Origin of the sequence: Thiohalobacter sp. (genome assembly GCF_027000115.1) — a bacterium.
Classification (GTDB): Bacteria; Pseudomonadota; Gammaproteobacteria; order Thiohalobacterales; family Thiohalobacteraceae; genus JALTON01.
This window is the reverse complement of the sequence record NZ_JALTON010000031.1, coordinates 1-54,500: the sequence shown is the minus strand read 5'-3', so window position 1 is coordinate 54,500 and position 54,500 is coordinate 1. Positions and strand designations below refer to the sequence as shown.

Genomic DNA, 54,500 nt, shown 5'->3' with positions numbered 1-54,500 from the left:
GCGCCTGCTGCGGCAGGCCAGACCGCTTTACCGTAATGCCGAGGACCCGGTGCGCGACTTCACCATCAGGGCCCGGGCGGGCAACAGACCGCCCATATCACAGAGGCCGAATATATGCAGGCAACCGCCCCCACCTGTCTTCCGGCGTCTTGCAAAACGGGGGAGTCCATATATGGATTCCGTGGCGCTCTTGAACTTGAATCAGCGAAGCCCGGCAAAACGCAGGTACGCGTCGATGATCTCCTGACCCCAGAGCAGGGCGATCCAGCCGGCGGCGGCGATGTAGGGGCCGAAGGGGATGGGCACGGAACGGTCGCGGCCGCGCAGGGCGATGAGGCCGATGCCGACCACGGCGCCGACCAGCGAGGAGAGCAGGATCACCACCGGCAGCATCTGCCAGCCCATGAAGGCGCCGCAGGCGGCGAGCAGCTTGAAGTCGCCGAAGCCCATGCCCTCCTTGCCGGTGACCAGCCGGAACAGCTGATAGACCAGCCACAGCGACAGATAGCCGGCCGCGGCGCCGACGATGGCCTGCTCGGGGGTGACGAACACGGGCACCAGGCTGGCCAGCAGGCCGATCCAGACCAGTGGCAGGGTCAGGGAATCGGGCAGCAGTTGGTGGTCGAGGTCGATCAGCGTGAGCGGCACCAGGAACCAGGTGAACAGCAGCGCGCCGGCGAGCGGCCAGCCCCAGCCGAAGTGCCAGGCCGCCACTGCGCTCAGCACGCCCGTGGCGAGTTCGACGACGGGGTAGCGCGCCGATATGCGCGTGCCGCAGTCGGAGCAGCGACCGCGCAGCCACAGCCAGCTCAGGACCGGGATGTTTTCCAGTGCGGTGATGGCATGACCGCAGTGCGGGCAACGGGAACGGGGCGAGACCAGGTTCAGCGGTGCGGCGTCATCGTCCGTGCCGATTCCCGCTTCATTCCCCATCAGCTCCCGGCACTGCGCCCGCCATTCGCGCTCCATCATCAGCGGCAGGCGATGGGCGACCACGTTCAGGAAGCTGCCGACCACCAGGCCCAGCAAGAACACCGTGCCGGCCAGCCAGGCGGGGCTGGTCTGGAGAATCTGCAGGAAGTCCACGGCGGGATGCCTAGACGACGGAACCCATCTTGAAGATCGGCAGGTACATGGCCACCACCAGGCCACCCACCAGGACACCCAGAATGGCCATGATCAGCGGCTCCAGCAGGCTGCTGAGGCCGTCGACGGCGTCGTCCACTTCCTGCTCGTAGAAGTCGGCGACCTTGGCCAGCATCGCGTCCAGCGAGCCGGATTCCTCGCCGATGGCGACCATCTGCACCACCATGTTCGGGAACAGTCCGGTCTGCTGCATGGCCAGTTGCAGCTGCTGGCCGGTGGCGACGGCGTCGCGCATGCGCAAAACCGCCTGGCCATAAACGATGTTCCCTGTTGCGCCAGCCACGGACTCCAGGGCTTCCACGAGCGGCACGCCGGCCGCGAACATGGTGGACAGGGTGCGCGCATAGCGGGCAACAGCCGCTTTGCGCATGATTTCCCCCACAATTGGTAATTTGAGTATCAATCGGTCCAGAAAATGATTGAACCTGATGGATCGCCGTTTGCCCTCTAGTATGGAATAGACGGCGATACCGAGCCCGCCAAAAACTGCCCACCAGTATTTTTGCATGAACTCCGACAGGTTTATGACCATCCTGGTGAACGCTGGCAGGTCTGCCCCGAAGTTACGGAACACTGATTCAAACTGAGGTACCACGAAAATCAGCAGGATCGCGGTAACGATAAAAGCTACGATCATGACCGCTGTAGGATAGAATAATGCTTTTTTGATCTTGCTTTTGAGTGCTTCAGTTTTCTCCTTGTAAGTAGCGATCTTGTCCAGAAGCGTATCAAGTACACCAGCCGCCTCACCAGCCTCCACCAGATTGCAGACAAGTTCGTCGAAGTAAAGCGGGTGTTTTGCTAGAGCGGAATTTAGGCTGGATCCAGCTTCTACATCATTCTTGATGGTCATCACGAGTTCCTGCATGGCAGGATTTTCGTGGCCCTTGCCGATGATCTCGAAGGCCTGTACCAGCGGTACGCCCGCAGCCAACATGGTCGCGAGCTGACGGGTAAAAATGGCGATGTCCTTGGGGAGAATCTTCTTCTTCCTGGATCGGGAGGACAGCGCCGATTTCTTGCGGACCTTGAGCGGCGTGATGCCCTGCCGGCGCAGGTCTGCCTTGATCATGTTCTGGTTGGCTGCCCGGCTTTCCCCCTTGACGCGGTTGCCGCGCCGGTCGGTGCCCTCCCAGGTGAACAGGTCCTGCTTGATTGCCTTTTCCGCCATCCCTTTCTATCCCCTCGTCAGTCCTTGGTCACCCGGTTGACCTCTTCCAGGCTGGTGATGCCCTGCATGACCTTCAGCAGCCCCGATTGCCGCAGGTCGCGGATACCCTCCTTGCGGGCCTGGTCGGCCAACTGGATGGCATTGCCGCCCTCCATGATGATACGGGACATGGCTTCGGAGATCTCCATGACCTGATATATACCCACACGCCCCTTGTATCCGCCCGTGCACTGGTCACATCCCTCGGGATTGGCCTTGTACAGCTTCAGGCCCGGAATCTGTTCCTCCGTGAAGCCTTCCTCCAGCAGGGCCGCCTCCGGAACATCGTCCGGTTGCTTGCAATTGTTGCACAGGCGGCGCGCAAGTCTCTGGGCAATAATGAGATTTACCGCAGAGGCGATATTGTAGGGCGGTACGCCCATGTTCATCAAACGGGCCAGGGTCTGGGGCGCGTCGTTGGTGTGCAGGGTGGACATCACCATATGGCCGGTCTGGGCCGCCTTGATGGCGATCTCTGCCGTTTCCAGGTCACGGATCTCGCCGACCATGATGATGTCCGGGTCCTGGCGCAGGAAGGCGCGCAGGGCCTCCGCAAAGGTGAATCCCGTCTTGGGGTTCATGTTGCACTGGTTGATGCCCGGCAGGTTTATTTCCACCGGGTCCTCACAGGTGGAGATGTTGCGATCCGGAGTGTTGAGGATGTTCAGCCCGGTGTACAGCGAAACCGTTTTACCGGAACCCGTGGGACCCGTGACCAGTATCATGCCGTAGGGCTTGTTCAGATTTTCCAGATAGAGCTGCTTCTGGTCCTCCTCGTAGCCCAGGGCATCGATGCCCAACTTGGCGCTGGAGGGGTCCAGGATGCGCAGCACGATCTTCTCGCCGAACAGCGTCGGGCAGGTGTTTACACGAAAGTCGATGGCCCGGTTCTTGGACAGGTGCATCTTGATGCGGCCGTCCTGGGGAATGCGACGCTCGGCGATGTCCATGCGGCTCATTACCTTGAGGCGGGCCGCGATCTTGGGCGCCAGCGCGATGGGCGGCTGGGCGACCTCGTGCAGCACGCCGTCCTGGCGGAAGCGTACGCGGAAGGTCTTCTCGTAGGGCTCCACGTGGATGTCCGAGGCGCCCTTGTTGATGGCGTCCAGCAGGATCTTGTTGACGAAACGCACCACCGGCGTGTCGTCGACCTCGGAGCCCTTGTCGTCGTCCTGCTGGTCCAGCTCCTCCCCGGAGACGATGTCCAGGTTCTCCAGGTCCTCGTCCAGCATGTCCGCCATGCTGGTGTCGGCGGCGTCCAGGGCCTTGTCGATGGCCTGTGCGAGCTTGTCCTCCTCGACGAGTATGGCCTCGGTGGTGATGCCGGTGTGGAACTTGATCTCGTCGAGTGCGGAGAGATTGGTCGGGTCGGATACCGCTACAAACAGCCGGTTGCCGCGCTTGAACAGCGGCAGCGCATGGTGCTGGCGGATGAGCTTTTCCTCCACCAGCTTGATGGGTGCCGCCTCCAGATCCATGGCGGAGAGGTCGAACAGCGGCAGGCCGAATTCCTGGCAGGCCAGCCGGGCGATGTCGGCGCTCGAAACCAGCTTGTTGGCGACCAGGTAGCTGGCGAAGGGCACCCTTTCCTTGTTCGCCGCTTCCACGGCGGAAACGGCCGCACCTTCGTCGAGCAGGTTTTCCTGGACAAGGCGGCGGGCGAGGCCGGTGAGGGTGATTGACGATGCAGGTGCGGACATGTCTTCTCGGTTGTCTCAATAGAAAGGTACAGAGAAATTCGTTACGTGGTCACCGCTCGAAGCCATGAAACTTACTGCCATTCTTGCGAAATAACAACCGGATGGTTTCGGTGTCGTGGTGTCCCACGTTTCGCCCTGCCAGGAAGGTTATCGGCTTTTGGCGACTGATCTTTACGGGGGAAGGGCGACAGGATGTTGCTGGCCTGTCACAGGTCGGTAACAAGTTGCGTGGAATGAAAGAACGCGCCCCCGGCTGATTTGCCAGGGGGCGCGTGGATATCGCCGGAGATTATTTGCAGGAGCCAGGCAGATATTTCGCCGAGACGCCATTCGAAGAGCCGGGGCCGCAGTCGAAGCCGCCAACCTGCGTGGGAATGCTGGCAACAGTAAGAGCGGTTCCCGAGGAGTCGGTGGGCACCAGGTCGACCGTCATGCCGTTTACGGCGCTGTCAATGTTCTGGACGGTAACGGTAATGACGCCGTTTGCATCAGTTGCGATCGCGCTCACGTACTGGGTCGTCGTGGTGCCTTCACCGCATCCCCAGCCATTTGCGCCCGGCGTGGTGCCGGCAGGGGCGGTCTGGTAGACCTCCGCAATCGTGGTCCGACACTGGCTGGTGGCCAGAATAACCTCGGACATCTTGGATTTGATGACGTAATCCTGATACGCCGGCAGAGCAATCGCGGCCAGGATGCCGATGATCGCGACCACGATCATGAGTTCGATGAGGGTGAAACCCTGCTGTACTTTCTTCATGGGTCTGTCTCCTGATGAGTGGGTGGTGACCTGTGAGTTGTCGGCGGGGTAGTCCCGGCCTTGGCTTCCCTGCGAGCAGGAGCCGTGCCAGATATGGCGGATGGGGTAAGGGATTCTTTAGGGGTGCCGTGAACTCATTGAAGTTCAAGGAACTTTCATTGATTGGGCTGTCAGTGTGTCGGCGTCGGCCACCCTGCTATTCACGGCAAGCTGACGCATTGCGTCCAGACAGCGCCCCTCCAAGGTGACGCTGAGCGTCACTTCTGGCGTTGGTCGGTAGTGATTCCGCAGGAGTCAGGGCCGGCGAACACGGATCTTTCTGTCGGTGACGACCACGAAACAGCCGGCCCAGCTGTCGACGTCTTCGCACTCGAACAGCTGTGCCATGCGCGCAAGGAGATTGCGCCTGCTCGGCGCGTCGAGCCGAACAAGGAGCAGCCCGGGGTGGGTGCCTGGGCGGTAGCGGCGAATATCCGAGAAGTCGAGGTCCTGGGTAATCAGAAATCGCCGTTCGCTGAGGCAGGCCTCCCAGATGGCTGCGTCGGGTTGACCGGTCAGTCCTTGCATCGGGACGGTGTCGACATCGGCGCCGTGCCGACCGAGAACTTCGGTCAATTCGGCCGGGAGGTTTTCGTCGAGCTTGAACCTCACGATGCCTTCGGGATTTCCGGTACCGGCAGGTCTTCCTCGGTGGAGGCCGCCGCGAAGGCGATGACGGCCCGGACGTCATCTGCGGTCAGGGTGGGAAAGCTGCGCAGGATGTCCTCGGGGCTGTCGCCGTCCGCGAGGCTGGCAAGAACGCTCCGCAGCGTGACGCGGGTACCCCGAATGACGGGTTCTCCGCCGCAGATCGATGGATCACGCACGAAATGTTCCTTGTAGTTCAGCATGTTTCCTGTCCCGGTGTCCCTGGTCGATAACCTGAATCATAGCAGGTACCGGGACAAGGAATGCGAGACCGTCCGGTGGCCGTAGCCTGGATGCAGGCCGAAGGCCGGAATCCGGGATATGTGGTGACCTGGATTCCCGGATTACGCTGCGCTTCATCCGGGCTACGCGAGCCTGGACCGCCCGTACGGGTCCAGGGCGCCGCCTTCACTCCAGCCCCAGCTTCTTCAGCCGGTAGCGCAGCGCGCGGAAGGTGATGCCCAGCAGTTTCGCGGCAGCGGTCTTGTTCTGGTTGGTCTTTTCCAGGGCGCGGAGGATGGCCTCGCGCTCGACCTGGTCGAGGTAGTCCTCCAGCGGCACGTCATCGGGCGGGCTGGCGATGGCCGGGGCGGGTGCTTCGGTGCCGCCACCGGGGAGGTGCAGGTCGCCGGCGCCGATGGTGTCGCCCTCGCACAGGGTGAGTGCCCGCTCGAGGATGTTCTCCAGCTCGCGCACGTTGCCGGGGAAGGCGTAGGCCTGCAGCGCGGCGACGGCGTCCGGGGCGAGGCGGGCGCGGGGGTTGCCGGCGGCGGCGAGCCGCTCCAGCAGATGTTCGGCCAGCCGCGGGATGTCGCCGGGGCGCTCGCGCAGCGGGGGCACTCGCAGCTCGATGACGTTCAACCGGTAGTAGAGGTCCTGGCGGAAGCCGCCTTCCTTCACCAGCTCGCCGAGGTCGCGGTGGGTGGCGGAGAGGATGCGCACGTCCACGGGCACCTCGCGCTGGGCGCCGATGGGGCGCACGGCCTTTTCCTGGATGGCGCGCAGCAGCTTGACCTGCATGTGCAGGGGCAGGTCGGCGACCTCGTCGAGGAACAGGGTGCCGCCCTGGGCGGCCTGGAACAGGCCCTCCTTGTCAGCGGTGGCGCCGGTGAAGCTGCCCTTGCGGTGGCCGAAGAATTCGCTCTCCATCAGCTCGGCGGGGATGGCGCCGCAGTTGACGGCGATGAAGGGCTGGTCGGCGCGCGGGCCCTTGGCGTGGATCAGCCGGGCCACCAGTTCCTTGCCGGTGCCGGATTCGCCGCTGATGTAGACAGGTGCCTGGCTGCGGGCCAGCTTGGCGATGGTGGAACGGATTTTCTGCATGGCCGGCGCGTCGCCGATCAGTTCGTCGCGGGAGCGGCGGTCGCGCTGCGGGAACTCGGCGGTGTCGGAGAGCTTGAGCGCGGTGTGCACCAGCCGCCGCAGCATCTGCAGGTCCACCGGCTTGGAGACGAAGTCGAAGGCGCCGGCCTTGAGCGCCTGCACCGCGGATTCCATGCTGCCGTAGGCGGTGATGACCGCCACCGGCAGTTCCGGCCGGGTGGCCTGGATGTGTTCGAGGATGTCGATGCCGGTGCCGTCGGGCAGGCGCATGTCGGTCAGGCACAGGTCGTACTGCCCCTCGGCGAGCAGCGTGCGCGCGGCCTCGACGCTGGCGGCGGCGTCGGTGCCGATGTTCATGCGGCCCAGGGTGATCTCGAGCAGTTCGAGGATGTCGGGCTCGTCGTCGATGATCAAGGCACGATACTTGCTCATTGCTTGATGATACCGCATGCGACTCCGTCGGGACGATTGCCGGAAAGCGCTCGGTTTCAGTTCAGGAACTCACTGTGCACAAGGAGATGGCGAATGAAAAAATGGATGAGTGTCGCAGCGATATCGGCCCTGGGGCTGATGGCCTGCAATGATGGTTCCGATTCGACCGGCTCGGCCGGATTCCCGTCCAGTCTGGCGCTGGGTTCTCCGACGGACGTAGTGACCGAAGGGGCCGCAGTGGCCCTGAACGGCGCGCCCCCCGCTTCCTTGCTTGCCTGGCTGGGCGAGCTGTTGGTGCCGAAGGCCCACGCAGCCTCGGGGAAGGTGGCGCGGTATACATGGGCAACCTTGAAAATCAACGAATTACTTAATGGGTCGGTTTTGCCCGCCGGTGTCTTCGTACCGCAAAAGTTCCTCGTTCAGGAGAGTGACGCCCAGTGCTTCGGCCCCAACCTGCAATACACGGCACACCCGGATACGACCTCCGGCAGTTCGAACTACAACGGCCAGATGCCTGCGGGCGATCTCGGGATCTGGCTGGAGGGAGATACGGCGACGGGCCATGCCTGCGCGGCCGCTCAGCTTACCGCGCGGATGGAGGGAGTGAGCTGGCGTGGCAACATGGCATTGATGGGGCTGGCCGCCATGGTCGGGGAGATGAACCGGTCAGGCGTCGCGATTCCGGCAGCCGGGAGTCGGGCGGATGTCACCGTGGCCATGAATGCCATGGGTTTGACGGATGTGACCTTCAATCAGGCAACCCTCTCCCTGGACGCCTCGGGGACAGTCTGGACCTACGTTATGGATTTCGTCTATACCGATTCGGGCGGCAAGGCGCATGGCATCATCGTCAAGCTCGAACACGTCACAGGCGCCACCTCGAGCCAGTATCAGGGGCTGTTGACCTACGCGGTGCAGGACCAGTTCAACGGCGGCAACTGCCCCGGCACCGGGTTGCGCGACGTGACCACCATCGGCACGCTCAAGTACACTCGGAACGGTCTTTCCGACATGCGGTTGAGCCACCGGAGCGGCCGTTATTGCGGCAACGGCAGCTACACCACCCTGGCCGGGTTCCAGTCCGATGGGCAGCTCGATCCCGCCGATACCTGGAATCTCGGCACGGCCACGGGTTGGGCTGACAGCTTCTCGCGTTTCGGCGCTGATTACGATCCGACCACCCTGGCTGGCAGCTACTTTTACGGCTGGCAGGCGGGTTACATGGACAGCCACTCACGGGTGTTCGAGGTCCGTCTGGATGGCGGACCGGTGAGCGGAAACAGTTCCGGTGCGGGCGAGGCCTGGTATGGCTATGGAGATAGCATCGATTCGGCGACCATCAGCATTCAGGGCTTTTTCTGCAACTGGACGGCAATCGGCGGCACAAAGACACTGCAACCGATGGCGCAGCGCCAGGCACTGGTATACGACTCAGTGACCGAAAAGTGGACACAGCCCACCGGCGATTCCGATATCCTTTATGCGCCTACCGACAGCTGTACCTATGCCGGTGGGGGTGGCTTCTGGTACGACCGGAATCTCAATGGGCTGGTTGACGAAGGGGCCAGCGACATTGATGTCGCAGCAGCGGATTTGATGGACAAGGGCAGCTATGCCTCCCTGGAGGCGCGCATTCAGGCCACGGGGTATTCGAAACCCGCATTCTGACGCACGCGTGTTCGCCGGAGGAAACGGGGCGAGATCCAGGTCTCGCCCCGTTTTTTCGCCTGGCTACTGGAAGATTCGTTCTCGCTCTCCCACCCTGCTCGCTACGATCGCCTAAGTCCGACAGGCTGCTAGCCCGCATATTGCACCAGTCATCCTGTAGCCCGGATGAAGGCCCGAAGGGCCGGAATCCGGGAAAGCGCGGCCTGTTCCCGGATTTCGCTTCGCGCCATCCGGGCTACGAAAACGTCAGGCGTTTATGTCATCCTCAATAGCCTGCATATTGCACCAGGGCCGCAGCAGCAAGCGGGCGGGCGTACATCGTACTCCGGGCCGCGTGGGCAAGAAATCCGGTTCATTGCCCGCCAGGACAACAAGTTGTCTGCCGCCCGCTTCCGGCCTGGGACAATATGCGGGCCAGTGCCTCATGGGCGTCCCGCTTCCATCGCGGGCACGCGGCTGAAGCTGATGCGGAAGCAGGCGCCGCGGCGACGGCCGGGGACGTAGTTGAGCCGGGCGCGGTTGGCCTCGCACAGTTCGCGGGCCAGATACAGCCCCAGTCCGGTGCCCTGGCCGGCGGTGGTGTAGAAGGGCTCGAAGATCCGCGCCTGGCCCTCGGCGTCGATGCCGCGGCCGTTGTCGATCACGTCCAGCCAGGCCGCCCCGGCCTCCGCGCGCCGCGCGCTCAGGGTGACTGCCGCCGGCTGCGCCTCCGTGCCGGCGTGCTGCAGCGCATTTTGTACCAGATTCCATACCACCTGGTGCAACTGGTTGGGGTCGAAGCTGATGGTAAGGTCGGGCGGCTCGACCTCGAGGGTCAGCCGGTCCGGGGTGATGCCGCCGCAGCGCACCAGCTCGTCACGAAAGTCCGCCAGCCACTCGGCGAGGCGGATGGGCTGGGGCTCGGTGCGCCCGCGCCGCGACAGCGCCAGCACGTTCTCGACAATGGTGTTCACCCGCTCCGCGTGGTTGGCGATGATCTCCGACAGGCGGCGGTCGTCGGCGTCCAGGTGCGCCGATTCTGCCAGCAGCTGGTTGGCGTGGCTGATGGCGCCGAGCGGGTTGCGGATCTCGTGGGCGATGCTGGCGGTGAGCCGGCCCAGCGCCGCCAGCTTGAGCTGCTGCGCCTGCTGTTCCAGCAGGGCGGCGTCCTCCAGAAAGATCAGGGTCGCCGCGCCGCGCACCCGTCCCAGGGGGGTGAAGTGGGCGCGCAGGCTGGCCTCGCCATGGGCAGGCTGGAAGGACTCGGCGGTCCTGTCGGGATCGGCGCGCCAGGCTGCGAGCTGTTCGGCCAGCCGGGGCGAGACCTGGGCGAGGCGTTCGGCCGGGTGGTCGGCGGGCAGGCCGAGCATGATCCAGGCGGTGTCGTTGATGAGCCGGATGCGATCCTGATCGTCCACCACCAGGATACCGGACTGCAGGCGCTGGATCACGTGCTCGTTGAGTCGTGCCAGGTTGGCGAGGTCCACCCCGCGCTGCTCGGCCAGGGCCTCGGTCTCGCGGATGCGCCGGGCGAGGAAGGAGGCGAGGATGGCGGTGGCGAACAGGCCGAAGCCGAGCAGGCCGGTACGGGTGAGATCGCCGCTGCCGATGCCCTGGCCGTCGAGGGTGCGATAGCCCAGCTCCAGCAACAGCCCGATGCTGGCGGTGGCGGCGAAGAAGTAGGCCATGCGCCCGGGCAGCAGCAGTGCGCCGCCGGCGATGGCCAGCACCAGCAGGATGCCCAGGCCGCTGCCCACCCCGCCGCTGGCGTGCACCAGCAGCAGGATGGCGACGACATCCACCAGCGTTTGCACGAATACCTGCACGGCAAAGGCGGGGCGGCGGCGGCGCGCGGCGAAGCCGGCGGCGAGCGCGAACAGGAAATAGAGTACCGCCACGCTGCCGAACAGCCAGGGCGCCTGGCCGCCCAGCGAGGACAGCGAGGGCAGCATGAAGAACAGGCTGACGATCAGGCTGGCCAGCAGCAGCCGGTAGAGGGTGAGGAAGCGCAGCGGTTTCCAGGTCAGGTGATCGCTGCGATCGGCATGCAGGCTGCTGTCGGGGAAGCGGAGGTCGGTGGCCGGCATGGGCGGGGCCGTCAGCCGCGGTCGGCCTGCCGGTGGGCCTGCGAGCAATAGTAGTGATCGCCGTTGCGCAGCGCCTGTTCCCGCGGCAGGAACAGGCCGCAGTGTCGGCAGCGCACCATGTCGCCGGCCGCGCGCGTTGCCGTTGGCGGGACGGCGCGGCCGAGCTTCCAGCGTCGGTAGATATGGTAGGCCAGCCACACGATGGCCACCAGCAGGAGCAGGCGAATCAGTCCCATGCCGGGAAGTTTCCGGGTTCCGGTGACGGGGCGCAAGCCGCCGCGCTTTGCCCGGCCCCGGCCTTCCATGCACAATAGCGGGCCTGTCTGCGGTGGCGCGAAGGGGCGCGGCAATGAATCTGCACGAATACCAGGCCAAGCGGCTGTTCGCCGAGTACGGCATTCCGGTGCCGGCAGGCGACGTTGCGCGCAGCACCGACGAAGCGGTGAGCGTGGCCCGGTCGCTCGGCGGCGGGCGCTGGGTGCTCAAGGCGCAGGTGCATGCCGGCGGCCGGGGCAAGGCCGGGGGCGTGCGCCTGGTCGAGGACCTGGAGACGCTGGACCGGGTTGCCGGCGAACTGCTGGGCAGCCGCCTGGTCACGCCCCAGACCGGGGCCGATGGCCTCCCCGTGGAGGCACTGCTGGTCGAGCAGCCGCAGGACATCGTCCGCGAGTTGTATGTCAGTGTGCTGGTGGACCGCGCCCGCGAGCGGCTGACCGTGATGACCTCCGCCGCCGGCGGCATGGACATCGAGGCGGTCGCCGCCGAGACGCCCGAGGCCATCCTCACCGAGGCGGTCGATCCCGTCGCCGGCCTGCAGCCCTACCAGTGCCGCAAGCTCGGCTTCCGGCTCGGGCTGAATGCCGCCCAGGTCGGGGCCTTCAGCCGCATCCTGCTGGCGCTGGTGCGCCTGTTCCAGGAACAGGACTGCAGCCTGGTGGAGATCAATCCGCTCATCGTCACCGGCGACGATGTCCTGCTGGCGCTGGACGCCAAGATCAACCTCGACGACAACGCCCTGTATCGCCACAAGGCGCTGGCCGAGCTGCGCGACCCGCTGCAGGAGGAGCCGCGCGAGCGCCAGGCACGGGAGCACGGGCTGAACTATGTCACCCTCGACGGCAACATCGCCTGCATGGTGAACGGTGCCGGCCTGGCGATGGCGACCATGGACCTGATCAAGCTGCACGGCGGCGAGCCCGCCAATTTTCTGGACGTGGGCGGCGGCGCCACGGCGGAGAAGGTCGCCGAGGCCTTCAAGCTGATCCTGTCCGATACCAAGGTGCGCGCCATCCTGGTCAACATCTTCGGCGGCATCGTGCGCTGCGACCTCATCGCCGAGGGCATCATCCAGGCGGTGCGCGAGGTGGATGTGTCGCTGCCCGTGGTGGTGCGCCTCGAGGGTACCAATGTCGAAAGCGGCCGCCGTTTGCTTGGCGAGTCGGGGCTCGATCTGATTCCGGTGGATGACCTGACGGAAGCGGCCAGGACGGCCGTTGCGGCCGCGGCTGCAGGATCCAGGTGACAAGAGACAAGCAGCGTAGGATGGGCAAAGGCCGGAAAGGCCGTGCCCATCATCACGCCGGTGAATCATGATGGGCACGTCGCTGCGCGCCTTTGCCCATCCTGCGGGCTGAACAGCATTCCACAAGGGGAAGGCATTTGTATCTTGTATCCTGCAACTTGTATCTGACGACCCCATGAGTATCCTCGTCAACAGCAGCACGCGTGTCATCTGCCAGGGCTTCACCGGCAAGCAGGGCAGTTTCCATTCCGAGCAGGCCATTGCCTACGGCACCCACCTGGTGGGGGGTGTCACCCCGGGCAAGGGCGGCCAGACGCATCTCGATCGGCCGGTGTTCGATACCGTCGCCGAGGCGGTGCGCGAAACCGGCGCCGATGCCAGCATGATCTATGTGCCGGCGCCCTTCGCTGCCGATGCCATTCTCGAGGCCGCCGACGCCGGCATCCGGGTGATCGTCTGCATCACCGAGGGCATCCCGGTGCTGGACATGTTGCGGGTCAAGGCGGCGCTGGCAGGCAGCGGCGTGGACCTGATCGGTCCCAACTGTCCCGGCGTGATCACGCCCGGGGCCTGCAAGATCGGCATCATGCCCGGCGCCATCCATCAGCCGGGTCGCATCGGCATCGTGTCGCGTTCCGGCACCCTGACTTACGAGGCGGTGCACCAGACCACGCTGGCCGGGCTGGGGCAGAGCACCTGCGTCGGCATCGGCGGCGATCCCATCCATGGCCTGGACTTCGTCGACTGCCTGGAACGGTTCGAGGACGATCCCCAGACCGAGGGCATCATCCTGGTGGGCGAGATCGGCGGCAGCGCGGAGGAAGAGGCCGCCGAGTTCATACGCGGCCAGGTGAGCAAGCCCGTGGTCGCCTATATCGCCGGTGTCACCGCGCCGCCGGGCAAGCGCATGGGTCATGCCGGCGCCATCATCAGCGGCGGCAGCGGTACCGCCGAGGCCAAGATCGCGGCACTGGAGGCGGCCGGCGTGACCGTGGTCCGCTCGCCGGCCGACATGGGGCGCGCCATGGCCGATCGCCTGTAGGTCTGCGCCAGCCGCCGGAGGTCATGCCATGACGGGATTCCCTCTATCGTTGCGAAAAACCCGTAGGATGGGCAAAGGTCCGAAGGGCCGTGCCCATCATCAGGCCGGCGGATCATGATGGACAGGTCGCTGCGCTGCTTCGGCTATCCCGCGTCTGCTGCCCGCGCGCCCGGGAACAGGCCTCTGTCATGAGCCAGACCCTTCGCATCGCGCTGGCGCAGATCGACCTGCTGGTCGGTGACGTGCACGGCAACGCGCGCCGGATCATCGAGGTCGCCGCCGAGGCACGCGACCGGCTCAAGGCCGACCTGCTGCTGTTCCCGGAGCTGGCGCTGACCGGCTACCCGCCCGAAGACCTTCTGCTGCGTCCCGGCCTGCAGGTGCATGTGCTGGAGGCGCTGGAATCCATCCGCCGGCAGGTGGAGGGCATCGCCCTGGTGGTTGGCCATCCGCACCGCGACATCGGCGGGTTGCACAATGCCGCCTCGGTGATCCGCGACGGCCGCATCGAAGCGGTCTGCCTCAAGCAGCATCTGCCCAACTATGCCGTGTTCGACGAGAAACGCTACTTCGTGCCCGGCGATGGCGGCTGCGTGTTCGAGTTCAAGGGTGCGCGGTTGGGGCTCACCATCTGCGAGGACATCTGGAATCCCGGCCCTGCGGCCATGGTGCACGAGGCCGGCGCGCAGCTTGTCCTCAACATCAACGCCTCGCCCTTCCACCTCGGCAAGGAGGTCGAGCGCGAGGCGGCGGTGCGCGACCGCGTGCGCGAGACGGGCCTGCCGGCGGTCTATCTCAACCTGGTCGGCGGCCAGGACGAACTGGTGTTCGATGGAGAGTCCTTCGTCATGGATGCGCGCGGCGAGGTGGTGCAGCGCGCGCCCTTCTGCGAGGAGGGGCTGTTCCTCGCCGAGTTCGAAATTGCCGATGGCCCCTTGCGCCCGCGCGGTGGCGAAGTCTGTGCCTTCGAGCCCCTGGAGGGGCGGCTGCTGAAGGTGCTGGTGCTGGGCGTGCGCGACTATGTGCACAAGAACCGCTTTCCCGGCGCGGTGCTGGGTTTGTCCGGCGGCATCGATTCGGCGCTGACCCTGGCCATTGCCGTCGAGGCGCTGGGTGCGGAGGCGGTCGAGGCGGTGATGATGCCCTCGCGCTATACCGCCGGGATGAGCGTCGAGGATGCGCGCACCCAGGCCACCCGGCTGGGGGTGACCTGGCGGGTGATCCCCATCGAGCGGCCGTTCCAGGCCTTTCTCGATGTGCTGGCCGACGAATTCCGCGGCCTGGAGCCCGATGTCACGGAGGAAAACATCCAGGCCCGCTGCCGCGGTGTGATCCTGATGGCGATCTCCAACAAGACCGGCAAGATCCTGCTCACCACCGGCAACAAGAGCGAGGTCGCGGTGGGCTACACCACCCTCTACGGCGACATGGCCGGCGGCTTTGCGCCTATCAAGGACGTGCCCAAGACCATGGTCTACCGGCTCGCCGAATACCTCAATCGCGAGCGCGAGATCATCCCCGCGCGGGTCATCAGCCGCCCGCCCTCGGCCGAGCTGGCGCCCGATCAGACCGATCAGGACTCGCTGCCGCCCTATCCGGTGCTGGATGCCATCCTCGAGCGCTATGTCGAGTGCGACCAGAGCATCGGCGACATCGTCGCCGCCGGCTTCGACGAGGCGGTGGTGCGGCGTGTGGCCTGGATGGTCGACCGCAACGAGTACAAGCGTCGCCAGGCACCGCCCGGCGTGCGGGTGTCGCGCCGTGCCTTCGGCCGCGACCGCCGCTATCCCATCACCTCTGGTTACCTCGCCACCCAGCTCGAGGACCGGAAGGATGTGTGAGGCGTGAGGTAGGATGGGCAAAGCGAAGCGTGCCCATCACCCAAACCGCCCATCCCACGGCCACGTACCCTGTTCATCAATGAGGTAGGCTGGGCAAAGCGAAGCGTGCCCATCAAGCAAACCACCTTGCCCACCGTCGCGCACCCTGCCCCAGCTTTTCAGCCGCATTGACTTGAGGTATCGTTGCCGCAAACCACAGCCTGGGCAAAGGGGATACCGATGAAAAAGGTCGAAGCCATCATCAAGCCGTTCAAGCTCGACGACGTGCGCGAGGCCCTTTCCGAGATCGGAATCGCGGGCATGACCGCCATCGAGGTCAAGGGTTTCGGGCGCCAGAAGGGCCACACCGAACTCTACCGTGGCGCCGAGTACGTGGTCGATTTCCTGCCCAAGGTGAAGCTCGAGGTGGTGGTGCGCCAGGAGGACGTGGATCGCTGCGTGGAGGCCATCACCAACGCGGCCCGTACCGGCAAGATCGGTGACGGCAAGATCTTCGTCAGCGATGTGGAAAAGGTGGTGCGCATTCGCACCGGTGAGCTGGACCAGGACGCACTCTGAACGGAGAGCCGGGCGATTCGCCGACGAGAGGCCGGGCATTGCCCGGCCTCTTGCGTTGGTATGACCGGCATGGGCGCGTCGATTCGGCCAGGGGGCCTGCCCCCGGCCTGCCCACCGCACGTGGGTCGAAGTGCAATGGTACGGCGGGCATCGGCAGCAATCGACAGCGGCTGCGGGCAGATCGATCGCCAGCCTCGCACCATTTTGGTGCCAACGAAATGGAATGTTCGGTCTGGCCGGATGCCAGTTGCGGCGAGACAATCCCCGTCTATAATCGGTTGCCGGAGGCCTGTTTATCTTGCCGTTCCGCATTTCCCTTCATGAAGGAAGCTGACCTGTATCTTTCGCCAGACCAGATCGAACGCCTCCTGAACGGACTCCATGCCTTCCATGAAGGTTACGGTGCGCTGGAGACCCTGCTGGACGAGCGGCGCGAGCGCCTGCTGCTCGATGGGTTCCGGGAACTCCTGGGCTGTTTTTTCGAGGAACAGGCCGCATCGGCGCCGGTGGTCGAGTCCCTGGCCGGGACCTATCACTCGGCGCACATTCCCTTCGCATTGCTGATGGGCAGTTTCAACCATATCAAGGCTGAGCTGACGCAGTCGGTGGCAGCCAACACCGACGAGCCCCTGCGGCATTACCGGGAGATCGACGAGACCTTCGAACGCATCAAGCGTGACACGGCGCGTGCCTATCTGCTGTGCGAAGTCCGCGAGCCCGATCACCTGCCGGCGAAGATCCTGCAGGAAAAGATCCTGATCCGCCTCTACATCGAATGGCTCGAGGCCATCAACCGGGCGATTCGGGACGACGACCTCAGCGGCTACCCGCTCGAACCTGCCGATCAGAGCCCGTTCCATGCCGCCCTGCGCTACCCCGAGAGCATGCTGATCTGTCTCGATCTGAAGCTCTGCGACCAGATCCTCGAACAGCATCGCCTGATCACCCAGCAGTCCAGCATTCTCTATGCCATGCTGTGTGCGGGGCGCTTCGAACAGGCCTACATCGCCTACCAGGACATGGTCAGGAAGGTGGCCGAGCTGCTCAACCTGCTGAGCGTGCTCTATTTCGAGAGCCAGACCAACCGCATCAACCGGTTCTTCAACTTTCTGCAGGCGGCGCTCTATCTGCCCGGGCGCAAGTTCCTGAGCGTGATCAACCTCCGCGACCTGGGGCGGCTCAACAAGCTGTATGGCACCGACGTGGGCGACCGGGCGCTGGACTGCGTGGATGGCGTCCTGCAGGCGGAGGCCGAGGCCAACCGCGCGTGGCTGGTCCATACCCGCGGCATCGCCGGGGATTTCTATCTCATCGGGTGTGACACCGATGCCGAGACCGTGCAGGCACTGCTGCGCCGGATCCACCGGGAGGTCGTGGCCAGGTGCAGCGAGGCGTTGCCCACGGACATCGACCTGCTCTATCGCGGTATCGAACTGACGGATCTCAACGAGCTGACCACCGAGAACATGCACCTGCTGGTGCAATACCTCACGGATCAGGCCCGTGAGGCCGACGTGCAGGTGCTCACCGGCGAAGAACATACCCGGGCCATGGTCGACTGGCTCAAGGCCCAGTATCACAAATCGCTCGACCTGCAGGCCAAGCTGACCCCCGAGCAGACCGACATCTTCATCCAGCCGCTGGTGACGCTCGACAATCGGCGTCGCATTCATGCCTTCGAGGTGCTGGGCCGCTTCCGCGATGGCGAGGGCCATATCAGTGCCGGGCTGTTCATCGACGACATCATCGCCATGGGCCTGGCGGCCGAGTTCGACCGCCTGGTGCTCGAAGCGGTGGCCCGCCATGCGCCGGCCCTGTCGCGGATCACCCGGCGCCTGTTCATCAATGTCTCGGCCGATTCCCTGGAGCGGGACGACTATCTGGCCACCCTGGTTCGCATCCTGGAAGGGCCGCTGAAGGATTTCGAGGTGGTGCTGGAACTGACCGAGCAGGTGCTGCTCGAACGCCGCGCGCGGGTCGGCGAACTGCATCGCCGACATGGACTGGTGTTCGCCATCGACGACTTCGGCACCGGCTATTCCACCCTGCAGACAGTGATCGAGCTGGCCCTGGACGGCAGCGTGCGCTACCTGAAGCTGGACGGCTCCCTCACCCGCGACATCACCACCAGCATGGCCAACCAGCACATCATGCAGATCACCCGGCAGATGGCCCAGGCACTGGGTCTGGAAACGGTGGTCGAGTTCGTGGAGACCCGCGAACAGGCCGGTACCCTGGAGTCCATGCGGATGGACTTCGGCCAGGGCTACCTGCTCGGCGTCCCCGATCCGGTGCCCATCTGGCTCGGCAAGCTCAACTACCTGGAGTCCCGCCTGCCGCCCGGCGGGGCGGAATCCTTCACCCTCTGAACCGCCGCCATTCCAGGCGTGCGCAACCGTGACGCCGGCAGCGCGTCACGGTCGCCGCCCTCTCTGCGCCCGGGCGCGGTAACCCGGGCAGGCCCGGCCGAAATGCTGGCGGCTGGGGTACAATAGCGCACTTTCCGGCCCCGCCGGGCCTGTTCCATTCCCCCGGAGAGTCTGATGTCCGACAAGAAACTGAACCGCTACAGTTCCCGCATTACCCAGCCCCGCGCACAGGGCGCCTCCCAGGCCATGCTCTATGGTACCGGGCTTACCCGCGAGGACATGGACCGGCCCCAGATCGGCATCGCCAGTGTCTGGTGGGAGGGCAACACCTGCAACATGCACCTCAACGACCTGGCGGCGAAGGTGAAGGAGGGCGTGGTCGAGGCCGGCATGGTCGGCATGCGCTTCAACACCATCGGTGTCTCCGACGGCATCTCCATGGGCACCGAGGGCATGAGCTACTCGCTGCAGTCGCGCGAGATCATCGCCGATTCGGTGGAGACGGTAGTCGCTGCACAGTGGTACGACGGCCTGATTGCCCTGCCCGGCTGCGACAAGAACATGCCCGGCACGGTAATCGCCATGGGGCGGCTCAACCGGCCCTCGATTATGGTCTATGGCGGCACCATCCGCGCCGGCCACAGCCATGGCAAGACGCTGGACATTGTCTCCGCCTTCCAGAGCTATGGCGAATACCTGGCGGAAAAGATCGATGACGAGGAACGCCAGGACATTGTCGAGCATGCCTGCCCCGGGCCGGGCGCCTGCGGCGGCATGTACACGGCCAACACCATGGCCACCGCCATCGAGGCCATGGGCATGAGCCTGCCCTTCAGTTCTTCCACGCCGGCCGACGATGCCGAAAAGCTGCGCGAGTGCCACCGTGCCGGCGCCGCCATGCGGGTGCTGCTGGAACGCGACATCAAGCCCCGCGACATCATGACCCGCGCCGCCTTCGAGAACGCCATGGTGATGATCATGGCCACGGGCGGTTCGACCAATGCGGTGCTGCACCTGATCGCCATGGCACGGGCGGTCGGCGTGGAGCTGACTCTGGACGACTTCCAGGTCGTGTCCGATCGCATTCCCTTCCTCGCCGATCTCAAGCCCTCGGGCCGTTATGTCATGGAAGACCTGCACAAGGTGGGCGGTATCCCGGCATTGATGAAGTACCTGCTGCGCGAGGGCCTGCTCGACGGCAACTGCATGACGGTGACGGGACGTACCCTGGGCGAGAACCTCGAAGAGGTCGACGATCTCACGCCAGGCCAGGACGTCATTCGCCCGCTGGACAACCCCATCAAAGAGAGCGGCCACATCCGCATCCTGCGCGGGAACCTGGCGCCGGGCGGCGCCGTGGCCAAGATCACCGGCAAGGAGGGGCTGCACTTCTCCGGGCCGGCCAAGGTCTACGACTGCGAGGAGGACATGCTGGCGGCGCTGGAGCGCAACGAGATCGAGAAGGGCGACGTGGTGGTGATCCGCTACGAGGGCCCCAAGGGCGGTCCCGGCATGCCCGAGATGCTCACCCCTACCTCGGCCATCATGGGCGCGGGGCTGGGCAAGGACGTGGCGCTGCTCACCGACGGCCGCTTCTCCGGCGGCTCGCACGGTTTCATCATCGGCCACATCGTGCCCGAGGCCCAGGAGGGCGGACCCATCGGCCTGATCCGCAACGGCGACGTCGTCAGCATCGACGCCGTGGCCAATTCACTCAGCGTCGATGTCTCCGACGAGGAGATGGCACGGCGCCGGGCCGAGTGGCAGATGCCGCCGTACAAGGCCACCCGCGGCACCCTGCACAAGTTCATCAAGTGCGTGAAGGATGCCTCGCACGGCTGCGTGACCGACGAATAGGGGTGCAGGCCGGGCGCTGCAGGCGGCTTGTCAGAGATCGCCCCAGCTCGACTTGCGGCGGATGCGCAGGCGGGGAAGGATCAGGCCGATGAGGATGCCCAGTACCACCACGCCGGCACCCACCATGAACCAGTCGCGGGCGGTGCGGTCCCGCAGGGTCTCGTTTTCCTGGGCGAGGGTCTGCTGTTCGCGCTCCATCTGCATCAGCCGGCTCTTGAGTTCCTTGTTCTCGGCGTCGATGGCGAGCGCGCTGGAGGCGGTGCGGCGGATTTCGGCTAGCTGCTGGGCCAGACTGCGGTTCTCCTCGCGGAGCTTCTCCAGTTCCGCCTGCAGCCCGGCCTTCTCCTTTTCGGCTGCGGTGAGGTTCTGGGTCCGCTGACGGTCGCGAAGTTCCAGCTCGGCCAGCCGTTTCTCGGCGCGCGCCAGCCGGTCGCGGGCGGCAGGGATGTCCATCAGCAGCCGGGTCAGCACCCAGCCTTCCGCCCCGCTGGGCGTGCGTACCCGCGTCCAGCCGTTTTCCTTGTCCACCTCCAGCACCTCCAGCGGCGTGCCGGAGGGCACCATGCGCAGGATGCGGTGCTGGGTGCTCTTGCCGGAGCGCATGGGGATTTCGAGCCGGTCGGAGACGTAACGGGTCTCCGCCTGAACCTGCCAGGCACCGCCGAGGGCGGCGACGAGAAGGATGAACGGCAGAATGCGCTTCACTGGATTTCCTCGGGCAAGAGGGTCGGCCTGCAGCCGACGGATTCTAGGGTCCGTTGTCGGACACGGATGCGGCGGGGTTCACGTTTCCGGCCAGCCGCCCTGCGGGGACACCTGCAAGCTGCTAGGATGCCCATTGGCTCCGCCGGTGCATGATCGCGTGAGCCAACCCCCGAAATCAAGCGGCGCGGCATGTTTCGCAGACTCGACCAGTTCGACTTTCATCACGCCCTGGAGGCCACGACAGGGCTGGCCCTGGTGCTGTTTTCCGCCGCGGCCTGCGGCAGCTGCCGGCACTGGAAACGGCTGCTGGAGGCCTGTGCGGTGCGGCGCGGCGACCTGCAACTGTTCGAGGTCGATGCGGGGCTGGATCCGGGGCTCGCCGCCGAGTTCGAGGTCTTCCACCTGCCCGCGCTGTTCCTGTACGTCGATGGCCGTTACCAGGGGCCGCTGGCGGTGGAGGCCACCCCCGCGGCCGTCGATCGGGGCATCGCCGCACTGCTGGCCGCGCCGCCGCGGGAGGCGCCGTGAGAATCGATGCCCGGGGCTGGCTGGAGGGGGTGCGCCGTGTGCCCAGCGAGAACCGTGACGCGCGCCCCGATCCGGCCGACATCTCGCTGGTGGTGGTGCACGGCATCAGCCTGCCGCCGGGCGAGTTCGGCGGCGATGCCATCGAGGCGCTGTTCACCAACCGGCTCGACCCCGACGCCCATCCGTATTATCCGCAGGTCGCGCATCTCCGGGTGTCCGCCCATGTGCTGATTCGCCGCGACGGCAGCCTGGTGCAGTTCGTTCCCTTCGGGGAACGCGCCTGGCACGCCGGCCAGAGCTGCCACCAAGGGCGCACCGCTTGCAACGACTTCTCGGTGGGCATCGAGCTGGAGGGTGCCGACGACATCGCCTACGAGCCGGTGCAATACCGGGCGCTGGCCGAGCTGATCGCGGCGCTGGCCGAACGCTATCCCGCCATCACCGCCGGGCGTGTCGTGGGTCACAGCGACATCGCGCCCGGGCGCAAGACCGACCCCGGCCCGGCCTTCGAGTGGCCACGCCTGGCCGCGCTGCTGGCAGCAAAGGGCCTTGCTTGACACCCCCGGGGGCTGTCCTTAGCTTGGCGGCAGGAGGAGCACATGACGCTCATTTCCATTCTGCTCGGCCTGGGCCTGGAACGGCTGTACGACCGGGTCCGGCACTGGCGCCGCTATGAACATTTCCACGACTACGTGCTCTGGCTGCGCAGCCGCCTCGCCGAGGCACCCGTGGCCGGCCGGGGCGAGTTGCTGCTGGTGCTGGCCGGGCCGCTGCTGGTCGTCGCCCTGCTGCAGGCCTGGCTGGACGACGCCCTTTGGGGGCTGGGCGGGCTGATCTTTGGTGTGCTGGTGCTGGTTGTCTGCCTGGGGCCGCGCGACCTGTTCGTGGACATCCGTGCCCTGGCCGATGCCGCGGCCTCCGGTGACGACCTGACCTTTGCCCGCTTCGCCGACGAGAGCCTGGCCCTGCCGCTGGTGCCGGAGCCCGACGCCCGCATCGATCAGGTGACCGGCGAACTGCTGGCCGAGGCCAACCGGCGTATCTTCGGTGTCCTGTTCTGGTTTGCGCTGCTGGGGCCGCTGGGCGCCGTGCTCTACCGGGCTGCGCAGGAACTCAGGCTGCGCGAGGCGCAGGATGGCGACCCGCTGTTTGCGCAGGCCATCCTGCAGTTGCTGGCTGTGCTGGACTGGATTCCGGCCCGGCTGACCGCCCTCTCCTACGCCCTGTCCGGCGACTTCGAGGGCGCGCTGACCCGCTGGCGTCACCATGCCGATACGGCGGGATCGGGGTCGCTGGCCTCGGATGCCATCCTCGCCGGTGTCGGCCGCGGTGCCCTCAACGACCCCGGCCCGCACCGCGATCCCGATGCCCAGGCACGACTGCTGGAGTCCGTCTCCGGGCTGGTCGGGCGCGCCCTGTTCGTGTGGGTGTTCGTGATAGCCCTGCTGGTACTGGCTGGTCTGATCGCCTGAATGCCATGACCCGTCTCGACCTGCTTCGCCATGGCGAGCCCGTGGGCGGCCCCCGCTACCGCGGCCAGATCGACGATCCGCTCAGCGAGCGCGGCTGGGCGGAGATGCGTGGCGCCGTCGCCGGCGAGGACTGGGATGTCCTGGTCAGTTCACCGCTTGTCCGCTGCCGTGCCTTTGCCGAGGCGCTGGCCAGGGAACGTGGCCTGCCGCTGGAGATCGAGCACCGCTTCCGGGAGATCGGCTTCGGTGCCTGGGAAGGCCGCACCGCGGCCGAGTTGCGGGCGGAGGACGCCCAGGCCCTGTCGCGCTTCTATGCCGATCCCGTTGCCCACCGCCCACCCGGTGCCGAGCCGGTGGCGGAGTTTCTGGCCCGCATCGCGGCCGGTCTCGACGACTGCCTGCAACGCCACGCCGGCCGACGGGCGCTGGTGGTGGGGCATGCCGGCGTCATCCGCGCTGCGCTCGTGCATCTGCTCGAAGCGCCCGCCCCCAGCCTGTTTCGCATCAAGGTCCCGAGCGCCGGTCTGACCCGCATCGAGGCCGACGGCGAAAGGCCGCCGATGCTGATCTTCCATGGCCGAAGGCCCTGAGGATCACGGCACCGGCAAGGCGTTGCGGCGCCCCTGACCCTGAATGCCCGGGGATGTGCGCGGCACTCTCTGAAGATGGGCCGCGATGACTCAGGGATGCGCGGCGGCGATGCGGCGCAGGGTGGGCACCTCGAGGCCGGCCTCGTCGGCCAGGGCGAGTGCGCGCTGCAGGCGTGCCGGCGCCGAGCGGCCCATGCAGCCGTGATCGGGATCGCCCTCGAAGGCGGCGAGCATGCCCCGGATCAGCGCCTCGGTGTCGAAGTCGCGGCCGGTGAGGTGCGCCTGGATGGCGATGACATCAGCGGCAACGGCGCGGGCGAGGTTCTGATGGTCCCGCCACAGGCTGCTCACGGTGCCGCCGACCTCGAGGCCGGCGATGTTGGTGGTGAGGATGTAGACATTCTTCACCACCAGTTCGAACAGCAGGGCCTCCCTGTCGTCGAGGACGCGGACCGGGATGTCGATGCTCGCCAGCGCGGCGTGCAGGGTTTCGGCCGCGGGACCGCAGGCGGGCGAGGGCAGCAGCACCTTCGAGTCCATGCCCTTCTTCTTCTCGAACCAGACCGAGATCACCGTGGGCTGTTCGATGCCATGGCGTTCCCAGTCGCGCGGCAACAGTTCGTTCTGCAGCAGCACCAGCCGTTCGCGCCAGGGCGCGGGGATGCCCTCCAACGTCGGATGCAGGTCCTTTTCCGCCACCGCCAGCAGCACCAGCTCCGGGTCGGGGAGACTGGCCGATTCCAGTGCCATGTCGGTCTCGCGGGTGACGGGGAAGACCGGATGGCCGGTGCGCAGCAGGCCGCGCGCGAACACGGCGCCCAGTTCTCCGATGCCTATGACCACGACGGGGGATTTCATGCAGATCTCCAGCGGCTGGTTGCGGACGGGCGGCCAAGGATACCCGCCCGGGCGCGGGCTGTCAGCGTCGGCCGGCGGCGCTTCCGGTAGACTGCGGGCATGAAATTTCTGCTGTATGCCTTCGGCCTGCTGGCCCTGACCTGCCGGCTCGCGGTCGCGGTCGTGGCGGTCACCGACGACACCGGGAATCCGGTGCGTCTCGCGGCGCCCGCCGCGCGCATCGTCAGCACCGCCCCCAGCGCCACCGAACTGCTGTTCGCGGCGGGCGCCGGCGCGCGGGTGGTGGCCGTGGACCTGGCCAGCGATCATCCGCCGGCGGTGGCGCGGCTCCCCCGCATCGGTACCCTGGGCGCGCTGGATGTCGAACGCATCGCGCTGCTGGCGCCGGATCTGGTGGTGGCCTGGGGCAGCGGCGCGCGCGGCGCCGATCTCGACCGGCTGCGTGCGCTCGGCGTTGCCGTGTATGTCACCGAGCCCCGGCGACTGGCCGACATCCCCCGTACCCTGCGCGCCCTCGGCCGGCTCGCGCATACCACGGCGGAGGCAGAGGTTGCGGCCCGGACCTTCGAGTCCCGCATCGAGGCCCTGCGCGTGCGCCATGCCGGTGTCCGCCCGCTGCGTGTCTTCTACCAGATCTGGGACCGGCCGCTGATGACACTGGGCGGACCGCACATCCTCACCGAGGTCATCGCACTCTGCGGCGGCCACAACCTGTTCGCCGACGTCGACCGGCTGGCACTGTCGGTGAGCACCGAGGCGGTCCTGGCGCGGCGGCCTGAGGTGATCCTGGCCAGTGGTCTGGGCGCCGAACGGCCGGCCTGGCTGGCGGCGTGGGCCGCCTGGCCGGAACTGCCGGCGGTGGCGAAGGGCCATCTCTACAGCCTGCCGGCGGACCTGCTGCAGCGCGCCGGCCCGCGGCTGGCGGAGGGGGCGGCGCGGCTGTGCGCGCGCCTGGACGCGGCGCGCGGGGAATGAGTCAGGTCCCGGTTCCGAATGGAACACGAAGGCGGGCATCCGCAGGGGTTCCCGGATTCCGCTTGCGCTGCATCCGGGCTACATGAGGGGCCGCGGGGCGGCGTCAGCGGCTGCGGTCCCAGAGCACGTCGTCGCGGCCGGTGGCCCGGTTCAGGTGGCGGGCCAGCACGAACAGGTAGTCGGACAGGCGGTTGAGATACTGCAGCGCCGCGGGGTTGAGGGTCTCGTCGCGTGACAGGCTGAACAGCCGGCGCTCGGCACGGCGGCAGACGGTGCGCGCGACATGGGCCAGTGCCGCGGCCCGGCAGCCGCCGGGGAGGATGAATTCCTTCAGGTAGGGCAGATCGGCATTCAGCGCGTCGAGTCGGGCTTCCAGGTGTTCCACCTGTTTCGCTTCCATACTGCGATGATCCGGGATGGACAGCTCGCCGCCGAGATCGAACAGGTCGTGCTGGATGGCGGTGAGATCGCCTGCGACCTCGCTGGCCGGGTCGATCTCGGTCAGCAGCAAGCCGATCTGGCTGTTCAGCTCGTCGACCGTGCCGAAGGCCTCGACCCGCGGGTGGTCCTTGTCCACGCGGTTGCCGTCACCGAGACCGGTACTGCCGGCGTCGCCGGTGCGGGTGTAGATCTTCGACAGGCGGTGGCCCATGTCTCTCCTGCCTCAGCTGTCCGTCAGCCGGTATTGTACCGGCAGTTCCAGCACCCGGCTGCCGTCGATGAGCCCGGCGGCCAGCCTCACCCGCTGCACCCGGCCGAGGGCCTCGCGCGCCGAGCGGTCGAGCAGGCGGTGCCCCGAGGGCCGGGTGATGCGGATGTCGTCGATTCGCCCGTCGGCATGGAGACGGAAGCCGAGGACCACGTCGCCCTCCCAGCCGAGCCGGCGCGCCAGCGGCGGATAGCGGAAGTGACGGGCCAGGGCGAGGCGGATGTCGGCGAGGATGCGGCTGGCGGCCATGGCCTCTGCGCGGGCCTCGGGCGGCGTGGCGGCTGCGTCGGCAGTCCCGGCCCGGGGAAGCGACGCTGTGGCGGGTTCCACTTCGACGATATGCGGCGCGGGCGGTGCCGACGGGCGCACGGCCTCCCGGGGGGTCGCTGCCGGTACGGCGGGTCGGGTCCGGACCGCGTGCCGTTCGGCCACCTCCGTTTTCACGGCTGTGGAGGCTTGCGGTGTCTCAGCGGCCGCCTGTGCGCTGGCTGTGGTACCGGCCTGCAGCCGTACCGAGAGGGCCGATGCCTGCGGTGCGGCAGGCGGTGTCGATGGCCCCCAGGCTGCAAGCAGTACCGCATGGATCAGCACCGAGGCGAGCAGCATGGCCGCCAGCGGGCGGCCATCGGTGAGGGGCTGTACGACACCGGACGACATGCCCGATCAGCCCTCCGGACGATAGCGCAGGGTGAGCATGAAGTTGCGGCCGTCCTGCGGGTAGTAGCTGACCAGCTCGTAGTCGCGGTCGAACAGGTTGGCGGCGCGCAGTCCCAGGGTCCAGTCGCGTGCCGGCTGCCAGTCCAGGCGCAGATCGACAGTGGCGTAGCCGCCGATGGCGCGGGTGTTGGCGAGGTCGTCATAGCGCCGGCTCTCCGCGCGCAGGGTGCCGCCGAACTGGATTGCGCCGAATTCGCGGTCGAGATCGATGCGCAGCGAGCGTCTGGCGCGTCGGGTGAGCTGGTTGCCCCGGTTGGCGTCGTCGCCGCGATGTTCCGGGTCCATGAAGCCGGCGTTGGCGCGGGCGTCCCATCCACCGATGCGGCCGGCCAGTGTCAGTTCCAGACCGCGGATGCGCGCCTTGCTGATGTTCTGCGGAACGAAGCTGCTGTCGAAGGCGATCAGGTCGTTGATACGGGTTTCGTAGATCTGGGCAGCCCAGCGCAGGCTGCCGGCCAGCCCCGAGAGGCCGAACTCCAGGCTCTTCGAGGTTTCCGGCTGCAGGTTCGGGTTGCTGAAGCCCGGGAAGTAGAGGTCGTTGAAGGTGGGCGCCTTGAAGGCGGTGCCGTAGCTCGCGGTCAGCCGCAGCCGCTCGCCCAGGTCGTGGCCGACCGCCAGGCTGCCGGTGGTGTGGCCGCCGAACTGCTCGTTGTCGTCACGGCGCAGGGCGGCCTCCAGGTCGAAGCGACCGAAGTTGCCGAGGTACTGGGCGAACAGGGCCTTGTTGTCACGGCTGGAGCGGTCGTAGGCCGTGGTCGAGGATACCCGGTCGTCGTACCAGTCGCCGCCGAAGGTGACCAGGCCCGCTGCACCGAGCGGTGTGTCGATCTGGATGCCGGCGCTGTTGCGGCGGGTGTCGAAGCGGGAGGCGGCGCTGCCGTCCTTGAAGTTGTCGGCCTCGTCGCGGCTCTGGCCGACACGCAAGCCCAGCCGCGTCTCGCCCAGCGGCAGTTCGAGGCTGGCGCCCAGCACCTGCTGCAGCCCGTCGGTCTCGTTCTGGAAGCTGCCGTCGTATTCGACCTCGGTGTCGGCGCGCAGCAGGCTCAGGTCCAGGCTCGCCCCATTGTCGAAGCGGGTGCCGGCGCGCAGCGACAGGGAGAGGTTGCGATAGCCGTCGTCGTCCGGTTCCTCGGTGAAGCAGCCGGCGAAGGCAGTGGAGGAGCCGGTGCAGGCATTGAAGCCGTCGGTGTCTTCTCCGGAGAGCTGCAGGTTGTACCAGTGACGGTCGCCGCCGCCGCTGACGCCGCCGCTCAACAGCCGAGTGTTGTGCGTGCCAGTCCCTGCATCGAGACGCAGCCGCGTGTCCCCGCCGCCCTTGCGGGTGAAGATCTGGATCACGCCGCCGATGGCCTCCGAGCCGTACAGCGCCGAGCGCGGGCCGCGCACGATTTCGATGCGATCGATCTGGTCCACCGGGAAGTCCTGGAAGGCCGCCGCACCGGTGGTTGCCGAACCGACACGGATGCCGTCGATGAGGAACAGGACATGGCTGGAGTTGGTGCCGCGCAGGAACAGCGAGGTCTGCTTGCCACGGCCGCCGTTGTTGGCCAGGGTCACGCCGGCCAGGCCGGACAGCAGTTCCTCCACCGACCGGGCCTGCAGGCGTTCGATGTCGGCGCGCGTGATGACGGTGATCGAGGCCAGGGTCTGGTCGGCGGTCTGGGCGGTGCGGGTGGCGGTGACGACAACCGGTGCCATCTCGTCGGCCAGCGCAGGCAGGCTGATGGTGCAGCAAAGGCTCAGGGCCAGGGGCAGGGCTCGGGGGCGAAACATCATGTCGGGCTAGGCTCTCGTGTCGGGGCGCGCACCCGCGCGCCGGTTGCGGTCTGTGGTGGCAAGCGAGAGCGGGGACGGGGAAACGGAACCGGGCCGTTGCGCCGCTGTGCCGCCCTCCGCAGCACATCACACGAACGCCTCAGGCCGGTCTCCGGGCTCGCGAGTGGAAAGCCGGGCTTTCCGGGCCGATCGCCTTCCCGTGTCATCGACACAGTGGCTAGAGGATCGGCCCCTGACTCACCTACCGTTGCGGGGGCAGCGCCGGACTTGCACCGGGGTTCTCCGGGGCGCACCGGCTTCCCGTTTCACCCGCGGCCAGGGGAAGGGCCGCGGGCACCTGAAGCAGGGATGGCGGCAATTTACGCAGCCACCCTGGGGGAGTCAAGCCGCCATGCGGGGAATGTGCTTAAATTGGGCCGCAGCAGGGAATCAGGGGGCGTCGTCGTGGTTGAAGTCGTGACGACGCCGGCCCCGACCACGAGGAACCGAGCCATGAACCGCGCCGAGACACCGACGCAGAATCCCTTTCTCGAGGCCTTCCGGGGCAGCTTCCATGGCGTGCTGCGCTGGCCGCAGCTGGATGCGCTCTGGGAGGTCGTCCGCCGCGATGCCGACGGTGGCTGGTACATCTATGCCGTGGGCGAAACCCCGCCCACCGACACCGCCGAGCCGGAGCAGCTGCTGCGCTTCATCGACGAGGTCGACGCGCTGCTGCGGCGCGAGCACGGCGAGGACTACTGCGGCATCGTCTACACGGATTCCTTCGAGGCGCCGGCCTACATCAAGATCTTCGATCCCAACAACCTCGGCGTCTCCTGCGGCTTCTCCGACAATCCCCCCAAACCCGGCTGGATCCTCTCCAAGATCCCGCCCGTCGATCTCGAGGCCGACGGACCCCTCCCCGGCAACCGCCGCCGCTGGTGGCAGCGCCTGTTCGGGGGCTGACCCCGCCCTTGTCCACCAGTGGCTTGCCCTTGACAGGACCGTTCGCCTGGTCTAAATAAGTAAACGTTTACTAACTTATTGGCGCACGGCGCCAGGAGGCGGGAGATGAGCACATTCGACACGGAACTGGACGCACGCGGTCTCAATTGTCCGCTGCCCATTCTTCGGGCCAAGAAGAGCATCGCCGGCATGAGCAGCGGCCAGGTGCTGCGCATCCTGGCCACCGATCCGGGCTCGGTGAAGGACTTCGAGGCCTTCTGCAAGCAGACCGGCAACCAGTTGGTGGCGTCCAATGATGCCGGCGGCGAGTTCGAGTTCTTCATCCGCAAGGCGTGACGAAGCGGGGCGCGGAGGGCTTCCGCGCCCCGCCGGGTGATACATGCCAGCCCCCATATTGCAGCCGGGCGGAAGCGGGCGGCGGGCAACTTGTTGCGCTGGTGGACGATGAACCGGAATTCGACCTCTTTGTCTCCGCGTGCATTTTGTGGCCGCCCGCATCCTGCTGCGGCCCTGACGGATTTTTGCTCGGTCTCGGGGACGCTTCACTCAAGCCGTAGCGACGGCCACGGCTTGAGTGCCAGCCCTCCCCGAGCCCGGCTGCAAATCCGCCATCATCCGCAGCCCCTGGTGCACTATGGGGGGTAAACGCATGAAGGCCGCCGAGCGGCGGGCGGCGATCCTGGCAGTCGCCAAGGTGCTGTTCGCCGATCGCGGCTATCACGGGGTGTCGGTGGATGAGATCGCCCGCCGGGTCGGCGTCAGCCCGGCGGTGCTCTACCGCCATTTCGAGTCCAAGCAGGTCCTCTACGAAACCGTACTCGGCGAGATCGCGGCGCGGCGCGAGAGCTATGTCGAGGCCATCCTTGCCGAGCCGGATGACTTTGCCCACGTGCTCCGGCGCATGACCCGCGTCTACGTCAATGCCGTGGCCGAGGACCCGGACTACCTGCGCATGGAACTGCACAGCGTGCTCGAGGGCAGTTCCCAGGCGCGCGCCTTCTTCGAGAACCGCTGGCGGCCCTTCGCCGAGTTCATTGCCCACTCCCTGGCCGAAGTCGGTCGCCAGACCGGCCAGCGCACGCCGGATGCCCGGGTCGCCGGCCTGATGTTCCAGGGCATGGTGCGCGAGGCCTTGTACGAGAAGTGCATTCTGGAGTCGCCGCAGGTCAAGGACATCCCCCTCGAAGCCCTGACCGACCGGCTGGTCGAGCTGTTCCTGCGCGCGGTGCTGCCGGGTGGCATTGCGTAGCCTGGAGGGAGGCCGAAGGCCGCAGTCAGGGGGCTGCGGCGGGCATCAGTCGGCGACCCAGACCCTGCCTCCCTCGCAGTCGAGTTGCCGCAGCGGGCAGCCGAACAGCCGTGACAGGCGCGTGGCTTCAAGCAGTTCAGCCGTCGGTCCGGTCTCTGCCTGCCCCCGTCCGAGCAGCAGTACATGATCGCAGCTGCGCTGGGCCTGGTTGAGATCGTGCAGCACCATGACCACGGCGTGGTTGCCGCTTGCGGCCCGTTCCCGCAGCAGGGCAAGGATCCGCTGCTGGTGGGCCAGGTCGACGTGGTTCAGGGGTTCGTCCAGCAGCATCAGCGCCGGGTTCTGCACCAGCAGGGTGGCGAGCGCCACCCGGCGCCGCTCGCCGCCCGACAGGGTACGCACGTCGCGGTGCTCGAAACCGCCGAGATCGACGGCCGCCAGCGCCGTGCGCGCCGCGGCCCGGTCGGCCTCGCCCTCCCAGCCCCAGGGGCCGAGCCAGGGGTAGCGGCCGGTGAGCAGGGTCTCGAGCACGCTGGCCGGGAAGGCGTCACCGTCGTCCTGGGCCATGAGTCCGAGGCGCCGGGCGCGGGCCCGAGGCGCGAGGTTGTCGATGGGTGCGCCGTCGAGCCGGATGGCGCCGGCGGCGGGGGGCAGGAGGCCGGCGAGGCTGTGCAGCAGGGTGGACTTGCCGGCGCCGTTCGGCCCCAGCACGCCCCAGCATTCGCCCGCGCGCACGTCCCAGTCGAAGGGGGCGCACAGGCGGCGTTCCCCTGCCTGCAGGACGAGGCCGCGAATGCTCAGCACGACCGGCTCCGCAGCAGCAGGAACAGGAACAGGGGTACGCCGATGAGCGCGGTGAGTATGCCCACCGGCAGTTGCATGGGCGCCATCAGGTTGCGCGCCGCGGCGTCGGCCAGCACCAGCAGGCTGCCGCCGCCGAGCACGCTGGCCGGCAGCAGCAGGCGGTGGCCGCGGGCGCCGGCCAGCCGCAGCAGGTGAGGCACGATCAGGCCGATGAAGCCGACACTGCCGGCAAGACCGACGGCGGTGGCCGTGGCGGCAGAGGCGATCAGGTACAGCAGCGGCCGCAGCCGCGTCACCGGCACGCCGAGTGCGGCGGCGCTGCGGTCACCGCGTACCATGAGGTCGATGGGACGCGCCAGCAGCAGGCCGGCCACAGTCAGCAGCAGCAACAGCCAGAGTGCCGCTCCCGGCTGCCAGGCCTGGGCCAGGTCGCCCATCAGCCAGAACAGCATGCCCTGTACCCGGCCCGGGGGGCTGAGGGTGAGCAGGAAGGCGATCAGCGCGCCCCAGCCGGCGGCGAGGATGATGCCGGTCAGCAGCATCCGGGTCGGATCGCCGCGCCGTTGCGGCCCCGCCAGCGCGAACACCAGCAGCACCGCCCCCAGCGCGCCGGCGAAGGCGCCGAGGTTGATCACCCAGCCCGACAGCCCCAGCAGCATCAGTCCCAGCGCCGCCACGGCCGCGCCGCCGGAGGTGCCGAGCACATAGGGGTCGGCCAGGGGATTGCGCAGCAGCACCTGCATCAGCACCCCGGACAGCGCCAGCAGCCCGCCGACCGCGAAGGCGGCCAGTACCCGCGGCAGGCGCAGTTCGGTGACGATGCGCGCGAGCAGGGGATCGCCGCGACCGGAGAGGGCATCGAAAAGCTGGTCGACGCCCAGTGGCAGGCTGCCCAGCGCCAGGCCGGCGGCGAGGCTGGCCGCGGTCACCGCCAGCAGGCCGAACAGCAGCGGGGCAGGGCGGCGGGCCGGCACCTCCATGGTCAGTCGCGCAGGCTGATGACCGGCCAGCCGCGCTCGTGGGCGATGCGGCGCAGGGTCTCGTCGGGGTCCACGGCCACCGGGCGGTCGACCCGTTCCAGCAGCGGCAGGTCGTTATGGGAATCGCTGTAGAACCAGGTATCCCTCAGGTCGCGGCCCTGCTCGGCGAGCCACGCCTCCAGGCGCCGGACCTTGCCGTCCTGGAAACAGGGGATGCCTGCGGGGCGGCCGGTGTAGCGCCCGTCGCGCATCTCGGGCTCGGTGGCCAGCAGGTGGCAAACGCCGAAGCGCTCGGCGATGGGCTCGGTGACGAAGCGGTTGGTGGCGGTGATGATGACCAGCTCGTCCCCGGCCGCGCGGTGGCGCTCCAGCAGGTCGCGGGCGGCCGGCAGCATGATGGGCTCGATGAAGGTCTCCACGAAGGCCTCGCGCCACTGATAGAGGCGTTCGGGCGGGTGGGCGGCCAGCGGGGCCAGCGAGAAGGCCAGGAACGCCTGAATGTCCAGCGAGCCGGCGCGGTACTGTTCGTAGAAGTCCTGGTTGCGGGCCTCGTATTCGTCGCCGTCGACGATGCCGTGCTCGACCAGGAAACGCCCCCAGAGATAGTCGCTGTCCCCGCCGAGCAGGGTGTTGTCGAGATCGAACAGGGCCAGACCCACGGATGCTCCTCGCCGGTGCCGTCGAAAGGGGCGCACAGCATACCCGGAGCGGCCCGGTCCTGGCCACGGCCGCGGGCTGGAGCCGTTTGCGGCGCGCGGGCCTTTCTGACAGAATCGGGTGGGAGCCAGTCGTCGCCGGGAGTTCAGGCAAGTGATTGATCCGGATGGATATCGTCCCAATGTCGGGATCATCCTGAGCAATCGGGAGGGTCGCCTGCTGTGGGCGCGCCGGATCGGCCAGGATGCCTGGCAGTTCCCGCAGGGCGGCATCCGCAGCGACGAGACGCCCGAGGAGGCCCTGTATCGCGAGCTGGAGGAGGAGGTCGGACTGGGGCCCGATGACGTGCGGGTGATGGGCGCCACGCGCGGCTGGCTGCGCTACCGTCTTCCGGACCGCTATGTGCGGCGCAACGCGCGCCCTGTCTGCATCGGCCAGAAGCAGGTCTGGTTCCTGCTGCAGCTGGTGGGCAGCGAGGAGGCGGTGAGGCTGGACGCCACCGACCATCCCGAGTTCGACCGCTGGCGCTGGGTGAGCTACTGGTACCCGCTGCGCGAAGTGGTGGCCTTCAAGCGCGGTGTCTATCGTCGCGCGCTGCGCGAGCTGGCGCCGCTGCTGTTTCCGGAAGGGGTGCCGCCCGCACCGGGGGCAGCCGGCGGACGTCTGGCCGGCTCCGCGCGCCGCTGATTCACCCTCCGATTCATCCTGCCTCCCGCCACGGTCGGCGCCGTGGTGGCGGTGGCTGTGCCAGGGAGTCCGAATGTTCGAGGTTCTGCGCCGCATCGTCCAGGAGGTCAATGACGCGCCCGATCTGCAGGCGGCGCTGGAGCTGACCGTCCAGCGGGTGCGCTCGGCCATGCAGGTCGATGCGGCGACCGTCTATTTCCGCGAGCCCGAACAGGACGAGCTGTTGCTGATGGCAGCCGACGGGGTGCCGCGCAAGGCCATCGGCAAGGTGCGGGTGCCGGTCGGCCACGGCCTGGTCGGCCTGGTCGCGGAGCGTGCCGAGCCGGTCAATCTGGAAGATGCCCCCTCGCATCCCCGTTACCAGGGTACCTGGGACACCGGCGAGAAGGTGTTTCGCAGTTTTCTCGGGGTGCCGCTGATCCAGCACCGCCAGGTGCTGGGCGTGCTGGTGGTGCGCAACCGGGCGCGACGGCGCTTCGAGGAATCCGAAGTCACCTTCCTGGTCACGCTGGCCGCGCAGCTCGCCGGCGCCATCAGCCATGCCGAGGCCAGCGGCGGTGTCGCCCACCTGGTCAAGGAGGTCGGCGACACCGAGTTCATCCTGCGCGGCGTGCCCGGGTCGCCCGGGCTGGCCATCGGCACGGCGCGGGTGGTGTATCCGGCGGCCAAGCTGGAGGCCGTGCCCGATCATCCCGTCAGCGGTGTCGAAATCGAGGAACAGGAGCGGCTGTTCCGGGAGGCCGTCGCCGGCGTGCAGCAGGAGCTGCGCGGTTTCCAGTTGCGCATGGAGAAGGTGCTGCCGGAGGAGGACCTTGCCCTCTTCGAGGCCTTCTCGCTGATGCTGTCCAGCGACACCCTGATCGACGGCACCCTGGCGCGCATCCGCGCCGGCAACTGGGCGCCGGCGGCGCTGCGCGACACTATTGCCGAACATGTTCGGATGTTCGAGAACATGGACGACCCCTACCTGCGCGAACGCGCCGCCGACGTGCGCGATCTCGGCCGGCGGATCCTGGTCCGGCTGCAGGCCCAGCAGCAGGAGACGCTGGAGGTGGACGGCCCCACCATCCTGGTCGGCGAGGAACTGAGTGCCGCGCAGCTGGCCGAGATTCCCACCGGTCACCTGGTCGGGGTGGTATCGGCGACCGGTTCCAGCGCCTCCCATGTGGCCATTCTGGCCCATGCCCTGGGCATCCCTGCGGTGATGGGTGTCGCCGACCTGCCGGCGCCGCGACTCGATCGTCAGCCGTTGGTGGTGGACGGCTATCGCGGTCGCGTCTACGTGAAGCCCTCGCCGGTGCTGATGGGCGAGTTCCGGCGCCTGGTGCGCGAGGAGGACGAGCTCAAGGCCGGGCTGGCCGAGTTGGCGGAGCTGCCGGCGGAGACCGAGGATGGCGTGCGCATCCCGCTGCAGGTCAACACCGGCCTGCTGGCCGACATTACCCCCTCGCTGCGCAGCGGCGCCGAGGGCGTGGGACTGTACCGCACCGAGATCCCCTTTCTCATCCGCGAGGGTTTCCCTGGCGAGGACGAACAGTACCGGGTCTACCGCCAGGTGCTGGAGGCCTTCGCGCCGCGCCCGGTGACCATCCGTACCCTCGACGTGGGCGGCGACAAGCCGCTGCCCTATTTCCCCATCGAGGAGGACAATCCCTTTCTCGGCTGGCGCGGCATCCGGCTTACCCTGGACCATCCCGAGATCTTCCTGCTGCAGTTGCGCGCCATCCTGCGCGCCGACCTGGGACTGGGCAATCTGCGCCTGATGCTGCCCATGATCAGCGACGTGGGAGAGGTCGACGACGCCATTGCGCTGCTGCACAAGGCCGCCGACGAGTTGCGCGAGGAGGGCTACGACGTGCGCCTGCCGCCTGTCGGCGTGATGATCGAGGTGCCGGCCGCCGTCTACCAGATGGCCGCGCTGGCGCGCCGGGTGGACTTCTTCTCCATCGGCACCAACGACCTGACCCAGTATCTGCTGGCGGTCGATCGCAACAACCCGCAGGTGGCAGACCTGTACAACGCGCTGCACCCGGCGGTGTTGCGGGTGGTGGCCGAGATCATTCGCCGCGCCCACGAGTGCGACCGGCCGGTGGGCGTGTGCGGGGAGATGGCGGGCGATCCCGGTGCGGCCCTGGTGCTGCTCGGGCTGGGCATCGACAGCCTGAGCATGAGCGTCGGCAGCCTGCCCCGGGTCAAGTGGGCCATCCGTTCCTTTGACAGCCGCAGCGCCCGCTGCGTGGCCGAGGCGGTGCTGGGCGAGGAACGCGCGGCCGGCGTCCGCGCGCGGCTGGAAGCGGCGCTGGACGAGGCGGGGCTCGGTGGCCTGATCCGGGCCGGCAAGACCTGAGGGCCGCGCGCCCGAGTCTCTTCTGCAAAGTATTGTATGTACATCGGTTTCCTGGATCTCCTGGCATCCGGGCGGGGTCGCTCCGGTTGTTTTATGGAATACAATTGACAACGATTCGCATTTAGGTTTGAATACAGACAGCGAATCGATCAACCGCAAGGGCGAGAGGAGACCGCAACATGTACGTGTGCCTGTGCAAGGGGGTGACCTGCAGCCAGATCCGCGAACGTGTGCGTCAGGGGGAGGCGCAGAGCCTGCGCGATCTCAGCCAGTCGCTGGGCGTGGCGACCCAGTGCGGCAAGTGCGGGCGTTGCGCGCGCGCACTGATCGACGAGGAACGCGAGAGCTGCAGCCTGGACGATCCCGCCCTGCAGTGCGCCTGAGCGCCCGCCGCGGCGCAAGGCCGCGCTGATCGGCTACACTTCCCATTCCCGTTTCATTTCCCAGTCACCGGAGGACCCCGCATGAAGGGAGACCCGAAGGTCATCGATTATCTCAACCAGGCGCTGCGCAACGAACTCACCGCCATCAACCAGTACTTCCTGCATGCCCGCATGTACGAGAACTGGGGCCTGAAGGAACTGAACGAGCACGAATACCAGGAATCCATCGACGAGATGAAGCATGCCGATGCGCTGATCCGGCGTATCCTGTTCCTGGAGGGGCTGCCCAACCTCCAGGACCTGGGCAAGCTCAAGGTGGGTGAACAGGTCGAGGAAATGCTCAGGTGCGACCTGGCCCTGGAGCAGGAGGCCGTGCCCCTGCTGCGCGAGGCCATTGCCTATTGCGAGAGCTGCAAGGACTATGTCAGTCGCGAGCTGTTCGAGGACATCCTCGAGAGCGAGGAAGAACACATCGACTGGCTGGAAACCCAGCTGGAACTGATCGGCAAGGTGGGCCTGCAGAACTACCTGCAGTCGAAGATGTGAGCCATCGCGGGTGTGCAGGGTGCGCTCTGCGCACCTGCGTGAATGCGTCAAGAGGTCGGGCGCTATTTCCGTGAACGGCCGGCGGGCCGTTCGTGGCGCTGGTGGCGCTTGATCTGGATGCGCAGGAAGATCCAGCTGCCGCTCAGTGCCAGCAGGATCAGGAGCACGGCGGCCGCATCCATGACCCAGGGGCCGTAGCGTCCGAAGAAACGCCCTGAGTGCCAGTCGAGCAGGACCCGTTCCCAGGGCAGGATCTCTCCGCGATAGTGTGCCTCAAGCGCCCGGCGCAGGCCGTCGGGCAACGGTCCCGGTCGCACCCATTCGGTGGTCGCCGCGTCGCCCGTCCAGCGTTCCCAGCGCAGGAAGTCCTTGTCGGCGGCATAGAGGGCATGCCCCCCCTCGACCAGCAGCCGTCCCTCTGCCGTAGTGCCCAGCTTGCGCATCCCTGCAGGCACACCCTCGGCGCCGGTCAGGCGCTCGATGAGATCGCCTTCCGGCGTGAGCAGCAGGATCTGGTCATCGGCCGCGACCGCAATCAGGTCGGTCAAGGCCACGGCGCCGATCAGGTTCTCGTATTCCCCCTCCAGCTCCCGTTGGTCGAGATACAGGTGTCGTCCCACCTGAGTCAGATGACGGCCCCCGCCCAGGGCGTAGCTGATGACCGCGTCCGGCATGCGGATGCCGTACCAGTCCAGGATCCAGGCAGTCTGAACGTGACGGCGGTCGAGTTGCAGGCGATCGGTGTGATTGAGCAGCAGGCCGGTCACTGCGAGTACCAGCACCAGGGCCGCAGCAACCAGGCCGGTGTAGCGATGCCAGAGATAAAAGGCCTTGAGCTTCATGCGTTGCCTGCCGGGTTCAGGGCTTGCGAATCTGCCGGTCTAGGAACAGTGCCAGCCGCGCCAGCTTCTTCATGGCGCGCACCGACAGGGTGGCGCCGGAGATGTTGTCGATGTGCCGGTCCAGTCTGCCTTCCTCGTCGAGGCCCGCCTGGTCGAACTGGCGGGTAAAGAATTCGTGTCGTACCTCGTAGCCACGGGACTCGCGGAACACCAGTACCCGGATACGCTCGATGCGCCCATTTTCGACCACGACACCGGTGGTGATGGGCTGTTCCTTGCCGATCTCTTCCAGGATCCAGGCAGTACGCGGACCCCGTTGCCAGTAGCGGATGCGCAGGCTGGGATAGCGGTGGCCGAGGATGCGCTTGACGCCGGCCCTGATCTCGCCGCGGAGCCACAGCACCCGCGCTTCCGGTACCTGGCCGGCAAAGACTTCGTCGAGAAAGGCCTCGGGGGTCTGGTACACGCCACGCGCCGCTGCGGGGCCACACGCCAGGGGCAGGAGCAGGAGCAGGGCGTGCATCAGGTGTCTGAACATGATGATGGGTCCATGCATGGAGCTGGAACGGTGATACGGGGCCCGCAAGCGGGCCCCGTATTGTGCCTGACCCGAAGGTCCGGATACAGCGTCAGAACTGATAGCCCACGCCCAGGTTGAAGCCGTTGCGGTCCTGGCCGTCGTCGTTGTCCTGGAACTCCAGGTCGGCCTTCAGCACCACGTCGGGATGGATCCACCAGTTGAGGCCGGCATTCCACTGGGTCTTGCCGGTGTTGGCGCCGGCACCGGTGTCGCTGCCGGCCTGGTTGTCCCAGTCGTTGTAGCGTGCGAACAGCCCCAGCTTCTCCGAGAACTTGTAGGAGGGCTCGATGTACCAGCCGCGCTGCTTGTCCGCGCCGATGGCCGCCGGTCCGCTGCCGTCCAGATCCCACTGGGCATAGAGCGCCTTCACGGTGAAGGGTCCGGTGTTGTAGACCCCGGTGACGCCCAGCAGATTGGCCGATCCTGCGTTCGGGTCGGTGCCCTGGGTGACGTCGGACTGGTACTGCCAGAAGGCCGTCAGATCCAGTCCCGTGAGTCCGTTCCAGCGGATGCGGCCGGTAAAGGCAAGATCTTCCGCAACCGCCTTGCTGGTCTTCTGGCGGCCCTTGCGCACCGCGTAGTTGTCTGCCGCGCTCATGTTCATGCCCTCGTGCAGCGCCGCGTCGAAGCTCCAGCCCGGCGCGATCTCGCCGGTCAGCATGGCGCCGCCCACCCACCAGGTAGTAGGAATGATATTGGCCTCCACGGGATTGCGCTCCACGCCATAGAAGCGCGGCGGCTCGTGCACCTCGTTGAGGAAGCCGGCCGGCACCAGCAACAGGCCGGCGCGGGCCCGCAGGCGCTCGTTCAGGTCCATCTCGAGGTAACCCTGTTCGAGATAGACACCGCCGTCGCTGTTGTTGTCTATCGAGGCGTGCTCGTATTCGATTTCCGAGAAGAAGCGAATGCGGTCGGAGAACTCGTGGCCGAGAAACAGGATGGCGCGGTGAAAATCGATCTCGTTCTTGTCGGAGGCGCCGCCATCGCCCTCGAGGTTGTTGTAGTGCAGCTCGCCATAGCCGCCCACGATGGTGCGTCCGCTGCTGCCGTGTTCGAACGGTGAATGTGCTGCCCCGAGTGCAGCCTTCCGTTCCCCGCCCGAGGCCGGTGCGCTGCTGGCGATTTCGTCGAGCATCTCGCCGGTGGCCTCGACCTTCTCGTCGGTATCGGCGAGGCGGGCCTTGAGATCCGCGATTTCCTTTTGCTGCTGCTGGATGATCCGCCACATCTCCTCTGCGGTCGGCATGCGGTCCGCCTGGGCGGCGGTGGTGGCCATCAGGCCGGTGAGTGCGCTGGCCAACAGGGTGCGCTTGTGCATTGCTAGTTTCTCCCCTTGGATTCGGTCGCGGCACCCAGGGTGCCGCCGGGTTGCGGTTGTTGGACCGGCGTCCGTGCGCCGGAGAGCACATCTTAGTAGAATCAGTAACGCAAATGCAAACGGTTCGTATTTACAACTTGAAGGAGACGGTGAGATCTAGGAGAAACAACGGGTTATCTGGTCACGCTTTCTGGGTTAACCCGCATGTTGCACCAGGGGCTGCGGATGATGGCGGATTTGCTGCGCGGGCGGTGAACGGCCTGAGGGTCTGTCAGAAGGGTTTGAGCATGACCAGCAGTACGATGCCGATCAGGGCGAACACGGGCAGTTCGTTCATCCAGCGATAGTAGACATGGCTGTGCCGGTTGCGATCATGCCGGAAATCCATCAACCACTTGCCGCAGGCGAGGTGGTAGACCACCAGCAGGGCCACCAGCGCGAGCTTGGCATGCAGCCAGCCGGCCCTGGCGTAGGCCGGCCAGTTGTCGGCCAGCATCCACAGGCCGAGCGCGATGGTGAAAATGGCGCCGGGGGTCATGATGCCGAAGAACAGCTTTCGTTCCATGATCTTGAAGCGGTCGTTGCCGGCGGCGTCCTCGGTCATGGCGTGGTAGACGAACAGCCGCGGCAGGTAGAACAGGCCGGCGAACCAGGTCACCATGAAGATGACGTGGAAGGCGAGCACCCAGGGCAGGCTGGTGTAGGCGGCGTGCATTTCAGGCCCCGGGCAGCATGCCAAGGATCTGGGCGCGCAACGCGTCCATGTCCATTTCGCCGATCTTGTGCCGCACGATGCGCCCGTCCGGCGCGATCAGGAAAGAGGTGGGGGTGAGCCTCACGTCACCGAAGGCCAACGCATGCTTGCCTTCAGTGTCGAGCACGATGGGGTAGGGAATCTGTCTTGCCTCGCGCATGGCGAGCACGTGATTCGGCGGATCATAGGCCATGGCGATACCGATCAGTTCCAGCCCCTTGGGATGCAACGCCTCGTAAAGCTCGATCAGATGCGGCATCTCCTTGATGCAGCCGGGACAGCTGGTGGCCCAGAAGGTGACCAGCACGGGCCGGCCGCGCAACTCGGCCAGGTCGATGGTTTCGCCATCCAGCGTGGTGACGCTGATCTCGGGTGCCCTCTCCAGCCCCTGTGGCGACAGCCAGATCCAGCCGAGGACGGCGAGCAGGACAACGGCGAACAGCGCGATCAGTGAATCCTTGAGTTTCATGGGTCTCCCGTGGAATTGGTGCCCGGCGGCAGCCGGTTCTCGTGGCTGGGACCCGCCGACGGCGGCTCGGGTTCCCTCTTTCGTCCCAGCAGCCGGCCGACAAAGGCAAACAGGCGGCGGATGCCCCGCCAGATCCTCGGCAGCAGCCAGGCCACCAGCAGGATAAACAGGGCCAGCAGCACGATGAAGAGCCAGGGATGGTGCAGCGCCGTCCACAGCCCGGCGATGACGGCGATGTCCTCGCCGATGGACGCCGCCCAGTTGCTGAAGGGTTCGGGCGAGCTGTTGATGAGCACCCGCGAGCCGGCCTTGGTGGCGTGGCTAGTGGCGGCCAGGGTGCCTCCGACCAGTCCCGCCGCAATCTGCGCGGCCTGGCTGACGTCACCCACCGCGCCCGCGGCCAGCACCGCGCCTGCGGGAATGCGGATGAAACTGTGGATGGCGTCCCAGCCGGTGTCCACGCCGGGGGTCTTGTCGGCGAAGAATTCCACGCAGTACATGAAGCCGGCGGCGAACAGTACCAGCGGGTCGCTGAGTACCTGCAGGTCCGGCGGCAGGGTGATGTCTCCGGTCATACCCAGGTAGCCGAGCATGAAGATGGCGGCATAGAGGTTGATGCCGCTGGCCCAGGCGACGCCCATGGTGAGCGCGATGGTCTGAACGATGGGGTCCATGTACGGCCTCCCGCTGTGCCCGCGAGGGCGGGTCCGGTATCCATCATACCGGAGTGGCCGGTCGCGATCCTGAAATGGACGCGCCTTGCTCAGCCGCCGGCCGCGGGTTCCTTCGCGGACCCGGGCCGGAAGCCGTTTGCCAGCGCCTGGTAGATGGGCGTGGGACAGACCATCCGCGAGGTCGCGTAGGCAAGGAAGGCAGTGGCCATCAGCGGCAGCAGCAGGTCGGTGTTGTCGGTCATCTCCATGACGATGACGAAGGCCGTGATCGGGGTCTGCACCACGCCGGTGAAGTAGCCGACCATGCCCAGGATGATGATGGCGCCCGCCGGATAGGCCGGGAACCAGTCGGCGAAGACCGAGCCGACGCCGGCACCGGCGGCCAGCGAGGGTGCGAAGATGCCGCCCGGGATGCCGCTCAGATAGGACACCCAGGTGGCGGCCATCTTGAGCAGCGAATAGCTCTCCGGCAGTTCCGCCTCTGCCGTTAGCACCCCCCGGGCCTCGTGGTAGCCGGTGCCGAAGGTGAGTCCGCCCGACAGCCAGCCGATGACCGCCAGCGCCAGTCCGCAGCCCGCGGCCAGCAACAGCGGGCGTCGCCCGGCGATGGCCGCAATCGCCGAGGTGCTGCCGACCAGCAGTTGCGCGAACAGGCCGCCGATCAGGCCGCCGAGGATGCCGCAGACCAGGATCGGCAGCAGTACCTGGCTGGGCGCGAGCTGGGCGTGCGCCGTCCCGAAATAGGCATAGTTGCCCTGGATCGCGACCGCCGTGATGCCGGCGAGGAACACCGCCGTGAGCAGGGTGCCGCTGGTGCGTTCCTCGAACGAGCGCCCCATTTCCTCGATCGCGAACAGGATGCCGGCCAGCGGCGTGTTGAAGGCCGCGGCAATGCCCGCTGCACCGCCGGCGAGAATCAGGCCGCGATCCAGGTAGTGGTGCGGGAAGTGGGCGAAGCGCCCGAGCGAGAACATCACCGCAGCGCCGATGTGCACGGTCGGCCCCTCGCGGCCGATGGAGGCGCCGCTCAGCATGCCCAGCAGGCACAGCCCGATCTTGCTGAAGGCAATGCGGAAGGAGAGCAGCCGGCTGCGGCTGAGATGGTCGGTCATGTCCAGCGCGGCGATGGCCTGGGGGATGCCGGATCCGCGGGCCTCCGGCGCGACGCGCCGGGTCAGCCAGGCCACCGTCACCAGTCCGGCCGGGCAGAGCAGAAAGGTGACCCAAAGCCGGTCGTCGATGCCGTGACGAAACAGCTCGTTGGCCCACTCCGTGGCCAGTGCGAAGCCGGTCGCCAACAGGCCCACCAGCACCGCGCCGCTCCAGAACAGGATGCGCGCCTTCCAGGCCTGGGGCGAAAGCAGGTCTTTGCCGGAATGGCGGAAGTGGTGGAACATGGGAGGACTCGTGGCGGCGTGCGCCGCTCATGCTAAGGCAGCCGCCGCAACGGGTGCAAGGCGCGGCCGGTGTTCAAGCGCCGGGCTCGCCCCCATATTGCACCAGGGCGGAAGCGGGCGGGGGGCGACCTGTTGTCCTGGTGCACAATCAACCGGGTTTCTTGCCCATGGCCCGGAGTACGATGTGTGCCCGCCATCATCCCAGCCCCTGGCGCAATATGCGGGCCAGGCTTTACCATGGGCGGCCTGTTTCACAGTCGATCGAGGTTCGGGCAGTCATGATTCGGGTGGGCGTGGTCGGAGGTACCGGTTACACCGGCGTGGAACTGTTGCGGCTGCTGGCGGGGCATCCCGAGGTGCGGCTGGAGGCCATTACCTCGCGGGGCGAGGCCGGCCGCCCGGTGGCCGAGCTGTTCCCCAACCTGCGCGGCCATGTGGACCTGTGCTTCAGCGAGCCGGATGTCGCCCGGCTCGGCCGCTGCGACCTGGTGTTCTTCGCCACCCCCAATGGCATCGCCATGGGGATGGTGCCGGAACTGCTCGCGGCCGGTGCGCGGGTGATCGATCTGGCTGCAGACTTCCGCCTGCGCGACGCCAGCCAGTGGGCGCAGTGGTACGGCATGGAACACGCCTGCCCCGGGCTGCTCGCCGAGGCGGTGTACGGCCTGCCCGAGGTCAACCGCGCTGCCATCCGCGAGGCGCGGCTGGTGGCCAATCCCGGCTGTTATCCGACCGCGGTGCAACTGGGCCTGCTGCCGCTGCTCGAAGCGGGCGTGGTGTCGGCCGAGGGTCTGATCGCCGACTGCAAGTCCGGCATCAGCGGCGCCGGGCGCAAGGCGGCCGTGGGCACGCTGCTGGCCGAGGCCGGCGATTCCTTCAAGGCCTACGCCGTACCCGGCCACCGTCACCTGCCCGAGATCCGGCAGGGTCTGGAGGCCGCCACGGGCGCGCCGGTGGAACTGACCTTCGTGCCGCACCTCACGCCCATGATCCGCGGCATTCATGCCACCCTCTATGCCCGCTTGCGCGATCCCGACCGCGACCTGCAGGCGCTGTTCGAGGCGCGCTATCGCGATGAGCCCTTCGTCGACGTGTTGCCGCCGGGCGCCCATCCCGAGACCCGCAGCGTGCGCGGCGCCAATCACTGCCGGATTGCAGTGCACCGGCCCCAGGACGGCGACACCCTGGTGGTGCTGAGCGTGATCGACAATCTGGTGAAGGGCGCAGCGGGCCAGGCGGTGCAGAACATGAACCTGATGTTCGGCCTCGACGAGGCGCTGGGCCTGGGCGGCATCGGCCTGCTGCCCTGAGCGTCGCGCATGGATGCCCATCGCACCGAGGTCTTCGTCTACCGTGCCTGGAAACTTCGGATGGCGCTGGCCCTGCTCGCGGTGCTGGCCCTGGTCGGCGGCTGGCAACTGTATCGCATGGGCGGCAGTCATGCCGAGGCCGAGCTGCTGCGGCTCGGCGCCGAGCGCGATCGACTGGCGCAGGAACTGGCGGCGGCACACGAGCGTCTGGCGGAGGCCGAGCGCTCGCTGGCGCTGCTCCAGCGTGCGCGCCAGGTCGACGAGGCGGCCTACGCGGAGATCCGTCGTGACCGGGCAGCGCTGGAGCAGCAGATCCACGACCTGCAGAAGGAACTCACGTTCTACCGGGGCATCATGGCCCCGGAAACCAGCCGTATCGGCCTTCAGGCCCAGGGGTTCGTGGTCGAGCCGATCCCCGGGCTGGAGAACGGCTACCGGTTCCGGCTGGTGCTGGTGCAGATCAAGAAGAACGACCGCGTCGCGAGCGGGCGGGTGCGGCTGGCGGTCACCGGCCAGCAGGGCGGGGCCGCAAAGACGCTCGAGCAGGCGGACATCAGCGCCGACGCAAGCCGTGATTTCAAGTACCGTTTCCGCTATTTCCAGAATATCCAGGGGGAATGGCGGTTCCCGCCCGGCTTCGTGCCCGAGCGCGTGACTGTGAAGGCGATCCCGTCACGGCGCGGCGCCGATCCGCTAGAATGGACCTTTGAATGGCCGGCGGAGCACCCGCAGGCGCCGGCCTGAGGCAGCCAGGGAGACAGTGCCATGTTCGGAATCAAGCTCAGGAAGAGCCCGGCGCGCATCGATACGCTGATCGGGCAGCAGACGGTGATCGAGGGCGACATCCGCTTCAGCGGCGGCCTGCATGTGGATGGGACCATCAAGGGCAACGTGATCGCGGAGGGCGGCGACGCCCTGCTGATGGTCAGCGAACATGGTCGTATCGAGGGTGAGGTGCAGGTGCCCACCCTGATGCTCAACGGCACCGTCATCGGGGATGTCCATGCCGCCGAGCGGGTCGAGCTGGCGGCGCAGGCACGGGTGACCGGCAATGTCTATTACAGCCTGATCGAGATGGCCATGGGGGCCGAGGTCAATGGCAACCTGGTGCATCGCGGAACCCGCGAGCCGGCACCGGTGACCCGCATCGACGAGGCCGGCGAGGATGGCTTGGCCACCCGGAATTCTTGACTGCCGTACTCGGAAAAAGGATAATTTTGCCATTTCCGAACCATCCGGCACTTGCTGTGGAGAACTGAAATGAGCGAAACCGCTGCGACCGAAACCGAATCGCCGTTGATCTTTACCGAGGCGGCGGCCCTCAAGGTCAAGAGTCTGATCGAGGAGGAAGACAACCCCAACCTCAAGCTGCGCGTGTTCATCACCGGCGGCGGCTGCTCGGGCTTCCAGTACGGCTTTACCTTCGACGAGGACATCAACGAGGGTGATACCACCGTCGAGCAGTGCGGCGTGACCCTGCTGGTCGATCCCATGAGCTTCCAGTATCTGGTCGGCGCCGAGATCGACTACAAGGAAGATCTCGAGGGTGCGCAATTCGTGATCCGCAATCCCAACGCGACCACGACCTGCGGCTGCGGTTCCTCCTTCTCGGCCTGAGTCGCTGCATCACGGATCAAGGGGGCGCCTGGCGCCCCCTTTTCCTTTTCCGGGTCCCGCTTTGCTATGCTTTGCGCCTGCCCGTCCACTTGCGTGAGGATGCACCATGAGCGAATACCTGCCGGGTCTCGAAGGCGTTCCCGCCACCAAGTCGAACATTTCCGATCTCGACGGCAAGCGCGGCATCCTGACCTATCGCGGTTATCGCATCGCCGATCTGGCCCGCTGCAGCAGCTTCGAGGAAACGGCCATGCTGCTGCTGGACGGACGCTTGCCTACCCGCAAGGAACTGACGGAATTCGATCATCAGCTTCGCGACAACCGGCGGGTCAAGTACAACATCCGGGAAATGATGAAGTACCTCCCCGAGACCGGGCATCCGATGGAAATGCTGCAGAGTGCGATCGCGGCCCTGTCCATGTTCTATCCCGGCGACGAGTGCCTGACCGGCAGTGATGTCTGCGAGGATCTCAACTACGTGCACAACATGTCGGTGAAGATCCTCGCCCGCATGGCCACCATCGTGGCCATGTGGGAACACCTGCGCAACGGCTACGACCCGATCGAACCGCGCAGGGATCTGACCTACGCCGAGAACCTGCTGTACATGTTCAATGGCGAGGATCCGGACCCCGACTATGCACGGATCATGGATGCCTGCCTGATACTGCATGCCGAGCACACCATCAATGCCTCCACCTTTGCCGCGCTGGTCGCCGGTTCCACCCTGGCCAGCCCCTACCTGGTGATTGCCGCTGCGGTCGGTACCCTCGCAGGCCCCCTGCACGGCGGCGCCAACCAGAAGGTGGTGCAGATGCTGCGTGAGATCGGCTCGCCGGATCGCGTCGAGGCCTGGCTGGACGAGCAGCTGGAGCACAAGCGCAAGATCTGGGGTTTTGGCCATCGCGAGTACAAGGTCAAGGATCCGCGCGCCACCATCCTGCAAAACATGATGATGGAGCTGATGGAAAAGCGCGGCGGCGAGGTCACGCCCCTGTTCGAGATCGCGCTGGCGCTGGAGAAGGCCGCGGAGCAGCGTCTCGGCGCCAAGGGCGTGTACCCCAATGTCGATTTCTACTCCGGGCTGCTGTATCTGCAAATGGGTATCCCCGAGGACCAGTTCACTTCCATCTTTGCCGTGGCCCGCTGTGCCGGCTGGCTGGCGCACTGGCGCGAGCAACTCAAGGACAACCGCATCTTCCGTCCCACCCAGGTCTATACCGGCGAACAGGAACGCGACTACGTGCCGATCGATCAGCGCTGAACGGCAGGCGGTACCGGCATGATCCAGTTGCGGCCGCTGCTGTTCATCGTTGGCCTGTTCCTGGTGGCGCTCGGCGTGCTCATGCTGGTACCCGCGCTGCTGATGATGCTGCGCCAGGAAGGGCACTGGAACGCCTTCATGCTGGCTGCCGCCGTCACGGCCTTTTGCGGCGCCGTTGCTGTGGTGTTCAACCGCCAGTCCGAGTTTTCCCTCAGCACCCGCCAGGCCTTTGTCCTGACCACCCTGGTCTGGTGTTCGGTGAGCGCCTTTGCCGCGTTGCCGCTGATGTTTGTCGAGCACATCGGTTTTACCGATGCCTTCTTCGAGACCATGTCCGGCATTACCACCACCGGCGCCACGGTGCTCAGTGGTCTGGAGCATCATGCCAGCGGTATCCTGCTGTGGCGCTCCCTGCTGCAATGGGCCGGGGGCATCGGTTTCATCGTCATGGGCGTTGCCATCCTGCCCTTTCTCAGGGTCGGCGGCATGCGGCTGTTCCAGTCCGAGTCATCGGACTGGTCGGAAAAGGCCTTTCCGCGCTTTGCCAGCGTGGCGCGCGCCATTGCAGCCATCTATCTCGGCCTGACCGTGCTGGGCTTTCTCGCCTACCGGATGGCGGGCATGGACGACTTCGATGCCCTGAACCACATCATGACCACCATCTCCACCGGTGGTTACTCGACCTATGACGATTCCATGGGGCATTTCCCGCAACCGGCCATTCACTGGGTCAGCGTGCTGTTCATGCTGCTGGGGGGGCTGCCCTTCACCCTCTACATTCATGCCCTGCGTGGCCGGCCGGGGCTGCTGTGGCGGGACGCGCAGGTGCGCGGCTTCCTGGGCTTCGTGGCCTTCATCAGCCTGGTGTTGATTGCCTGGCTTTGGCTGCGCGGCGACGAGGGACTGGGTGTGATAGCGACGCGCGTGGTGTTCAACGTGGTGTCGGTGATCACCACCACGGGCTACGTCTCCCATGACTATCAGAGCTGGGGGCCGTTCGCGGCAGTGGTGTTTTTCTATCTCATGTTCGTCGGCGCCTGCTCCGGCTCGACCACGGGCTCGATCAAGGTGTTCCGCTTCCAGGTCGCCTGGATGCTGCTGCGCGCGCAGTTGCACCGGCTGGTGCATCCGACGGCGGTGATTCGCGAGCGGTACAACGGCCGCGAGATCGGTGACGACGTCATCCGTTCCATCGTCGCCTTTTCCTTCTTCTTCGGGTTGACCATCGGTCTGCTGGCGCTGGGCCTGGCCATGCAGGGGCTGGATTTCGTCACCAGCCTCACCGCTGCGGTCACGTCGGTGACCAACGTCGGCCCCGGGCTGGGTGATGTGGTGGGTCCGACCGGCAACTTTGCCAGCCTGCCCGACGCCTCCAAGTGGATGCTGAGTGCCGGCATGCTGCTCGGGCGGCTGGAGATCATGACCGTGGTGGTGCTGTTCACACCCACCTTCTGGAAGGGCTGAGCGCCACTCAGCGCGGATAGATCGCGCCCAGGGTCCGCGGGCCTGCGGCACCGGTGACGCCGGGCAGATTACCGGGGCGGCCAGCCAGGGTTTCCCGTGCCAGCCAGGCAAAGGCCACCGCTTCGACCCATTCCGCAGGCAGGCCATGCGCGTCGGTCGGTTCCACGGCGGTTTCCGGGAGCCGGTGTTGCAGGCGCCGCAGCAGGTCGCCGTTGCGCGCGCCGCCTCCGCAGACCAGCAGGCGATGGCAGCCGCTGCCCCACTGTTGGATCGCATCGGCGATACTGCGCGCGGTCAGTTCCGCCAGTGTGGCCTGCGCGTCCGCAGGTGCGATGCCGGCGGGCAGTCGCTGCTTCACCCACTCGAGGTCGAAGTGTTCGCGGCCGGTGCTCTTGGGTGGTGGCCTCCGAAACCAGGGGTCCTCCAGCAGCCGGGCCAGCAGGGTTTCGTCCACGCGCCCGCCCGCCGCCCAGGCACCGTCGCGGTCGAAGGCCTCGCCGCGGCATTTGCGGATCCAGCCGTCCAGCAGCACGTTGCCCGGCCCGGTGTCGAAGCCGGTGACCGGTGCCGCAGGGTCGCCGGGCAGCAGGGTGAGATTGGCCATGCCGCCGATGTTGAGTACGGCGCGGTCCTCGTCCGGTGCGCGAAACAGGGCGGCGTGGAAGGCGGGCACCAGCGGCGCACCCTGACCACCGGCGGCGACATCGCGGCGACGGAAGTCGGCGACGGTGGTGATCCCGGTACGCTCGGCGATGCGGGCCGGGTCGCCGATCTGCAAGCTGAAGGCGGGTTGCAGGTCCGGGCGATGGCGCAGTGTCTGGCCATGGCTGCCGATGGCGGCGATTGCGTCCGCCGTGAGACCCGCGGCCTCGCGGACAGCGATTGCGGCGGCTGCGAAGCGCTCGCCCAGTTCGGCATCCAGCCGGCCCAGGGTGTCGAGGTCGGTGCAGTCGGAGGCGAGCGCGGTCAGCAGGCGGGAGCGCAGGTCGGCATCGAGCGGGTGAGCGACCGCCGCCAGCAGACGCGGCCGGTCATCGGTGAAGTCGACCACGACGGCGTCGATCGCGTCCAGGCTGGTGCCGGACATGAGGCCGATGAACAGGGTGGGCTCCGTCATGGGTCGGGGGAGCCTTCGGGGCCGGTTCAGTTGCCGTTCAGGGCGACCTGGGTCTCGCGTTCGCGGACCAGTTCGAGTTGGGCCAGCAGGGTCGCGGACTTGCGTTTGAAGTCCGCGGCGTAGCGCTTGTCGATGGGCGCCGCGGCCGGCAGCTTCACCGTCAGCGGATTGCGGTGCACACCGTTGATGCGGAATTCGTAGTGCAGGTGCGGCCCGGTAGCCAGGCCGGACTGGCCGATGTAGCCGATGACCTGGCCCTGCTTCACCCGGCTGCCGTTGCGGATGCCCCGGGCGATGCGCGACATGTGCGCATACAGGGTGCTGTAGCGGCTGCCGTGGGCGAGGATGACGGTGCGGCCATAGCCACCCTTGGTGCCGCGGAAGACCACCTTGCCGTCGCCGGTGGCCTTGATCGGCGTGCCGTAGGACGCGGCGTAATCGACACCCTTGTGGGCGCGGATGCGGTTCAGGATGGGATGCCTGCGCCCCAGGCTGAAGCGCGAGCTGATGCGGGAGAAGGCCACCGGCGTGCGCAGGAAGGCCTTGCGCATGCTGCGGCCCTCGGGGGTGTAGTAGTCCGTGCGGCCGCTGGCATCGGTGTAGCGTACGGCGCGATAGACGCGGCCCTGGTTGACGAACTCGGCGGCAAGGATGTCGCCCTGGCCGATGCGCTCGCCATCGAGATTGAGGTTCTCGTACAGCACGGTGAAACGGTCGCCCTTGCGGATGTCCAGGGCGAAGTCGATGTCCCAGCCGAAGATGTTGGCCAGTTCCATGGTGAGGTTGTCGCTGAGGCCGGCCCGTTGCGCGGCGACGAACAGCGAGCTGTCGATGGTGGCCGAGGCGTAGGCCGTCTCGCGTTCCGGCTGGCGGGCGATCTCCCTGGCGCTGAAACCTTCGTCGCCGCGCTCCACGATCAGGCCATGCAGCCGGTTCTTGTCGTACTGCAACGCCAGCAGCCGGCCGTCGTCGCCGATGCGGAAACGCAGGGTCTCGCCCGGGTGGATCTTCTTCAGGCTGGCGACGGGTTCACCGAGCGCCATGATGTCATGCAGCTCCCGGGCGCTGAGCTTCATGCGCGAAAAGATGCGGGCCAGGCTGTCGCCCGGGCGGACGGTGGTGGTTTCCCAGCGCCCTGCCGGTTCGGCGCCTGGCGCATGCGGCGTGCTGACTGCCACGTCCACGGCGGGATCGATCTCGACGGCCGGCGGATTCGGAACGGATGCGGGTGCCGCTGCCGATGGCCGTGTCGGCTCGGAGCTCGCGGGGTGCGGCAGGCTCAGCTTCGCGGTGCGCGGGGTCTGTATTGGCCTGGGACTCCCCGCAGTGGCCGTGATGTCCGGCAACGGCAGGGTGACGGCCTGTTCTCCGCCTCGGAGCGCGGCCTCGCGGTGAGCGGTGGCCTCCTCGGGGCCGGCCACGAACAGGGCGGCCCCGCCGATGGCTGCAAGCCCCAGCGCCCACCAGTGGAGCGAGGCGAATTTCCGTCGCCGCGCGGGTTCCAGCAGCGACTTGTAGTCCATGCGCACTTGCGACGAATAGGTCACGGAAATTCCTTGTGTTTCTCCGGGCCGAACAGTAGCGGCCATGGCACCGGCAGTCAATAGCTTGCCGGCCTTCAGTCAGGTTGTCGGCCGGCCTGAGAATTATCTGCAGCTTCCGTGCCACAGGAATCAACCGAGCTGCGGACCGGGTCTCCCAGTCTAGCCCGCATATTGCACCAGGTCGGAAGCGGGCGGCAGGCAACCTGTTGTCCTGGCGGGCAATGAACCGGGTTTCTTGCCCATGGCCCGGAGTACGATTTGTGCCCGCCCGCATCCTGCTGCGGCCCTGGCGGATTTTCGCTCGGCCTCGGGGGCGCTTCACGCAAGCCGTAGCGACGGCTACGGCTTGCGCTCCAGCCCTCCCCGAACCCGGCTGCAAATCCGCCATCATCCGCAGACCCTGGCGCAATATGCGGGCTAGCCGGGCGCAGGCGCGGGATATGTTAACCTGTGCGCCTTTTTCTTCGGCGACGCACCCAGCAACCAGTTATTCCAGGGAGTCAGTCAGTGGCAACACCGGAACAGGCGCTCGAACAGATCCGTCGCGGTGCGGCGGAGATCCTGGTCGAATCGGAGCTTCTCGAAAAGTTGAAGGAAAACAGGCCGCTGCGAATCAAGGCGGGATTCGATCCCACGGCACCCGACCTGCATCTGGGGCATACGGTGCTGATCAACAAGCTGCGCCAGTTCCAGGACCTCGGGCACGAGGTGCTGTTCCTGATCGGCGATTTCACCGGCATGATCGGCGACCCCACCGGCAAGAGCGCCACCCGCCCGCCGCTCACCCGCGACGAGGTGCTGGAGAACGCCCGCAGCTACGAGCAGCAGATCTTCAAGATCCTCGATCCCGAGAAGACCCTGGTGGTGTTCAATTCCAGCTGGATGAACGAGATGGACGCCGCCGACCTGATCCAGCTGGCGGCCCGTCACACGGTGGCGCGGATGCTGGAACGCGAGGACTTCGACAAGCGCTACCGAAGCGGCCAGCCCATCGCCATCCACGAGTTTCTCTATCCGCTGATCCAGGGCTACGACTCGGTGGCTCTCAAGGCCGATGTCGAGCTGGGCGGCACCGACCAGAAGTTCAACCTGCTGGTGGGCCGCGAGCTGCAGCGCCAGTACGGCCAGCCGCAACAGGTGGTGCTGATGATGCCCATCCTCGAGGGCCTGGACGGTGTGCAGAAGATGTCCAAATCGCTGGGCAACTATGTCGGGATCGACGAGCCGCCGGGGGAGATGTTCGGCAAGCTGATGTCGATCTCCGACGAGCTGATGTGGCGCTACTTCGAGCTGCTCAGCTTTCGGCCCATGACCGAGATCGAGGCCCTGCGCCGGGCCGTGGCCGAGGGCCGCAACCCCCGCGACGTCAAGTTCGAGCTGGCCCGCGAGATCGTTGCCCGTTTCCATGATGTTGTCGCTGCCGAGCGAGCTCAGGCCGAATTCGTCGCCCGCTTCCAGAAGGGGGTGCTGCCCGAGGAGCTGCCCGAGGTTCGGCTCGAAGCCCCGGAGGAAGGTCTGCCGCTGCCCAACCTGCTCAAGTCCGCCGGCCTGGTGTCCAGCACCTCCGAGGGACTGCGCATGATCCGCCAGGGCGCGGTGCGCCTCGACGGCGAGCGGGTCAGCGACACCGGCCGCTCATTGCCCCCCGGCACCGAGGTCGTGGTACAGGTCGGAAAGCGCCGTTTTGCCCGGGTTTTCCTGGCCTGAAGGCTCGTCGTGCCGAGCCACGGCGGGCGGGTTGAAATTATTTTGTCATGGGGTGTTGACGGCCCCGGGGGCCTGCGTATAATGCGCGGCTCCTGATCGATGACGCAGCCCGGCGGGCCGCTGGATCGGTCGGGAAACCAACCCCCAAGGGGTTGACGAAGCAGAAGATCGACCGCATAATAGATCTTCTTTGTCGGGCGCAGCTCCCGGCAGGCTCATTAACAATTTGATCAGGTGACTTGTGTGGGCGCTCACGTCGATGGTTGCGATGCCAACCAAATATCGATGAAGAGCGTCCAGAAATACCTGGACAGTAATTCATCGAGCAAGGATTGGTCGCCCTCAAAGCGACCGACAAACTTGAACTGAAGAGTTTGATCCTGGCTCAGATTGAACGCTGGCGGCATGCCTAACACATGCAAGTCGAACGGCAGCAGCAGAAAGCTTGCTTTCTGGCTGGCGAGTGGCGGACGGGTGAGTAACGCGTAGGAATCTGCCCTTCAGTGGGGGACAACCTGGGGAAACTCAGGCTAATACCGCATACGCTCCACGGAGGAAAGCGGGGGATCTTCGGACCTCGCGCTGAAGGATGAGCCTACGTCCGATTAGCTTGTTGGTGGGGTAACGGCCTACCAAGGCGACGATCGGTAGCTGGTCTGAGAGGATGATCAGCCACACTGGGACTGAGACACGGCCCAGACTCCTACGGGAGGCAGCAGTGGGGAATATTGGACAATGGGCGAAAGCCTGATCCAGCAATGCCGCGTGTGTGAAGAAGGCCTGCGGGTTGTAAAGCACTTTCAGTAGGGAGGAAAAGCACCGGGCTAATACCCCGGTGTCTTGACGTAACCTACAGAAGAAGCACCGGCTAACTCCGTGCCAGCAGCCGCGGTAATACGGAGGGTGCGAGCGTTAATCGGAATTACTGGGCGTAAAGCGCGCGTAGGCGGCTGGGTAAGTCGGATGTGAAAGCCCCGGGCTTAACCTGGGAATTGCATTCGATACTGCCCGGCTAGAGTCTGGTAGAGGGTAGCGGAATTTCCGGTGTAGCGGTGAAATGCGTAGATATCGGAAGGAACACCAGTGGCGAAGGCGGCTGCCTGGACCAAGACTGACGCTGAGGTGCGAAAGCGTGGGGAGCAAACAGGATTAGATACCCTGGTAGTCCACGCCGTAAACGATGTCAACTAGCCGTTGGGCTCATTTAAGAGTTTAGTGGCGCAGCTAACGCGATAAGTTGACCGCCTGGGGAGTACGGCCGCAAGGTTAAAACTCAAAGGAATTGACGGGGGCCCGCACAAGCGGTGGAGCATGTGGTTTAATTCGATGCAACGCGA

The 54,500-nt window shown here is 66.6% G+C and carries 52 protein-coding genes, 1 rRNA gene and 1 riboswitch; of the genes, 27 read left to right on the top strand and 26 right to left on the bottom strand.

Annotated features, from left to right (window positions below; translation table 11 throughout):
- Positions 1-201: 201 nt before the first annotated feature.
- The 7 genes from MVF76_RS04890 to MVF76_RS04860 all read right to left on the bottom strand — a co-directional run bounded on the left by MVF76_RS04890 (position 202) and on the right by MVF76_RS04860 (position 7,255).
- Positions 202-1,086 carry a prepilin peptidase gene (locus MVF76_RS04890; RefSeq protein WP_317622932.1) on the bottom strand — a complete coding sequence of 295 codons (885 nt, stop codon included), beginning with the start codon at positions 1,084-1,086 and terminating at the stop codon, positions 202-204.
- A gap of 10 nt (positions 1,087-1,096) precedes the next feature.
- The gene (locus MVF76_RS04885; RefSeq protein ID WP_297527674.1) at positions 1,097-2,317 is read right to left on the bottom strand and encodes a type II secretion system F family protein; all 1,221 of its coding nucleotides are present in this window, start codon (positions 2,315-2,317) and stop codon (positions 1,097-1,099) included.
- A gap of 17 nt (positions 2,318-2,334) precedes the next feature.
- Positions 2,335-4,056, bottom strand: a complete 1,722-nt coding sequence (gene pilB / locus MVF76_RS04880) for a type IV-A pilus assembly ATPase PilB (protein ID WP_297527673.1) — start codon at positions 4,054-4,056, stop codon at positions 2,335-2,337.
- A gap of 289 nt (positions 4,057-4,345) precedes the next feature.
- A complete protein-coding gene (locus tag MVF76_RS04875) occupies positions 4,346-4,813 on the bottom strand; it encodes a pilin (protein ID WP_297527672.1) in 468 nt (155 codons plus the stop codon).
- 294 nt (positions 4,814-5,107) lie between these two features.
- Positions 5,108-5,464, bottom strand: a complete 357-nt coding sequence (locus MVF76_RS04870; protein WP_297527671.1) for a DUF5615 family PIN-like protein — start codon at positions 5,462-5,464, stop codon at positions 5,108-5,110.
- Complete coding sequence (locus MVF76_RS04865; RefSeq protein ID WP_297527670.1) at positions 5,461-5,703, bottom strand: DUF433 domain-containing protein; 243 nt, start codon at positions 5,701-5,703, stop codon at positions 5,461-5,463. The genes MVF76_RS04870 and MVF76_RS04865 overlap by 4 nt, the downstream gene beginning before the upstream one ends.
- Before the next feature lie 205 nt (positions 5,704-5,908).
- Positions 5,909-7,255 carry a sigma-54-dependent transcriptional regulator gene (locus MVF76_RS04860; RefSeq protein ID WP_297527669.1) on the bottom strand — a complete coding sequence of 449 codons (1,347 nt, stop codon included), beginning with the start codon at positions 7,253-7,255 and terminating at the stop codon, positions 5,909-5,911.
- Between the two features lie 93 nt (positions 7,256-7,348).
- On the opposite strand from MVF76_RS04860, the gene MVF76_RS04855 reads away from it, so the two are divergent.
- Positions 7,349-8,923: a hypothetical protein gene (locus MVF76_RS04855; protein WP_297527668.1), complete on the top strand. Its 1,575-nt coding sequence runs from the start codon at positions 7,349-7,351 to the stop codon at positions 8,921-8,923.
- Positions 8,924-9,345: 422 nt separating this feature from the next.
- On the opposite strand, the gene MVF76_RS04850 is transcribed toward MVF76_RS04855, so the two are convergent.
- Entirely contained in the window at positions 9,346-10,989 is a 1,644-nt protein-coding gene (locus MVF76_RS04850) for a sensor histidine kinase (protein WP_297527667.1), read from the bottom strand.
- Positions 10,990-11,000: 11 nt separating this feature from the next.
- Positions 11,001-11,225 carry a PP0621 family protein gene (locus MVF76_RS04845; protein ID WP_297527666.1) on the bottom strand — a complete coding sequence of 75 codons (225 nt, stop codon included), beginning with the start codon at positions 11,223-11,225 and terminating at the stop codon, positions 11,001-11,003.
- A gap of 113 nt (positions 11,226-11,338) precedes the next feature.
- Here MVF76_RS04845 and sucC point away from each other — a divergent pair, with 113 nt between their 5' ends.
- The 6 genes from sucC to ilvD all read left to right on the top strand — a co-directional run bounded on the left by sucC (position 11,339) and on the right by ilvD (position 20,178).
- Entirely contained in the window at positions 11,339-12,511 is a 1,173-nt protein-coding gene (gene sucC, locus MVF76_RS04840) for an ADP-forming succinate--CoA ligase subunit beta (protein WP_297527665.1), read from the top strand.
- 175 nt (positions 12,512-12,686) lie between these two features.
- On the top strand, positions 12,687-13,553 hold the full coding sequence (gene sucD, locus MVF76_RS04835) for a succinate--CoA ligase subunit alpha (RefSeq protein WP_297527664.1): 867 nt from the start codon (positions 12,687-12,689) through the stop codon (positions 13,551-13,553).
- Between the two features lie 188 nt (positions 13,554-13,741).
- On the top strand, positions 13,742-15,394 hold the full coding sequence (locus MVF76_RS04830) for an NAD+ synthase (protein WP_297527663.1): 1,653 nt from the start codon (positions 13,742-13,744) through the stop codon (positions 15,392-15,394).
- A gap of 219 nt (positions 15,395-15,613) precedes the next feature.
- Complete coding sequence (locus MVF76_RS04825; RefSeq protein ID WP_297527662.1) at positions 15,614-15,952, top strand: P-II family nitrogen regulator; 339 nt, start codon at positions 15,614-15,616, stop codon at positions 15,950-15,952.
- Positions 15,953-16,272: 320 nt separating this feature from the next.
- Entirely contained in the window at positions 16,273-18,321 is a 2,049-nt protein-coding gene (locus MVF76_RS04820; protein ID WP_297527661.1) for an EAL domain-containing protein, read from the top strand.
- Between the two features lie 174 nt (positions 18,322-18,495).
- The gene (gene ilvD / locus MVF76_RS04815) at positions 18,496-20,178 is read left to right on the top strand and encodes a dihydroxy-acid dehydratase (protein WP_297527660.1); all 1,683 of its coding nucleotides are present in this window, start codon (positions 18,496-18,498) and stop codon (positions 20,176-20,178) included.
- 30 nt (positions 20,179-20,208) lie between these two features.
- Here the strand turns inward: ilvD and MVF76_RS04810 are convergent, their stop codons facing one another.
- Positions 20,209-20,883 carry a TIGR04211 family SH3 domain-containing protein gene (locus tag MVF76_RS04810; protein ID WP_297527659.1) on the bottom strand — a complete coding sequence of 225 codons (675 nt, stop codon included), beginning with the start codon at positions 20,881-20,883 and terminating at the stop codon, positions 20,209-20,211.
- Between the two features lie 189 nt (positions 20,884-21,072).
- Between MVF76_RS04810 and MVF76_RS04805 the strand changes: the two genes are divergently transcribed.
- Genes MVF76_RS04805 through MVF76_RS04790 form a run of 4 tightly spaced genes read left to right on the top strand, consistent with a single transcriptional unit; the run spans position 21,073 to position 23,473 of the window.
- The gene (locus MVF76_RS04805) at positions 21,073-21,411 is read left to right on the top strand and encodes a thioredoxin family protein (protein WP_297527658.1); all 339 of its coding nucleotides are present in this window, start codon (positions 21,073-21,075) and stop codon (positions 21,409-21,411) included.
- A complete protein-coding gene (ampD, locus tag MVF76_RS04800; RefSeq protein ID WP_297527657.1) occupies positions 21,408-21,968 on the top strand; it encodes a 1,6-anhydro-N-acetylmuramyl-L-alanine amidase AmpD in 561 nt (186 codons plus the stop codon). Before MVF76_RS04805 ends, ampD begins: the two co-directional genes overlap by 4 nt.
- Positions 21,969-22,010: 42 nt before the next feature.
- The gene (gene ampE / locus MVF76_RS04795; protein ID WP_297527656.1) at positions 22,011-22,883 is read left to right on the top strand and encodes a regulatory signaling modulator protein AmpE; all 873 of its coding nucleotides are present in this window, start codon (positions 22,011-22,013) and stop codon (positions 22,881-22,883) included.
- Positions 22,884-22,888: 5 nt separating this feature from the next.
- A complete protein-coding gene (locus MVF76_RS04790) occupies positions 22,889-23,473 on the top strand; it encodes a histidine phosphatase family protein (protein WP_297527655.1) in 585 nt (194 codons plus the stop codon).
- 90 nt (positions 23,474-23,563) lie between these two features.
- On the opposite strand, the gene MVF76_RS04785 is transcribed toward MVF76_RS04790, so the two are convergent.
- On the bottom strand, positions 23,564-24,331 hold the full coding sequence (locus tag MVF76_RS04785; protein ID WP_297527654.1) for a hypothetical protein: 768 nt from the start codon (positions 24,329-24,331) through the stop codon (positions 23,564-23,566).
- Positions 24,332-24,430: 99 nt separating this feature from the next.
- On the opposite strand from MVF76_RS04785, the gene MVF76_RS04780 reads away from it, so the two are divergent.
- Positions 24,431-25,306, top strand: coding sequence for a cobalamin-binding protein (locus MVF76_RS04780; RefSeq protein ID WP_297527653.1), 876 nt, complete (start codon positions 24,431-24,433; stop codon positions 25,304-25,306).
- A gap of 103 nt (positions 25,307-25,409) precedes the next feature.
- Here the strand turns inward: MVF76_RS04780 and MVF76_RS04775 are convergent, their stop codons facing one another.
- The 3 genes from MVF76_RS04775 to btuB are packed head-to-tail and all read right to left on the bottom strand — an operon-like array spanning position 25,410 to position 28,505.
- Positions 25,410-25,958 carry a cob(I)yrinic acid a,c-diamide adenosyltransferase gene (locus MVF76_RS04775; protein ID WP_297527652.1) on the bottom strand — a complete coding sequence of 183 codons (549 nt, stop codon included), beginning with the start codon at positions 25,956-25,958 and terminating at the stop codon, positions 25,410-25,412.
- A 12-nt stretch (positions 25,959-25,970) separates the two neighbouring features.
- Positions 25,971-26,672 carry an energy transducer TonB gene (locus tag MVF76_RS04770; protein WP_297527651.1) on the bottom strand — a complete coding sequence of 234 codons (702 nt, stop codon included), beginning with the start codon at positions 26,670-26,672 and terminating at the stop codon, positions 25,971-25,973.
- Between the two features lie 6 nt (positions 26,673-26,678).
- A complete protein-coding gene (btuB, locus tag MVF76_RS04765; RefSeq protein ID WP_411293545.1) occupies positions 26,679-28,505 on the bottom strand; it encodes a TonB-dependent vitamin B12 receptor in 1,827 nt (608 codons plus the stop codon).
- Between the two features lie 128 nt (positions 28,506-28,633).
- A riboswitch (cobalamin riboswitch) is annotated at positions 28,634-28,864 on the bottom strand.
- Between the two features lie 136 nt (positions 28,865-29,000).
- Between btuB and MVF76_RS04760 the strand changes: the two genes are divergently transcribed.
- The 3 genes from MVF76_RS04760 to MVF76_RS04750 all read left to right on the top strand — a co-directional run bounded on the left by MVF76_RS04760 (position 29,001) and on the right by MVF76_RS04750 (position 30,702).
- A complete protein-coding gene (locus MVF76_RS04760; RefSeq protein ID WP_297527649.1) occupies positions 29,001-29,453 on the top strand; it encodes a hypothetical protein in 453 nt (150 codons plus the stop codon).
- 105 nt (positions 29,454-29,558) lie between these two features.
- Positions 29,559-29,789, top strand: a complete 231-nt coding sequence (locus MVF76_RS04755) for a sulfurtransferase TusA family protein (RefSeq protein ID WP_297527648.1) — start codon at positions 29,559-29,561, stop codon at positions 29,787-29,789.
- 313 nt (positions 29,790-30,102) lie between these two features.
- The gene (locus MVF76_RS04750; protein ID WP_297527647.1) at positions 30,103-30,702 is read left to right on the top strand and encodes a TetR/AcrR family transcriptional regulator; all 600 of its coding nucleotides are present in this window, start codon (positions 30,103-30,105) and stop codon (positions 30,700-30,702) included.
- Positions 30,703-30,747: 45 nt separating this feature from the next.
- Here the strand turns inward: MVF76_RS04750 and MVF76_RS04745 are convergent, their stop codons facing one another.
- From MVF76_RS04745 to MVF76_RS04735, 3 genes are read right to left on the bottom strand one after another with little or no spacing between them, the layout of a single operon-like run.
- The gene (locus tag MVF76_RS04745; protein WP_297527646.1) at positions 30,748-31,506 is read right to left on the bottom strand and encodes an ABC transporter ATP-binding protein; all 759 of its coding nucleotides are present in this window, start codon (positions 31,504-31,506) and stop codon (positions 30,748-30,750) included.
- Positions 31,500-32,486, bottom strand: coding sequence for a FecCD family ABC transporter permease (locus MVF76_RS04740; protein ID WP_297527645.1), 987 nt, complete (start codon positions 32,484-32,486; stop codon positions 31,500-31,502). Before MVF76_RS04740 ends, MVF76_RS04745 begins: the two co-directional genes overlap by 7 nt.
- Before the next feature lie 2 nt (positions 32,487-32,488).
- Positions 32,489-33,145, bottom strand: coding sequence for an HAD family hydrolase (locus tag MVF76_RS04735; RefSeq protein WP_297527644.1), 657 nt, complete (start codon positions 33,143-33,145; stop codon positions 32,489-32,491).
- Between the two features lie 151 nt (positions 33,146-33,296).
- On the opposite strand from MVF76_RS04735, the gene MVF76_RS04730 reads away from it, so the two are divergent.
- The 4 genes from MVF76_RS04730 (at position 33,297) to bfr (ending at position 37,106) form a co-directional block, all read left to right on the top strand.
- A complete protein-coding gene (locus MVF76_RS04730) occupies positions 33,297-33,830 on the top strand; it encodes an RNA pyrophosphohydrolase (protein WP_297527643.1) in 534 nt (177 codons plus the stop codon).
- Between the two features lie 73 nt (positions 33,831-33,903).
- Entirely contained in the window at positions 33,904-36,177 is a 2,274-nt protein-coding gene (gene ptsP / locus MVF76_RS04725; protein WP_297527642.1) for a phosphoenolpyruvate--protein phosphotransferase, read from the top strand.
- Between the two features lie 179 nt (positions 36,178-36,356).
- Complete coding sequence (locus MVF76_RS04720) at positions 36,357-36,560, top strand: (2Fe-2S)-binding protein (RefSeq protein ID WP_297527641.1); 204 nt, start codon at positions 36,357-36,359, stop codon at positions 36,558-36,560.
- An 81-nt stretch (positions 36,561-36,641) separates the two neighbouring features.
- On the top strand, positions 36,642-37,106 hold the full coding sequence (bfr, locus tag MVF76_RS04715) for a bacterioferritin (protein ID WP_297527640.1): 465 nt from the start codon (positions 36,642-36,644) through the stop codon (positions 37,104-37,106).
- A gap of 62 nt (positions 37,107-37,168) precedes the next feature.
- On the opposite strand, the gene MVF76_RS04710 is transcribed toward bfr, so the two are convergent.
- The 7 genes from MVF76_RS04710 to MVF76_RS04680 form a co-directional block, all read right to left on the bottom strand.
- A complete protein-coding gene (locus MVF76_RS04710; protein ID WP_297527639.1) occupies positions 37,169-37,948 on the bottom strand; it encodes a PepSY domain-containing protein in 780 nt (259 codons plus the stop codon).
- 16 nt (positions 37,949-37,964) lie between these two features.
- Positions 37,965-38,486, bottom strand: coding sequence for an FMN-binding protein (locus MVF76_RS04705; RefSeq protein WP_297527638.1), 522 nt, complete (start codon positions 38,484-38,486; stop codon positions 37,965-37,967).
- Between the two features lie 91 nt (positions 38,487-38,577).
- The gene (locus MVF76_RS04700) at positions 38,578-39,846 is read right to left on the bottom strand and encodes a porin (protein WP_297527637.1); all 1,269 of its coding nucleotides are present in this window, start codon (positions 39,844-39,846) and stop codon (positions 38,578-38,580) included.
- A 271-nt stretch (positions 39,847-40,117) separates the two neighbouring features.
- Entirely contained in the window at positions 40,118-40,561 is a 444-nt protein-coding gene (hemJ, locus tag MVF76_RS04695) for a protoporphyrinogen oxidase HemJ (protein ID WP_297527636.1), read from the bottom strand.
- 1 nt (position 40,562) lies between these two features.
- On the bottom strand, positions 40,563-41,069 hold the full coding sequence (locus MVF76_RS04690; protein WP_297527635.1) for a peroxiredoxin family protein: 507 nt from the start codon (positions 41,067-41,069) through the stop codon (positions 40,563-40,565).
- Complete coding sequence (locus MVF76_RS04685) at positions 41,066-41,743, bottom strand: DUF4126 family protein (RefSeq protein ID WP_297527634.1); 678 nt, start codon at positions 41,741-41,743, stop codon at positions 41,066-41,068. The genes MVF76_RS04690 and MVF76_RS04685 overlap by 4 nt, the downstream gene beginning before the upstream one ends.
- An 89-nt stretch (positions 41,744-41,832) precedes the next feature.
- Positions 41,833-43,140, bottom strand: a complete 1,308-nt coding sequence (locus tag MVF76_RS04680; protein ID WP_297527633.1) for a chloride channel protein — start codon at positions 43,138-43,140, stop codon at positions 41,833-41,835.
- Positions 43,141-43,418: 278 nt separating this feature from the next.
- Between MVF76_RS04680 and argC the strand changes: the two genes are divergently transcribed.
- The 6 genes from argC to MVF76_RS04650 all read left to right on the top strand — a co-directional run bounded on the left by argC (position 43,419) and on the right by MVF76_RS04650 (position 48,795).
- The gene (gene argC / locus MVF76_RS04675) at positions 43,419-44,450 is read left to right on the top strand and encodes an N-acetyl-gamma-glutamyl-phosphate reductase (RefSeq protein ID WP_297527632.1); all 1,032 of its coding nucleotides are present in this window, start codon (positions 43,419-43,421) and stop codon (positions 44,448-44,450) included.
- 9 nt (positions 44,451-44,459) lie between these two features.
- On the top strand, positions 44,460-45,194 hold the full coding sequence (locus tag MVF76_RS04670; RefSeq protein ID WP_297527631.1) for a DUF6776 family protein: 735 nt from the start codon (positions 44,460-44,462) through the stop codon (positions 45,192-45,194).
- Between the two features lie 21 nt (positions 45,195-45,215).
- The gene (locus tag MVF76_RS04665; RefSeq protein WP_297527630.1) at positions 45,216-45,641 is read left to right on the top strand and encodes a bactofilin family protein; all 426 of its coding nucleotides are present in this window, start codon (positions 45,216-45,218) and stop codon (positions 45,639-45,641) included.
- Positions 45,642-45,710: 69 nt separating this feature from the next.
- The gene (gene erpA, locus MVF76_RS04660) at positions 45,711-46,067 is read left to right on the top strand and encodes an iron-sulfur cluster insertion protein ErpA (RefSeq protein ID WP_297527629.1); all 357 of its coding nucleotides are present in this window, start codon (positions 45,711-45,713) and stop codon (positions 46,065-46,067) included.
- A 106-nt stretch (positions 46,068-46,173) separates the two neighbouring features.
- Positions 46,174-47,331 carry a citrate synthase gene (locus MVF76_RS04655; RefSeq protein ID WP_297527628.1) on the top strand — a complete coding sequence of 386 codons (1,158 nt, stop codon included), beginning with the start codon at positions 46,174-46,176 and terminating at the stop codon, positions 47,329-47,331.
- Positions 47,332-47,349: 18 nt separating this feature from the next.
- Positions 47,350-48,795, top strand: a complete 1,446-nt coding sequence (locus tag MVF76_RS04650) for a TrkH family potassium uptake protein (RefSeq protein WP_297527627.1) — start codon at positions 47,350-47,352, stop codon at positions 48,793-48,795.
- A 7-nt stretch (positions 48,796-48,802) separates the two neighbouring features.
- On the opposite strand, the gene MVF76_RS04645 is transcribed toward MVF76_RS04650, so the two are convergent.
- On the bottom strand, positions 48,803-49,912 hold the full coding sequence (locus MVF76_RS04645; RefSeq protein ID WP_297527626.1) for an anhydro-N-acetylmuramic acid kinase: 1,110 nt from the start codon (positions 49,910-49,912) through the stop codon (positions 48,803-48,805).
- 26 nt (positions 49,913-49,938) lie between these two features.
- Complete coding sequence (locus tag MVF76_RS04640) at positions 49,939-51,459, bottom strand: OapA family protein (protein WP_297527625.1); 1,521 nt, start codon at positions 51,457-51,459, stop codon at positions 49,939-49,941.
- Positions 51,460-51,963: 504 nt separating this feature from the next.
- On the opposite strand from MVF76_RS04640, the gene tyrS reads away from it, so the two are divergent.
- Together tyrS and MVF76_RS04630 are read left to right on the top strand one after the other, a co-directional pair.
- Positions 51,964-53,163, top strand: a complete 1,200-nt coding sequence (gene tyrS, locus MVF76_RS04635) for a tyrosine--tRNA ligase (RefSeq protein ID WP_297527624.1) — start codon at positions 51,964-51,966, stop codon at positions 53,161-53,163.
- A 362-nt stretch (positions 53,164-53,525) separates the two neighbouring features.
- Positions 53,526-54,500, top strand: a 16S ribosomal RNA gene (locus tag MVF76_RS04630); the annotation flags it as partial.

Bases quoted from the DNA above. Each gene is read 5' to 3' on its own strand.
- MVF76_RS04885 (WP_297527674.1), bottom strand. From the start codon at position 2,317: ATGGCGGAAAAGGCAATCAAGCAGGACCTGTTCACCTGGGAGGGCACC.
- pilB (WP_297527673.1), bottom strand. From the start codon at position 4,056: ATGTCCGCACCTGCATCGTCAATCACCCTCACCGGCCTCGCCCGCCGC.
- MVF76_RS04875 (WP_297527672.1), bottom strand. From the start codon at position 4,813: ATGAAGAAAGTACAGCAGGGTTTCACCCTCATCGAACTCATGATCGTG.
- MVF76_RS04865 (WP_297527670.1), bottom strand. From the start codon at position 5,703: ATGCTGAACTACAAGGAACATTTCGTGCGTGATCCATCGATCTGCGGC.
- MVF76_RS04860 (WP_297527669.1), bottom strand. From the start codon at position 7,255: ATGAGCAAGTATCGTGCCTTGATCATCGACGACGAGCCCGACATCCTC.
- MVF76_RS04855 (WP_297527668.1), top strand. From the start codon at position 7,349: ATGAAAAAATGGATGAGTGTCGCAGCGATATCGGCCCTGGGGCTGATG.
- MVF76_RS04850 (WP_297527667.1), bottom strand. From the start codon at position 10,989: ATGCCGGCCACCGACCTCCGCTTCCCCGACAGCAGCCTGCATGCCGAT.
- MVF76_RS04845 (WP_297527666.1), bottom strand. From the start codon at position 11,225: ATGGGACTGATTCGCCTGCTCCTGCTGGTGGCCATCGTGTGGCTGGCC.
- sucC (WP_297527665.1), top strand. From the start codon at position 11,339: ATGAATCTGCACGAATACCAGGCCAAGCGGCTGTTCGCCGAGTACGGC.
- sucD (WP_297527664.1), top strand. From the start codon at position 12,687: ATGAGTATCCTCGTCAACAGCAGCACGCGTGTCATCTGCCAGGGCTTC.
- MVF76_RS04830 (WP_297527663.1), top strand. From the start codon at position 13,742: ATGAGCCAGACCCTTCGCATCGCGCTGGCGCAGATCGACCTGCTGGTC.
- MVF76_RS04825 (WP_297527662.1), top strand. From the start codon at position 15,614: ATGAAAAAGGTCGAAGCCATCATCAAGCCGTTCAAGCTCGACGACGTG.
- MVF76_RS04820 (WP_297527661.1), top strand. From the start codon at position 16,273: ATGAAGGAAGCTGACCTGTATCTTTCGCCAGACCAGATCGAACGCCTC.
- ilvD (WP_297527660.1), top strand. From the start codon at position 18,496: ATGTCCGACAAGAAACTGAACCGCTACAGTTCCCGCATTACCCAGCCC.
- MVF76_RS04805 (WP_297527658.1), top strand. From the start codon at position 21,073: ATGTTTCGCAGACTCGACCAGTTCGACTTTCATCACGCCCTGGAGGCC.
- ampE (WP_297527656.1), top strand. From the start codon at position 22,011: ATGACGCTCATTTCCATTCTGCTCGGCCTGGGCCTGGAACGGCTGTAC.
- MVF76_RS04790 (WP_297527655.1), top strand. From the start codon at position 22,889: ATGACCCGTCTCGACCTGCTTCGCCATGGCGAGCCCGTGGGCGGCCCC.
- MVF76_RS04785 (WP_297527654.1), bottom strand. From the start codon at position 24,331: ATGAAATCCCCCGTCGTGGTCATAGGCATCGGAGAACTGGGCGCCGTG.
- MVF76_RS04780 (WP_297527653.1), top strand. From the start codon at position 24,431: ATGAAATTTCTGCTGTATGCCTTCGGCCTGCTGGCCCTGACCTGCCGG.
- MVF76_RS04775 (WP_297527652.1), bottom strand. From the start codon at position 25,958: ATGGGCCACCGCCTGTCGAAGATCTACACCCGCACCGGCGACGCCGGC.
- MVF76_RS04770 (WP_297527651.1), bottom strand. From the start codon at position 26,672: ATGTCGTCCGGTGTCGTACAGCCCCTCACCGATGGCCGCCCGCTGGCG.
- btuB (WP_411293545.1), bottom strand. From the start codon at position 28,505: ATGTTTCGCCCCCGAGCCCTGCCCCTGGCCCTGAGCCTTTGCTGCACC.
- MVF76_RS04760 (WP_297527649.1), top strand. From the start codon at position 29,001: ATGAACCGCGCCGAGACACCGACGCAGAATCCCTTTCTCGAGGCCTTC.
- MVF76_RS04755 (WP_297527648.1), top strand. From the start codon at position 29,559: ATGAGCACATTCGACACGGAACTGGACGCACGCGGTCTCAATTGTCCG.
- MVF76_RS04750 (WP_297527647.1), top strand. From the start codon at position 30,103: ATGAAGGCCGCCGAGCGGCGGGCGGCGATCCTGGCAGTCGCCAAGGTG.
- MVF76_RS04740 (WP_297527645.1), bottom strand. From the start codon at position 32,486: ATGGAGGTGCCGGCCCGCCGCCCTGCCCCGCTGCTGTTCGGCCTGCTG.
- ptsP (WP_297527642.1), top strand. From the start codon at position 33,904: ATGTTCGAGGTTCTGCGCCGCATCGTCCAGGAGGTCAATGACGCGCCC.
- MVF76_RS04720 (WP_297527641.1), top strand. From the start codon at position 36,357: ATGTACGTGTGCCTGTGCAAGGGGGTGACCTGCAGCCAGATCCGCGAA.
- bfr (WP_297527640.1), top strand. From the start codon at position 36,642: ATGAAGGGAGACCCGAAGGTCATCGATTATCTCAACCAGGCGCTGCGC.
- MVF76_RS04710 (WP_297527639.1), bottom strand. From the start codon at position 37,948: ATGAAGCTCAAGGCCTTTTATCTCTGGCATCGCTACACCGGCCTGGTT.
- MVF76_RS04705 (WP_297527638.1), bottom strand. From the start codon at position 38,486: ATGTTCAGACACCTGATGCACGCCCTGCTCCTGCTCCTGCCCCTGGCG.
- MVF76_RS04700 (WP_297527637.1), bottom strand. From the start codon at position 39,846: ATGCACAAGCGCACCCTGTTGGCCAGCGCACTCACCGGCCTGATGGCC.
- hemJ (WP_297527636.1), bottom strand. From the start codon at position 40,561: ATGCACGCCGCCTACACCAGCCTGCCCTGGGTGCTCGCCTTCCACGTC.
- MVF76_RS04690 (WP_297527635.1), bottom strand. From the start codon at position 41,069: ATGAAACTCAAGGATTCACTGATCGCGCTGTTCGCCGTTGTCCTGCTC.
- MVF76_RS04685 (WP_297527634.1), bottom strand. From the start codon at position 41,743: ATGGACCCCATCGTTCAGACCATCGCGCTCACCATGGGCGTCGCCTGG.
- MVF76_RS04680 (WP_297527633.1), bottom strand. From the start codon at position 43,140: ATGTTCCACCACTTCCGCCATTCCGGCAAAGACCTGCTTTCGCCCCAG.
- argC (WP_297527632.1), top strand. From the start codon at position 43,419: ATGATTCGGGTGGGCGTGGTCGGAGGTACCGGTTACACCGGCGTGGAA.
- MVF76_RS04670 (WP_297527631.1), top strand. From the start codon at position 44,460: ATGGATGCCCATCGCACCGAGGTCTTCGTCTACCGTGCCTGGAAACTT.
- MVF76_RS04665 (WP_297527630.1), top strand. From the start codon at position 45,216: ATGTTCGGAATCAAGCTCAGGAAGAGCCCGGCGCGCATCGATACGCTG.
- erpA (WP_297527629.1), top strand. From the start codon at position 45,711: ATGAGCGAAACCGCTGCGACCGAAACCGAATCGCCGTTGATCTTTACC.
- MVF76_RS04655 (WP_297527628.1), top strand. From the start codon at position 46,174: ATGAGCGAATACCTGCCGGGTCTCGAAGGCGTTCCCGCCACCAAGTCG.
- MVF76_RS04650 (WP_297527627.1), top strand. From the start codon at position 47,350: ATGATCCAGTTGCGGCCGCTGCTGTTCATCGTTGGCCTGTTCCTGGTG.
- MVF76_RS04645 (WP_297527626.1), bottom strand. From the start codon at position 49,912: ATGACGGAGCCCACCCTGTTCATCGGCCTCATGTCCGGCACCAGCCTG.